Below are 57,107 nucleotides of genomic sequence, written 5' to 3'. Positions count from 1 at the left end.
GTCGATCTGCACCACCCGCGTGGTGGCGGGGGTCGGCGTCCCGCAGGTGACGGCGATCTACGAGGCCTACCGCGCGTGCCGCGCCGCGGGTGTGCCCGTGATCGGCGACGGCGGGCTGAAGTACTCCGGCGACATCGCCAAGGCCATGGTCGCCGGTGCGGACACCGTGATGCTCGGCGGGCTGCTCGCGGGCACCGACGAGAGCCCGGGCGACCTCGTGCTCGTCAACGGCAAGCAGTTCAAGCGCTACCGGGGCATGGCCTCGCTCGGCGCGATGCAGTCGCGCGGCGACCGCCGCAGCTTCTCGAAGGACCGCTACTTCCAGGGCGACGTCTCCGACGACGACGTCATCACCGAGGGCATCGAGGGCCAGGTGCCCTACCGCGGTCCGCTCGCCGCCGTCGCGCACCAGCTCGTCGGCGGTCTGCACCAGTCGATGTTCTACGTCGGTGCGCGCACGATCCCCGAGCTGCAGGAGCGCGGCAAGTTCGTCCGCATCACCCCGGCGGGGCTGAAGGAGTCGCACCCGCACGACGTCCAGATGGTGGCGGACTCGCCGAACTACTCGCGCCACTGACGCCCGCGCGCCCGCGAGAACGCCGGGTGCTGCTCGAGAACCACTCCCGAGCAGCACCCGGCGTTCTCGTCCCTCCCCTGCTCAGCGGCGGGCGACGTCCCGCAGCAGCGCCGTCGCCTCGTCGAGGGAGAGACCGAGGCGGCGGGCGTGGGTGAGGTAGGTGATCGCGTGCGCGGCCAGCTCCGCCCGTGCGGCCTCGCTCGCCGCCGACGCCACCACGGTGCCGGCCCGCCCGCGCGTCTCGACGAGACCCTCCGCCTCGAGCTCGCGGTAGGCGCGAGCGACGGTGTTGACGGCGAGCCCGAGGTCCTGCGCCAGGCGGCGCACGGTCGGTAGGCGGGTGCCGGGGAGAGCGCGCCGTCGGCGACGGCGGCGGCGTACTGCGCCCGGATCTGCTCGTACGGGGGGACGGCGGAGCCGGGGGCGATCCGGATCGCGGCGGTCATGCGCAGGCGCCTCTCGTGCCGAGGTCGCTCACGTCCCGCGGAGCGCGGGGTAGAGGTCCTCGGAGGTCAGGTGGAACGAGCGATCGTCCCACAGCCGACGGCGGAAGGTCCGCTGCGGACGGGCCAGGAGGATCGGCCCGAGCGCGATGAGCATCACTACCGCGAAGGGCAGCCCACCGTCCGCGGCGTCCGGGACGATCGCGATCGCGAGGAGCGCCAGGGCGGGGACGAGCACGGCGGTGGAGGCCAGCGTCACCGAGCGTGCGACGAACCCGTCCTGCCAGGCGAGCTCCAGGTCGGTCCGGGCCGTTCGCGGGGTGCGCAGCGCCCGGTGGCGGACGATGGCGAAGAGGCCGAGCCCGGCGACCGTGGCGAAGGCGGCGACCACCGCGGCGACCCCGCTGCCCGGCGCCTGCCACGGGTCGGGGCGGATCGCGGTGACGACCCCGGTGGCCACCACAGCGCCGGCCGGGACCAGCCAGACCAGTGCGGTCAGCCACCGCGGCTGGAGGTCGTCGACCGAGACGTCCCTGGCGTGGGCCACCCGGGCGTCGGCCGGAGGCGCGGGGTCGGCGCCGGCCGCACCCAGCGTCGAGCCGAACGTCATCCCGAGGACGAACCCGAACAGGATCGGGTAGGGGTAGTCGGGAGCGCCACCGGCGAGCGCGAGGCCCACGCCTCCGAGCAGCACGCCGACGGCGGCGCCGAGCGTCTCGCCCACGGCGATGCGGCGGGTGCGGCGCACCGCGTCGGCGTGCGCGACCGCCGTCATCGGCAGCCGCCAGCGCTCGGAGGTGCGCAGCACGTCCGACATCACGGGCGTGTCGCTCGCCCGCCACAGCCGCGCCAGGCAGAACACCGAGAGGACCGGGATCCAGTACCACCAGCTCATGTCAGCCTCCCCAGGTTTGTACTGATGATTGTATCAAATGGGGCCCTGGGACAGGAAGGCCCTAGGCGTGCGGCCCCGGCCCCCGTAGGGTCGTGAGCCGCGCGCGAGGAGAGGTGAGACCGTGCCGACAGGCCCCAGCGAGCAGACGTCCGGCGTCGCCGCGCCCTCGCCCGACCCGACCCTCGTCGTCGCGGGCACGCTCCTGCTCGACGGTGCCTGGCGCCCCGGCGAGGTGTGGATCTCGGGTGAGCGCATCAGCCGCGTCACGGCGACCCGTCACGAGGACCGCACGGGTGCGCGCCGGATCGACGTGGGTGAGGACCGCGTGATCCCCGGCGTCGTGGACGCCCACGTGCACTCGCTGAGTCACACGCACGAGGGACTGCGCGCCGCCACGCGCAGCGCGGCCGCCGGCGGGGTCACGACGATCGTGGAGATGCCGTTCGACGCCACCGGGCCGATCAACACCGTCGACCGGCTGCGGGCGAAGCAGGACCTCGTCTCGGACCAGGCGCACGTCGACGTCGCGCTGCTGGGGACGCTCGAGCCGCGGGGCGGCTGGCGACGGGCCGAGGCGCTCGCGGACGACGGGGTGCGCGGCTTCAAGGTCAGCCTCTTCGACACCGATCCCGTCCGGTTCCCGCGCATCGACGACCGCGACCTCCTGAGCGTCACGGCCGCCGTCGCCGGCACGGGGCGCACGCTCTGCGCCCACGTGGAGAACAACGAGGTCGTCAAGGGCCTGCTCGCCGAGGAGGCGGCCAACCGCGACCCGGAGGACGTGCAGGCCCACACCCGTACCCGCCCGCCCGTCGCGGAGACGCTCGGCGCGCTGACCGCGATGGAGATCGCCGCCGCCACCGGGAGCGCGCTGCACCTGTGCCACCTCTCGCTGCCCCGCAGCGTGGACCTCGCCCTCTGGTACCGCGAGCAGGGCGCCGACGTCACGTTCGAGACCTGCCCCCACTACCTGACCTTCACGAGCGCCGACCTCGCGACGCGGCGCGGCCGGCTCAAGATCAACCCGCCGCTGCGCGAGGGCGCGGACCGGGAGGGCCTGTGGCGGCACGTCGCCGCGGGGCGGGTGCCGGTCATCTCGAGCGACCACGCCCCGTGGCCGGCCGCGCTCAAGGACCACGAGGTCATCCTCGACAACCACTCGGGCGCGCCCGGCGTCGAGACCCTCGCGGCCGTGACGCTCGGCGGGGCGATGGCCCGCGGGCCCGAGACGTTCACCCGTGCGCTGGAGGCGCTGACGATCGCGCCGGCGCGCCGCTACGGTCTCGCGGACCGCAAGGGGTCGCTCGAGGTCGGCAAGGACGCGGACGTCGCCGTCCTCGCGTTCGACGACGCGGCCGTGATCGACGAGGCGCGCCTGCACTCGAACGCGGGCTGGTCGCCGTACGACGGCGTGCGGCCCGGCGTCGTCGTCACCCACACGATCGCGCGCGGCGAGCTGGTGTGGTCCCGGGCGGCGGGGCTCACCTCGCGCGACGGTCGCGGGGAGCTCCTGTGACGGCCACGGAGGCACCTCGGCGGCGTCCGCATCGTGAGACGAGCGGGACGGGATTGCGACGACGGACGGGCCTGCAGTACTCGTTGCCGCATGGGGACGGGTCTCCGGGCACGCCGGTGCCCCGCCGCGAGGTCGGCGCATCGCCGCGCCGGATCGGTCGCGGGGTGACCGCGTGAGCGTCGTCAGCCCGCTGCTCGCCGGCGGCCGCGAGCCGCTGCGCGCGCACCGCGGCACCACCCTGCGCGCGCGCAGCTGGCGCGCCGAGGGGCTCCTGCGGATGTTCGAGAACGTGCTGGAGGTGGGGGAGCGGCCGCAGGACCTCGTCATCTACGCCTCGCTGGGCAAGGCGGCCCGCGACTGGGACGCCGCGGCCCGCATCGCTCGCGCGCTGCTGGAGATCGACGTCTCCGACACCCTCGTGCTGCAGTCCGGCCTCCCGGTCGGCACCCTCCCGACGCACGACGGCGCCCCGCTGGTGCTCTCCGCCGTCAACAACACGGTGGGCACCTGGGCCACACCCGAGCGGTTCTACGAGCGCCACGCGCAGGGCCGGACGATCTGGGGCGGTCTCACGGCCGCCGCGTGGCAGTACATCGGCCGCCAGGGGTCCTCGCCGGGACCTACGAGCTGCTCGGCGCCGTCGCCACCCGCCACTTCGGTGGGCGCACACCGGAGCACCTGCGCGGGCGCTGGATGCTCACGGCGGGCATGGGCGGCATGGGCTCCTCGCAGCCGATCAGTGCGGCGATCCTCGGGCTGTCCTCGCTCACCGTCGAGGCCGATCCCGCCAAGATCGAGCGGCTGCGGGCCGCGGGCGGGCTCGACGTCGTCGCGCGCGATCTCTCCGCGGCGCTCGCGGCGCTCGACCGCGGCCGGGAGGCGGGCGAGGTGCTCGCCGTCGGGCTCCTGGGGAACGCGGCCGAGGTCTTCGAGGACATCGCGCGCCGGGGGTGGTGCCCGACGTCGTGACCGATCAGACGGCGGCGCACGACGTCCGCTACGGCTACCTGCCCGTGGGCTACACGCTCGAGGCGTGGGCGAGCGTCCGCGAGAGCGACCCGCAACGCGTCGAGCGGGACGCGCGCGCCTCGATCGCGCGTCAGGTCGAGGCGATGCTGGCGTTCGCCGCGGCCGGGTCCGTGGTGTTCGAGAACGGCAACAACCTGCGCGTGCAGGCGATCGCCGCGCTCGACGACACGGTGCCGGACGGCGGAGGCTCGCGGGCGGACGCCGAGGAGCGGATCCTCACGATCCCCGGCTTCATGGAGGGCTACCTGCGCCCGCTGTTCGCGCGCGGGATCGGGCCGTTCCGGTGGATCGCGCTGTCGGGCGACGCGCGCGACCTTGACCGCATCGACGACGAGGTCGCCGCGATGTTCCCGCGGCGCCCGGAGGTCGCCGCGTGGATCGCGCTGGCGCGCGCGCACGTGCCGGAGCAGGGGCTGCCGGCGCGCTCGTGCTGGCTGGGGCACGGGGAGCGCTCGGCGCTCGCGCTCCGGGTCAACGAGCTCGTCGCCGACGGCGAGCTGACGGCGCCCGTGCTGTTCTCCCGCGACCACCTCGACTCCGCCTCGATGACGCACCCGCGCATCGGCACGGAGGGCATGCGCGACGGTTCCGACGGCGTGACCGACTGGCCGCTCCTGGACGCGATGGTGCTGGCCGCCACGGGTGCCGACCTCGTCGCGATCCACTCGGGCGGCGGCGGCTACGCCGGCTGGATGCAGTCGGCGGGGGTCTCGATCGTGGCCGACGGCGAGGCCGCCACCGCGGACCGCCTGGTGCGGGCGCTCGACGGCGACAGCGGGCTCGGCGTGCTGCGGCACGCCCAGGCGGGCTACCCCGAGGCGGCCGACTCGGCGGCGGCGGGCGGGGAGACGTGTCGGTCCCCCGTGGCATGGTTCGGACGGAGCGAGGGAGGCAGCGATGCGTGAGCTGACGGACAGGGACGCGCGTCACGCCGTGCTGGGTGGCGGCGTGTTCGCGTGCGGCGGGGGCGGCTGGGAGCACCACGGCGTGCTCATGGGCGGGCTCGCGACCACGGTGAACACCCCCGTGCTCGCGGGGGTCGACGAGCTGCCGGCGGACTCCTGGGTGGCGACGGTGGCGGCCATCGGCGCCCCGGCGGCGAAGAACTGGGAGATCCGGCCGGTCGACTACGTCGACGCGCTGCGCGAGCTGATGCGCGTCTCCGAGCACCCCATCACCGCGGTGATGACGGGCCAGAACGGGTACTCCACGACCGTCAACGGCTGGATCCAGTCCTCCCTGCTCGGGGTGAAGGTGCTGGACGCCGCGGGCGACGTCCGCGCGCACCCCACCGGCAAGCTGGGATCGCTGGGCCTCACCACACGCCCCGGCTACACCACGACCCAGGTCGTCTCGGGCGGCAACCGCGCCCTGCACGGCCACTTCCTGTCCGTGAGCACCGGGCTCGTCACCACGTGCGACGACGTGCTGCGCGACATCTCGGTGCGCACCGGCGGCTTCATCGCCTCGGCGCGCAACGTCGTCGAGCTCGACTGGGTGAAGGAGCACGCCGCGATCGGTGCCGTCACCATCGCCCTCGACCTCGGCGAGGCGATGGCCGCGGAGCTCGACTCGCGCCGACGCAACAAGGGTGCCGCGGTGATCGACGCCGTGCTGGCGCGGACCGGCGGTCGGGTCGTGGCACGCGGGGCGCTCGAGCACGCCGTCCCCACGGCGACGCGCGGCGGCTGGGACCACGGCACCTTCCGCGTCGACGACGTCGAGGTCCCGTACCTCAACGAGTACATGGCGGTGACCTCGGGCGGCGAGCGCCTGGCCACCTACCCCGACACGATCGCGATCCTGCGGGCCGACTCCGGCCTCCCGCTGGCCGTCAAGGACGCGGGCGACGGCGGCTTCGAGGTCGTCGTCGTGGTCGTGGACGCGACCACCCTTCCCCTCGCGAGCTCGGCGACGGATCCTGTGTCCCTGGCCGAGTGTGAGGACATCATGGGTATCGAGCTCCTGAGGTACCTGCCCGCGAGGACCACCTGAGACTCGCCGACCACACGTGAACCCACCACGACCGAACCACCACGACTGCACCACCACGACGCACCACATCCACCGAGGAGCACCCATGTCCCGCAGGAAGAGCACGACCCTCATCACGATCGCGGCGGCCGCTGCCCTCACGCTGACCGCCTGCTCGGGCGGCGGCGACCCGCTCACCGGCGGCGGGGGCGACGACTCCGACACCGGCTCCGGCTCGGGCGGCGGTTCCATCACCGTCGGCGCCGCCAACTTCCCCGAGTCCGAGATCGTGGCCCACCTCTACGCGATCGCCCTGGAGGACGCCGGCCTGACCGTCGACACCCGTCTCCAGATCGGCTCGCGCGAGGCGTACATCCCCGCGCTCGAGGACGGTTCGATCGACCTCATCCCCGACTACACCGGCAACCTGCTGCGGTTCCTCGACACCGAGGCGACCGCGACGTCGGCGGAGGACATCGACGCCGCGCTCCCGGCGGCGCTCGAGGCCGAGGGGCTCGCGGCGCTGACGCCGGCGCCGGCCGAGAACAAGGACGCGGTCGTCGTCACGGCGGAGACGGCGGAGGACTGGAACCTCACCACGATCGGTGACCTCGCGGCCTACAACGCCGAGACGGCGTTCGCCGCGAACGCCGAGTTCGCCGAGCGTCCCGCGGGCCTGCCCGGGCTCGCCGCCGTGTACGGCTTCGAGCCGGTGCGGTTCGTCCCGATCGCCGACGGCGGCGGCCCCGCCACCGTCGCGGCGCTCAAGGACGGCGAGGTGCAGGCGGCCAACATCTTCACCACGACGCCGGCGATCGAGTCCGAGGGCTTCGTCGTCCTGGAGGACCCCGACGCGAACTTCGCCGCGCAGAACGTCGTGCCGGTGCTGAACGCGGACGAGGTGACCGACGAGATCACGCAGGTGCTCGACGCGCTCTCGGCCGAGCTGACCACCGAGGACCTCATCGCCCTGAACACGCGTGTCTCGGGCGACGAGAAGGCCGAGCCCGAGACCGCAGCACGCGAGTGGCTCGAGGAGAAGGGCCTCATCGGCTGACATGAGTCTCGACCACCGTCCGGCCGCAGCGGAGCCGGTACGCCCGGGTGGGCCGAGCGGCGCGCACGCCGCCGGTCCATCCGGGCACGGTGCTGCCGCCGGCCGGACGGTCATCGAGCTCGGGACGGCGCGCCTGACACCCAGCGAGGTGGCGCTCGTCGCGGTGGGTGGGGCGAGCGTCCGGGCACCCCGCGAGACCATCGCCACCCTCACGCGGGCCCGCGCCGTGATCGAGAGCGTCCTGACCTCGGGAGTGCCGAGCTACGGCGTCAACCGGGGCCTGGGGCCGATGCGCGACCAGGAGATCCCGGCTGAGCTGCAGCAGGAGTTCCAGCAGTTCGTGCTGGCCTCGCACGCCGCGGGCGTGGGCGAGGCCCTCAGCCCCGCCCAGTCGCGGGCGATCCTCGCGGCCCGCCTGGCCGGTCTGGCGCAGGGCGGATCGGGGATCTCGGTCTCCACCTTCGAGGCCCTGGTCGCCCTCGTCGAGGCGGACATCACCCCGGTCGTGACGCGGTTCGGATCCGTCGGCGCGGCCGACCTCGCGCCGCTCGCCGCGATCGGCGCGGTGCTCGTGGGCCGCGGCAGCACCTTCGGCCCCGGCGGTGAGCGCGTCCCCGGCGGCGAGGCGCTCGCGGCTGCGGGCCTGGCGCCCGTCGCGCTCGGGCCCAAGGACGCCCTCGCGCTGGTCGGCGCCAACTCCGCCTCGATCGGGCTGGCCTGCCTCGCCTCGCTGCAGCTGGACACGCTCGTGTGCTCGACGGACCTCGTGGCGGCGATGACCGTCGAGGCGCTCGGCGCCAGCCTGGCGCCGTTCGACGAGATCGTCGCCGAGGCGCGGCCGCTGCCCGGGCAGGTGGCCTCGGCGGCCGCGGTGCGCGAGGCGACGGCGGGCGGGGACCTGGCGCAGGGCCGGATCGCCACCGTGTCGCTGCAGGACGCGCTGTCGGTGCGCACGGTCCCGCAGGTCCACGGCGTGCTGCACCAGGTGGCCTCCGACCTGCGCGAGATCCTCACCGTCGAGCTGAACTCGCCCACCGACAACCCGCTGGTCGACGTCGAGGCCGGCGTGGTGCGCCCCACCGGCAACTTCTCCGTCCTCGAGCTCGCGATCGCGGCCGAGTCCACCCGCCTCGTCCTGGCCCACGTCGGGATGCTGGCGGAGCGGCGCATCGCCTCGCTCGTGCAGCGGGTGCGGTCCGACCGGCCGCTCGTGGACCAGATCACCGCCGCGAGCTCGACCGGCGGCTTCCTGCCGCCGGTCATCCTCGCCAACACCGCGTCGCAGATCGTGGTGCGCCTCAAGCACCTGGCGAACCCGCTCTCGACCGCGGGCACGACCGTCGGCGACGGCGTGGAGGACCACAGCTCGCAGGCCTTCGCCGCCGTGCTCGCCACGATCGACGCCCTGGAGGCGACCGAGATCCTCCTGGCGATCGAGGCGCTCCTGGCGACCGACGCGCTGACGGCCGACATCGAGCGACGCGGTGCGTCCGGCCCATCCGGCGCGTCTGACGCCCCCGGCACGCACCGGCGCCTCGGGGCCGGGGTGCACGGGCTGCACGGCGCCGTCGCGCAGCTGCTGCACTCCCTGGACTCCCGGGAGGTGGCGCACGACGTCATCGAGCGCGTACGCCCCCTGGTCGCCATCGCCGCGACCGCGACCTCCTCGCGCGCCGTGCGCGACGCGACCTGGCACGCCCAGCACGAACACCTGTCCGACACCACCCCGGCCGACCTCGTCGACGACCCCGGTGCCCTGCGGCACCGCCTGAGAGGATCCCCATGATCACGTTCGAGCACGTCACCAAGCAGTTCCCCGACGGGACGATCGGTGTCGACGACCTGAACCTGGAGATCGCCGACGGGTCCTTCACGGTCTTCGTCGGCCCCTCCGGCTGCGGCAAGACGACGTCGATGCGGATGATCAACCGCATGATCGACCCGACCGACGGCGTCATCACCGTGGGCGGCGAGGACATCCGCACCGTGCGCCCCACGCGGCTCCGGCTCGGGATCGGCTACGTCATCCAGAACGCCGGCCTGATGCCGCACCGGACGGTGGTCGACAACGTCGCCACGGTGCTCGTGCTCCAGGGCACGCCGAAGCGCAAGGCGCGCATCGCGGCGCTCGAGGCGATGGAGCGCGTCGGTCTCGACCTCAAGATGGCCACGCGCTACCCGGCCCAGCTCTCCGGCGGTCAGCAGCAGCGCGTCGGGGTCGCGCGGGCCCTGGCCGCCGACCCGCCGATCCTGCTGATGGACGAGCCGTTCTCCGCCGTCGACCCGGTGGTGCGCGACGACCTGCAGCGCGAGATGCTCCGCCTGCAGTCGGAGCTGAAGAAGACGATCGTGTTCGTCACTCACGACATCGACGAGGCCGTGCGCCTGGGCGACCGCGTCGCGGTGTTCGGCACCGGCGGCGTGCTGCAGCAGATCGACACCCCCGAGAACGTCCTGACGCGGCCCGCCAACGACTTCGTCACCGGGCTCGTGGGGCGCGACCGCGGGTTCCGCGCGATGTCGTTCCACCCCGCCGCCGGGCTGCCCGTCCTCGACGTCGAGACCGTGGCCCTCGGTGACGTCGAGAACCTCCCGACCCTGCCGGCGGGGGCCTGGGTGCTCGCGGTCGACGACGCCCGCCGCCCCCTCGGCTGGGTCAACGCCACGCGGCAGACGCTCGCGGCGCAGCACGGCGCCGCCGCCCTCGCGCCGCTCGGGTCGCTGACGACGCCGGAGCGCACGCTGCGCCAGTCGCTCGACGCCGTGCTGTCCTCGCCCTCGGAGCAGGGCGTGGTGGTCGACGACGGCGGTCGCCTCCTCGGCGTCGTCACCGCGCCGGACGTGCTCGCCGCCCTGGCGCGTCAGAAGGACGCGGCGGGTGACGACGTCGTGCTCCGCGACGCGCCCGTGGCACCGGCCGACGCGACGCAGGACGCGCTCTCGTGAACCTCTGGGGAGTACGCAACTGGGAGGTGGTGCAGGGCTACCTGCTCGACCACCTCTACCTCGCCGTCGTCCCGACGGTCATCGGGGTCGCGCTGGCGCTGCCGATCGGCCTGCTGCTGCGCGACCGGCGCCGCAGCCGCACCGTGGCCATCGTGATCTCGAGCGCGATCTTCACGATCCCGTCGCTCGCGCTGTTCGTGGTGCTGCCCGCCGTGATCGGGACGCGGGTGCTCGATCCGATCAACGTCGTGGTCGCCCTGACCCTCTACACGGTGGCGCTCTCGGTGCGCACGACGTTCGAGGCGCTCGACGCGGTTCCCGCGTCCACGCGTGAGGCGGCCACGGCCATCGGCTACTCCTCGTGGCGGCGCGCGCTCGCCGTCGACCTCCCGCTCTCGATCCCGGTGCTCGTGGCCGGTACGCGCGTCGTGGCGGTCACCAACGTCTCGATGGTCTCGGTCGGCGCGGTGATCGGCATCGGTGGGCTCGGGCAGCTGTTCACCTCCGGCTACCAGCGCGACTTCCCCGAGCAGATCCTCACCGGGCTCGTGCTGATCCTGGCGCTGGCGATCGTGTTCGACCGGGTGATCGCCCTGATCGGCCGGGCCCTGACCCCCTGGATCCGCGGATCGAGCCTGCGGGCCTCCGAGCGCCGCCTGCGCGCGCTCGCCCAGAAGCTCCCCGAGGTCGGACGACTGCGAGAGGCGGCGCGCGATGTTCGCTGAGTTCTTCACCTACCTGGCCGACGGCGCGAACTGGGCCGGCAGCACCGGCATCCCGGCGCGGCTGGGTGAGCACCTGTACTACTCGGTGCTGGCGCTGGCCGTCGGCGCGCTCATCGCCGTCCCGCTCGGGCTCGTGATCGGGCACACCGGCAGGGGCGAGGGCATCATCGTCGGACTCGCCAACACGATGCGCGCGCTGCCCAGCCTCGGTCTGATGACGCTGCTCGTGCTCCTCATGAGCTCGACCCTCATCCCGCCGATCACGGCGCTCGTGGCGCTCGCCGTCCCGCCGCTGCTCGCCGGGGTGTACGCGGGGATCGCGAACGTGGACCGCAGCGCCGTCGACGCCGCGAACGCGATGGGCATGACGCAGTGGCAGGTGCTGTGGCGCGTCGAGGTGCCGAACGCGCTCCCGCTCGTGGTCGGGGGCCTGCGCGGGGCCACGCTCCAGGTCGTGGCGACGGCGACGATCGCCGCGTTCGTCAACCTCGGCGGGCTCGGCCGGTACATCTTCGACGGGCTCGCGCTCTACGACTACACCCGCGTCCTGGTGGGCGCCGTGCTGGTGACGGCGCTCGCCCTGGTGCTCGACGGGCTGCTGGCGCTCGTCGTCCGGCTCGTGCAGCCGGGGTCGGGGCGGCTCGCGGTGCGCGACGCGGCCCTGCTCGCGGCGATCGACAGCCGCGTGGCCGGGCCGGCCGCGGTCACGGCGTCGGTCTCGGCCGACGGGGCGGGGCCGCGGGACGGGGCGGACGGCGACGGTGCCGATGCGGATCCGGCCGGGGCGTCGGCACCGCGCCGCTCGTGAGCCGGTCACCGCGGTGAGCCTCGTCGACCCCGCCCTCCTGGCGCCCGAGCCCGAGCGGGTGGCCGCCGCGATCGCGCACCTGGCGGGGTCGTACACGGAGTCCGCGCAGCCGGGCTGGACCCGGCGTCTGTTCTCCGACGCCTACCGGGCCTCCCGTCAGTGGACGCTCGCGCACATGCGCGACGCGGGGCTCGAGGCGCGCATCGACGCGGCGGGCAACGTCGTCGGCGTCCTGCCCGGGAGGGACCGGTCGGCCCCGCCGCTCATGACCGGGTCGCACACCGACACGGTGCACGGCGGCGGCCGGTTCGACGGGATCGTCGGCGTGGTCGGCGCCGTCGAGGTGGCGCGGCTCCTGCGCGAGAGCGGTCGGCCGCTCGCCCGCGACCTCGTGGTGGTCGACTTCCTCGGCGAGGAGGCCAACCCGTTCGGCGTCTCGTGCCTGGGCTCTCGATCGATCGCCGGTCTGCTCGAGCGCGACCACCTCGACCGGATCGGCGAGGACGGCACCCGGCTCGGGGACGCGATGACGGCGTTCGGCCTCGACCCGGCGGCGGCGGTCGGGCAGGCGTGGGCGCCGGGGTCGCTGCACGGGTACGTCGAGCTGCACGTCGAGCAGGGGCCGGTGCTGCAGGACTCGGGGACGGCGATCGGCGTCGTCACGGCGATCGCCGGGATCGACCGCTTGCTGGCCCGGTTCTCGGGGCGGGCGGACCACGCGGGGACGATGCCGATGGACCGCCGGCACGACGCCCTCGCGGCCGCGGCGGCCGCCGTCGTCGCGATCGAGCGCGAGGGTGCGGCGCGCCGGTGCACGGCGTCTCGACCGTGGGTCGGCTCGAGGCCGAGCCGGGCGCGTTCAACGTCGTGCCCGACCGCGCCCGGCTGTGGGCCGAGCTGCGCTCGACCGAGGCGGACTGGCTGACCGGGGCGCGCCGTCGCGTGGTCGAGGCGATCGGGGCGGAGGCGTCGGCGCGCGGCGTCGACCTCGTGGCGGAGTGGCTCAGCGACCAGGATCCCGTCCGCGCGGATCCGCTCGTGCAGGACCTCATCGGTGCCGGGGCGGACGCGCTGGGGCTGTCGTGGCAGGCGGTGCCCTCGGGGGCCGGGCACGACGCCGCGCACCTGGCGCACCTCGGCCCGATGGGGATGATCTTCGTGCCCTCGGTCGGCGGGCGGAGCCACTGCCCGGAGGAGCTGACCGAGATCGACGACGTCGTCCAGGGCATCCAGGTGCTGGCGGCCACGCTGGTCGCGATGGACGAACGGCCCGCCGCGGCGCGCTGAGCGCGAGGATCGACGGCGGTGCCCGCCGCGGGCCCGGCAGGCGCGGTCGGGCGGTGGTGGTCAGGCGGCGTCGGTCAGGGCGTCGGTCAGGCGTTGGGGTCAGGCGGTGGCGGTCAGGCGGTGGCGGTCACGGGGGCCGCGCCGGTGGGCAGGTCCACGCGCTGGGCGGTCGCCGCGGCCCGGGCCCGCTGCACGATCTCGGCCAGCACCTCCTCGGGCAGGGCGTAGGCGCCCTGCAGCGGCCAGCTGCCGTCGGCCGGGGGCGGTCGTAGCCGTTCTCGCGCAGCCAGGCGTTGAACCCGCGGGCCCACGCGTGGTGGGCGCGGATCTGGCGCTCGTGCATCGCGGTCAGCGGCACCTCGGCCAGCTCGGGGAAGCGCCGCACCAGGGCGCCGAGCACGTCCAGGGTGGCGTCGACGTCGACGTCGGCCGCGTGCAGCTCACCGGTGGCGACGACGCCGTAGTGCTCCGCGAGGTTGCCGAGCCGGCGCTTGCCGGGACGGTAGCGGTCGAGCGCCCGGTCGAGCACGAGGGGGTCGACCGCGGGGCCGGGCGCGCGCCCGAGCCGGTCGGTCAGCGTGGGCAGGTCGTGCCGCGCGAGCTCGTGCTCGAGGATCGTGAGGTCGAACGTGGCGTTGAACGCGACGACCGGCACGCCATCGGCCATCGCCCCGGCGAGGGCCTGCGCGAGCTCCTCGAGCACCTCGCGGGGCGGCCGGCCGTGCTCGCGGGCGTACGCCGTCGTCACCCCGTGGATCGCCGAGGCGGCCTCGGGGATCTCGACCCCGGGGTCGATGATCCAGGTGCGGGTCCGCGAGAGCCCGGCGAGCCCCTCGCGCATCACGAGCGCCGCCGTCACGATGCGGTCGTTCGCGACGTCGACCCCGGTCGTCTCCGTGTCGAAGCCGAGCACCCTGCCCGTGGTCCACCCGCTCGTCGCCATGCCCCCACCCTGCCACCCGGGACCGACATCCTCCCCGCGACCCGCGTACCGCCCGCGGATCGACGCAGGATCTGCCGTGGATGCGGCGTCGCCCGGCCCGTCGTCGGCGCGGCCGGTAGCCTGGGTGACCGTGAGCAACGAGATCGAGATCGGCCGCGGCAAGCGTGGGCGTCGCGCCTACACCTTCGACGACATCGCCGTCGTGCCCAGCAGGCGCACCCGCACCCCGGACGACGTCTCGGTGACGTGGCAGATCGACGCCTACCAGGTCGACGTCCCGGTCCTCGCGGCGCCGATGGACTCGGTGATGAGCCCGGAGACCGCGATCGAGCTCGGCCGTCTCGGCGGCATCGGCGTGCTCGACCTCGAGGGCCTGTGGACGCGCTACGAGGACCCGGTGCCGCTGCTCGAGGAGATCGCGACGATCCCCGCGGGTGACGCCACGCGCCGGATGCAGGAGCTGTACGCCTCGCCGATCGTGCCCGAGCTGATCCACGAGCGGATCCGCGAGATCAGGGCGGCGGGCGTGACCGTCGCCGGCGCCCTCTCGCCGCAGCGCACGCAGGAGCACTGGCGCACCGTGGTGGCGGCCGGCGTCGACCTCTTCGTCATCCGCGGCACGACCGTCTCGGCCGAGCACGTCTCCTCCGAGGCGGAGCCGCTGAACCTCAAGCGCTTCATCTACGAGCTCGACGTGCCGGTGATCGTCGGCGGCGCCGCCACCTACACCGCCGCGCTGCACCTGATGCGCACCGGTGCGGCGGGCGTGCTCGTCGGTTTCGGCGGGGGAGCGGCCAACACCACCCGCACGAGCCTCGGAATCCACGCCCCGATGGCGACGGCGGTCGCCGACGTCGCGGCTGCGCGCCGCGACTACCTCGACGAGTCCGGCGGCCGGTACGTGCACGTGATCGCGGACGGCAGCGTCGGGCGCAGCGGCGACCTGGTCAAGGCGATCGCGTGCGGCGCCGACGCCGTGATGCTCGGGGCCGCGCTCGCGCGTGCGACGGAGGCGCCGGGCCGCGGCTGGCACTGGGGCTCCGAGGCGCACCACCCCGACCTGCCGCGCGGCGAGCGCGTGCGCGTGGGCACCGTGGGCACGCTGCGCGAGGTGCTGCACGGCCCCGGCGGGCGGGCCGACGGCACGCTGAACATGATCGGCGCGCTGCGCAAGGCGATGGCCACGACCGGGTTCTCCGACGTCAAGGAGTTCCAGCGCGTCGAGGTCGTGGTGTCGCCCTACGCGCCGCGCTGAGCGACTCGGCCGACGGTCTCGTCGGCCGTCGAGGGGGACTCGATGGAACTGGTGCACCTGGAGGAGGGGGCGACGGCGAAGGTGCGCTCCGCCGTCGTCACCCTGTGGGAGGGGTGCGGCCTGACGCGGCCCTGGAACCCGCCCGAGCGCGACCTCGCGCAGGCGATCGCGGGGCCGACGTCGACCGTCGTCGTCGCGCTCGAGGACGAGCGGATGGTCGGCTCGGTCCTCGCGGGCTACGACGGCCACCGCGGCTGGCTGTACTACCTGGCGGTCGACCCGACGCGGCGCGGGGCCGGCCTCGCCCGCACGCTCGTCACGACGGCGGAGACCTGGCTCGCGCGGGCCGGCGCCCGCAAGGTGCAGCTCATGGTGCGCGAGGGTAACCCGGCGGCGTCGCTGTACCCGCACCTGGGGTACGAGCGGCAGGACACGGCGGTGTACGGGCGCTGGCTCGAGGGCTGAGCGCGGGGCGGGACGGTCACCCGGCACGCGGTGTCGTGTCCGAGGTACGTTCGAGCGATGCGCAGCGCATGGATCGAGCACCGTCGTCCCGGCGACCGTGAGCTCCTGGGATGGATGGAGCCGGTCGGGGAGGACTTCGTCGTCGTCGATCTCCTCGGTCGTCGCAGGACGGGGCCGGTCGACTGGTTGACCGCCGAGGAGACGCTAGACGCCCTCGGGATCTCCTACCTCGCCGACCCGTACGAGCTGCGCCGCGAGGACGGCACGTGGTTGCGCGTCCTCATCGTCGAGGTGTCGGCCGACGGGCTGCGGGTGAAGAAGGACGACTGGGGAGACATGACGGCCCCGCAGGTGTACTTCTCCGTCGCGTTCCCCGTCGAGGAGGGCGTGCTGCGCCCGACCGGCTGAGCCGTCGCCCGGCACCGGCCTGGTCCGTGTCGCAGTTTCGCGCCACGCGGCGGGTGACGTTCTCGGCGGGGTAGCGTGCCCGGATGCACCCGCCGATCGAGCCGTTCGAGCACGGATGGATCGATCGGCCCGACGGCGCCTGCATCTTCTGGGAGGCCTCGGGCCACCCGGGGGTCGGCCTGCCCTCTACCTGCACGGTGGGCCGGGGAGCGGCCTCGGTCCGGGGGGATATCGGCGGCGGTTCGACCCGGAGCGGCACCTCGTCGTCGGGCTGGACCAGCGTGGGTGCGGGCGCAGCACCCCGTGGGCGATCGACGACCTCGAGAACCTCGACGCCATCACGACGGACGTCCTGATCGCGGACCTCGAGGCGCTGCGGGAGCACCTCGGAGTCGAGGCGTGGCTCGTGCACGGCGTCTCGTGGGGGTCGACCCTCGCCCTCGCGTACGCGCTGGCCCACCCGGCGCGGGTGACGGCGCTGGTGCTCACCGCTGTCACGACCGGTGGGCGGGAGGAGATCGACTGGATCACCGAGGGGGTCGGGCGGGTGTTCCCGGAGGCGTGGGAGAGTTCGCGGCCGGTGTGCCCGCGGATGAGCGCGTCGTCGCCCGCTACGCGCGGCTGATGCGTGACGGCGATCCTGCCGTTCGCGCGTCGGCGGCGGACGCGTGGGACGCGTGGGAGTCCACGCACGTCTCGCTCGACCCGGGCTGGCAGCCGGGTCAGCTCCATGCGGACGCGCGAGGGCGAGCGAACTTCGCGACCCTCGTCACCCACTTCTGGGCCCACGACTGCTTCCTCGCGGGGGACCGGAGCGTTCTCGCCCGGGCCGACGAGCTGGCGCAGATCCCCGGCGTGCTGATCCACGGCCGCCGCGACATCAGCGGACCGGTGATCACGCCGTGGCGCCTGCACCGGGCGTGGCCGGGCAGCGAGCTGCACGTCGTGGAGTCCGAGGGCCACGGGGGTGAGCGCGAGATGGAGCTGACCTGCCGGGCGATCGACGCCCTCGCGCGGCGGGAGCGCTGAGCCGTCGGCCGGCACCGGCCTGGCAGACTGGGTGAGGTTCCACCACGACCCCACCCCACGAAGGAGCACCCGCATGGCCGCGGAGACCGAGTACCGCATCGAGCACGACACGATGGGGGAGGTCAGGGTCCCGAAGGACGCCACGTACGCGGCGCAGACCCAGCGGGCCGTGGAGAACTTCCCGATCTCCGGCACGACGCTCTCGCGCCACCACATCGCCGCCCTGGCGCACATCAAGAAGGCGGCCGCGCGGGCGAACGCCGACCTCGGCGTGCTCGAAACGGACGTCGCCGAGGCCATCGCGACGGCGGCCGACCGCGTCGTCGCCGGCGAGCTCGACCACGACTTCCCGGTCGACGTCTTCCAGACCGGGTCCGGCACCTCCTCGAACATGAACACCAACGAGGTCATCGCGACGCTCGCGAGCCGGACCCTCGGACGCCCGGTCCACCCCAACGACCACGTCAACGCCTCGCAGTCGAGCAACGACGTGTTCCCCTCCTCGATCCACGTCGCCGCGCTCGAGGCGGTCACGAACGTCCTGCTCCCCGGCCTGGAGACGCTCGCGGCCTCGCTCGAGGCGAAGGCGGCGGAGTTCTCGGGCGTCGTGAAGTCGGGCCGCACGCACCTCATGGACGCGACGCCCGTCATGCTCGGGCAGGAGTTCGCCGGCTACGCGACGCAGATCCGCTACGGGATCGCACGCGTGCGCGCCACCCTCGAGAGGCTCGCCGAGCTGCCCCAGGGCGGCACCGCCGTCGGGACCGGCATCAACACCCCGGCGGGCTTCCCGCAGAAGGTCATCGGCTACGTGGCCGAGCAGACGGGCCTGCCGGTCGTCGAGGCGCGCGACCACTTCGAGGCCCAGGGCGCGATGGACTCCTTCGTGGAGACGTCCGGCGCGCTGCGCACCGTCGCGGTCTCGCTCGTGAAGATCTGCAACGACCTGCGCTGGATGGGTTCCGGCCCGCGCACCGGCCTCGGCGAGATCGCGCTGCCCGACCTGCAGCCCGGCTCCTCGATCATGCCCGGCAAGGTCAACCCGGTGCTGCCCGAGGCCGCGCTGCAGGTGTGCGCCCAGGTCATCGGCAACGACCAGGCCATCGCGTTCTCCGGCTCCACCGGCCTGTTCGAGCTGAACGTCATGCTGCCCGTGATGGCGCGCAACCTGCTCGAGTCGATCACCCTGCTCGGCAACGTCTCGCGCGTCCTCGCCGAGCGCTGCGTCGACGGGATCACCGCGAACGTCGAGCGCTGCCGGGAGCTGGCGGAGTCCTCGCCGTCGATCGTCACGCCGCTCAACCGCGTCATCGGCTACGAGGCCGCCGCCGCGATCGCCAAGCACTCGGTGAAGAAGGGCATCACGATCCGTGAGGCCGTCATCGACCTCGGCTACGTCGAGCGGGGCGAGGTCACGACCGAGCAGCTCGACGTCGCGCTCGACGTCGCCGCGATGACGACGCCGCGCAACTAGCGACCTCGGGACGCGCCGTCGGGCCGGCGAGAACTAGGGCCCGACGGCGTGGACCGTCGCGACCTCCTCGCCCGTACAGCCTGCAGGCAGGTTGGCGACGGCGGAGGCGTCGCTGTACGCACCGCCCCACGACACCTCGCTCCCGACGGCGTGGTCCTCACCCTCGAGCGTGAGGAAGCCGCCTCGAGCGTCCCAGACCGCCGACTCGACCAGCGAGAGCGGGTAGCCGCCGACGGTGAGGCAGCCGTCGGTCAGCTGCAGGACGCCGGAGATCTCCGCGTCGGCGACGACCGGACCTGGCGCGTGGACCGCGAACGGCTGGGGTGCTGCCGGACCGGAGCACGAGGCCGCGACGGCAGCGACGACCACGGCGACAGCGACAGCGATGCCGGGCGCACCCCGGCCGACGATCGTCGATCCGGCCGTGAGCATGCCCGAAAGTACCTCGCGGACGTCTGGAGTACCTCGCCCGCGCGGGGCGTCCGACCGGCCGTCCCGCCTCGGGACCACCGGCCTCGCTGAGGGAGGCACGTCTTCGTCGAGCGGGCCCGTTCCACGGCGTGTCGGCCACGACGCGCCGCGCCGCTCGCGGATCGGCCTCCCTGAGCGAGGTCTCAACCGGTCGGCTCCCGCGACGCGCGAGCCACGAGAGGCGTCGCACGACGGCGAGGGCCCGCCAACGCATCGGCGGTGGCGGGCCCTCGTGCGGGACTGGCTGGTCGCGGGATCTCTCGTGGTCATCCCCGAGTACCTCGCGAGTGCCCAGAAGTACCTCGCGTCAGATGGCGGCGAGGGTCTGGCGCGTGATCTCGAGCTCCTCGTTGGTGGGGACCACCAGGACTGTCACGCGTGCGCCGTCGGGCGAGATGACGCGCGGCCCGGGCGTGCGGGCCGCGTTGCGCTCGGCGTCGATCTCGATGCCCCAACCCTCCAGGCCCGCGACGGCGCCCGCGCGGATCGCGGCGTCGTTCTCTCCGATCCCCGCGGTGAACGTGAGCACGTCCAGCCGGCCGAGCTCCGCGTGGTAGGCGCCGACGTACTTGCGCAGCCGCAGGAGGTACACCTCCAGCGCGAGCCGCGCGTCCTCGTCGCCCGCGTCCACGAGCGCGCGCAGCTCGCGCATGTCGCTCACACCCGCGAGCCCCTTGACGCCCGAGCGGCGGTTGAGCAGGTCGTCGATCTCGTCGACCGACAGGCCGCCGTTGCGGTGCAGGTGGATCACGATCGCGGGGTCGAGGTCGCCCGACCGCGTGCCCATCACGAGACCCTCGAGCGGGGTCAGGCCCATGGAGGTGTCGATCGCGCGGCCGTCGCGCACGGCCGAGGCCGACGCGCCGTTGCCGAGGTGCAGCACGATCTGGTGCAGGTCGGCGACGTCGCGGCCCAGGAACGCCGCGGCCTCGCGCGAGACGTAGCGGTGGGAGGTCCCGTGCGCGCCGTAGCGCCGCACCTGGTGGGCGCGCGCGACCTCGGCGTTCAGCGCGTAGGTGGCCGCGGCGTCGGGCAGGGTGGCGAAGAAGGCGGTGTCGCAGACGGCCACGTGCGGCACGTCGGGCAGCAGGCGCCGCGCACCCCGGATCCCGGTGAGGTTGGCCGGGTTGTGCAGCGGCGCGAGCGGCGAGAGCGCCTCGATGTCGGCCTCCACGGCGTCGTCGATCACCGTGGTCTCGACCAGGCGCGTGCCGCCGTGGACCACCCGGTGGCCGACGGCCACGATGCCCGCGTCCGCGAGCGGCGGGCCCAGCTCCTCGAACAGCCCCAGCACGACCTCGAGCGCCGCCGCGTGGTCGGCGACGGCGAGCGTGCGCTCGGTCCGCTCCCCGCCCACCTCGTGGCGCACGTTCGCGTCGTCCTCACCGACCTTCTCCACGATCCCGGCGGCCAGCGCCTGCTCGGTCTCCGCGTCGACCAGCTGGTACTTCAGCGACGAGCTGCCCGAGTTCAGGACGAGGACGGACCGGCCGGAAGGCTCGATCGGGCGATGCTGGTCGGTCATGCGTCCTTCCCTGCGGACGCCGCGGCGTCCTGCGCCTGGATCGCCGTGATGGCGACCGTGGTGATGATGTCCTTGACCGTCGCGCCGCGCGAGAGGTCGTTGACCGGCTTGTTCAGCCCCTGCAGCACGGGCCCGACGGCGACGGCGCCGGACGTGCGCTGCACCGCCTTGTACGTGTTGTTGCCGGTGTTGAGGTCCGGGAAGATCAGCACGGTCGCCTGCCCCGCGACGGGCGAGCCGGGCATCTTCGAGGCCGCGACACCGGGGTCGACGGCGGCGTCGTACTGGATCGGCCCCTCGACCACCAGCTCGGGCGCCCGCTGCCGCACGAGCTCGGTCGCGGCGCGCACCTTCTCGACGTCGGCGCCGCTGCCGGACTCGCCCGTGGAGTAGGAGAGCATCGCGATGCGCGGCTCGACGCCGAACTGCACGGCCGAGCGCGCCGACGAGATCGCGATGTCGGCGAGCTGCTCGGCGTCGGGGTCGGGGTTGACGGCGCAGTCGGCGTACACGAGCACCTCGTCCGCCAGGCACATGAAGAAGCACGAGGACACGATCGAGACGCCCGGAGCGGTCTTGATCGTCTCGAACGAGGGGCGGATCGTGTGGGCGGTCGTGTGCTGCGCACCCGAGACCATGCCGTCGGCGAGTCCGAGGTGCACCATCAGCGTGCCGAAGTAGGACACGTCGATCACGATCTCGCGCGCCCGCTCGACCGTCATGCCCTTGTGCTCGCGCAGGCGCGCGTACTCCTGCGCGAGCTGCTCCAGCAGGTCGGAGGTCACCGGGTCGATCACCCTCGCCTCGGTCAGGTCGAGCCCGAGCTCGACGGCGCGCTGGCGCACGTCCTGCTCGACGCCGAGGATCGTCAGGTCGGCGACGCCGCGGGAGAGCACGGTGCTCGCGGCGCGCAGCACGCGGTCGTCGGTGCCCTCGGGCAGCACGATGTGCCGGCGGGATGCGCGGGCGCGCTCGTAGAGCATGTGCTCGAACATCAAGGGGGTCACGACGTCGGAGGCCTCGACGTCGAGCGCCGCCAGGACGGCGTCCGCGTCGACGTGCGCCTCGAAGGCGCTGCGGGCGAGCTCGACCTTGCGCTGGCTGCCCGAGCTGAGCAGGCCGCGCGTGCCCGCCACCACCTTGGCGGCGGTGAACGTGCCGAGGTCGGTGCGCAGGATCGGCAGGCGCTTGCCGAGGCTCCGCACGAGCCGGTCGATCTGCGGGTCGAGGTCGAACCCGCCGTTGAGGGCGAGTCCCGCCAGGGTCGGGAAGTCGCCGGCGGTGTGCGCGGCGAGCAGAGCCACGACGGCGTCGCCGCGGTCCGCGGGCGTGATGACGAACGAGCCCTCCTGCAGCCGGTCGAGCATGTGGTTGATGCCCATCGCGCCCACGAGCATGTGCTCGGCCTCGCGGTCCAGCAGCGACTCCTCGCCGGCGACCATCTCGCCGTCGAGCGCCGTCATGAGGTCGCGGACCGACGGGGCCGAGAGCAGCGGGACCTCGGGGAACGTCCACACGGGGACGTCGGCCTCCAGGCCGGAGCGGAAAGCGTCGAGCTCGTCGGGGTCGCAGCGGTTGGCCACGATGCCCGCGACGCGCGCGTGGCGCGCGCTCAGCTCGCCGATCGCGACCTCGCTGACCTGGCGGACCTGGGCGGGCGTGCGCCCCTGGGCACCGAGGACGAGCACGACGGGCGCGCCGAGGTTCGCCGCCACCCGCGCGTTGAAGGCGAGCTCGGTCGGACCGGCGACGTCGGTGTAGTCGGACCCGACGACGACGAGGACCTGGCACTGCTCGGCGAGCGCGCGCGCCTTGGTGAGGATCGTGTCGAGCGCGGCGTCGGCGTCGGCGTGCACCTGCTCGTAGGTGACGCCCACGCAGTCCTCGTAGTCGAGGTCGACGCCGTCGTGACGCAGCAGCAGCTCGAGGACGCGGTCGGACCCCTCGGCAGCGACGACCGGACGGAAGACCCCGACCCTCTGCACGCGCGCCGTGAACATGTCGAGCAGGCCGAGCGCGATCGTCGACTTGCCGGTGTTGCCCTCGGGCGAGGCGAGGTAGACGGAGCGGGTCACTCGTTGTCCCCGCCCGTCGAGGCGGTGGCGGACGCGGCGCCCCGGCGGCGCGACGTGGTCGGCGCACCGCCGGCGTCGGCGCTGCCGGCACGGTCGCCGTCGTCGGGCCAGACCCAGTCGGCCACCTCCGGCAGATCCTCGCCGTGCAGACGCGTGTACTGGCGGGCCTCGATGCGCTTGTCCTCCATGCGCTGGCGCAGGCCGGCGTAGCGGGCCGCGAGGCCGGGGACGCGGTCGATGGTGTCGATCACGAGCTTGTACCTGTCCAGGTCGTTGAGCATCACCATGTCGAAGGGCGTGGTGGTGGTGCCCTCCTCCTTGTACCCGCGCACGTGCAGGTTGCCGTGGTTGGTGCGGCGGTAGGTGAGGCGGTGGATGAGCCACGGGTAGCCGTGGTAGGCGAAGATGACGGGCCGGTCGGTGGTGAAGATGCCGTCGAAGTCCGAGTCGGTCAGACCGTGCGGGTGCTCGGTGGAGTCCATCAGGCGCATGAGGTCGACGACGTTGACCACGCGGACCTTCAGATCCGGCACGTGCTGCCGCAGCAGGTCGGCCGCCGCGAGCGTCTCCACGGTCGGCACGTCCCCGGCGCACGCCAGCACGACGTCGGGGGCCTCGCCGTCGGACTCCGTCCCCGCCCACTCCCAGATGCCCAGACCGCGCGTGCAGTGCGCGACGGCCTCGTCCATCGTCAGGAACTGCGGGGCGGGCTGCTTGCCCGCGACGACGACGTTGACGTAGTCGCGGCTGCGCAGGCAGTGGTCGTAGGTGGACAGCAGGGTGTTGGCGTCCGCCGGCAGGTAGACCCGCACGACCTCGGGCTTCTTGTTCACGACGTGGTCGATGAAGCCGGGGTCCTGGTGGCTGAAGCCGTTGTGGTCCTGGCGCCAGACGTGGCTCGAGAGCAGGTAGTTCAGCGAGCCGATCGGGCGGCGCCACGGGATCTCGCGCGTCACCTTGAGCCACTTGGCGTGCTGGTTGAGCATCGAGTCGACGATGTGGATGAAGGCCTCGTAGCAGTTGAACAGGCCGTGGCGACCCGTCAGCAGGTAGCCCTCGAGCCAACCCTGGCACTGGTGCTCGCTGAGCATCTCCACCACGCGGCCCTCGGGCGAGAGGTGCTCGTCGGTGTCCGCCCCCGGCACGACGTCGGCGTTCCAGACCTTGTCGGTCTCGGCGAACACGGCCTGGAGGCGGTTGGACGCGGTCTCGTCGGGACCGAAGATGCGGAAGCTGTCGGGGTTGCGGCGGATCACCTCGGTGAGCCACTGGCCGAGGACCTTGGTGCTCTCGGCGATCGACGCACCGGGTGCCGGGACGTCGACGGCGAACTCGCGGAAGTCCGGCAGGCGGAGGTCGCGCAGCAGCAGACCACCGTTGGCGTGCGGGCTCGCGCTCATGCGCCTCTCTCCGCGTGGCGCCAGCGAGGCGACGTCCGCGTCGAGCCGACCGTCGGCGTCGAACAGCTCCTCGGCGCGGTAGGAGCCCAGCCAGTCGGCCAGCACCTGCAGGTGCTCGGGGGTGTCGCGGGCGTTCGCGAGCGGCACCTGGTGGGCCCGCCACGAGTCCTCGGCCTTCTTGCCGTCGATGATCTCGGGGCAGGTCCAGCCCTTGGGGGTGCGGAAGATGATCATGGGCCACATCGGGCGTGACGTGTCGCCCGCGGCGGCGCGCTCCTTGATCGCCACGATCTCGTCGAGCACCTCGTCCAGCAGCGCGGCGTAGCGGCGGTGGATGGAGCTGCGGTCCTCGTCGTCGAACCCGGCCACGAACTCGTACGGCGTGTGGCCGTAGCCGCGCATGAGGTCGTGCAGCTCGTCCTGGCCGATGCGCGCGAGCACGGTCGGGTTGGCGATCTTGTACCCGTTGAGGTGCAGCACCGGCAGCACGACGCCGTCGGTCGCGGGATTGACGAACTTGTTGGAGTGCCAGGAGGTGGCGAGCGGACCCGTCTCGGCCTCGCCGTCGCCGACCACGGCCAGTACGAGGAGGTCGGGGTTGTCGAACGCGGCCCCGTAGGCGTGGCTCAGCGCGTAGCCGAGCTCCCCGCCCTCGTGGATGGATCCGGGCGTCTCGGGCGCGACGTGGCTGGGGATCCCGCCGGGGAAGGAGAACTGGCGGAACAGACGGCGCATGCCCTCCGCGTCCTGAGTGACGTCGGAGTACGTCTCGGTGTAGGTGCCCTCGAGGTAGGAGTTGGCCACGAGGCCGGGGCCGCCGTGACCGGGACCGGTGATGTAGATGGCGTCCACGTCGCGCTCGGAGATCACGCGGTTCATGTGGGCGTAGAGGAAGTTCAGACCCGGGGTCGTGCCCCAGTGGCCGAGCAGGCGCGGCTTGACGTCGTCGCGGTCGAGCGGAGTCGTGAGCAGCGGGTTGGCGAGCAGGTAGATCTGCCCCACGGAGAGGTAGTTGGCCGCGCGCCACCACCGGTCGATGCGTTCCAGCACTGTCTGCTCGAGGGCGGTGTCGGGGCGGCGGGCCCACCCCGGCGCGGTCGTCGTGGAGGGGGTGACCCCGTTCTCCGTAGCCATGCCTCCACCTTGCCGTCTTTCGGGGGGCGGCGCGAGTGCCCTACGTCCCGGGCCGCTGGTGCCGTGGGCGTTCCGCGGCCGTGCGCCAGGCTGCTGTGAGCGTTCTCACGCGTCCGCGTGCGCCGGGTCGACGAGGCGGTCGCGGCTCGCGGGAGCGACCGGTGCGACGGACGTAGGCTGGACGTGTGCTCGACGACCCTGCTCCCGCCGACGGCGCGGCCCCGTCGGCGACACCGGTCCCGGCCGCGGAGCCTGCCTCCGAACCGGCGCCGTCCGCGGGCAGGCCGCCTCGTCCGGCACCCCGCGAGCTGCTGGCGGCGGCAGGCTCACCGCGCATGCTCGGTCTCCTCGCGCTCATCGTCGTCGCCGCCCTCGTCTGCATCCGCCTCGGGGCGTGGCAGATCGACCGCGCGTTCGAGCGCGCGGACGCGGCGCGCGACGCGGCCGAGGCCGCGCTGTCCGACGCGCCGCCCCGTCCGCTCACCGACGCGCTCGAGCCCGGCGCCCACGTCATGGGCTCGCTCGTCGGCCATCCCCTCGCGGTCACCGGCACGTTCGACCCCGCGGGCCAGCAGCTCGTCCCGGGTCGCGTGGTCGACGGCGAGACGGGCTACCTCGTCGTCACGCCCCTGCGGGTGGAGGCGACGGGCGCGTGGCTCGCCGTCGTGCGCGGGTGGAGCGCCGGCACCGACGACGTGCCGCCCGCGCCCGGCGGCACCGTGACCGTGACCGGGGCCGTCACGGCGGGGGAGGCGTTCGAGAACGCGGCGCTGCCGCCCGGCCAGGTCGACTCGATCAGCCCCGCCTACTTCGCCGGCACGTGGGGGCTGCCGATCTACAACGCCTACCTCGTGCCGAACGAGGCCTCGACCGCCGGGCTGGGCGGACTCGTCGCCGTGCCGGCGCCCTCGCTCGACGGCGGGGGCGGCGTCGACATCCGCAACCTCGCCTACGCGATCGAGTGGTACGTGTTCGGCGCGTTCGCGCTGCTCGTCTGGTACCGCCTGGTGCGGGACGAGGCTCTCGCGCGGCGCGAGGACGCCGAGGTCGACGCGGCCGGTGCGCCCCGGGCCGACGCCCGGTAGACCGCGACCAGGGCATCCGCAGCGCACCCGGCCGGCACGCGACCGGTGCGGACTACTCGCTCTGCCAGGAGTGCCACAGCGCGGCGTAGTCGCCGCCGCGCTCGACGAGGTCGTGGTGCGGGCCGATCTCCGTGATGCGCCCGGCGTCGATGACGGCGACGCGGTCGGCGTCGTGCGCCGTGTACAGGCGGTGGGCGATCGCGACGACGGTGCGCCCCTCGAGCACCCCGGCGAGCGAGGCCTCGAGGTCGCGCGCCTGGCGCGGGTCGATGAGCGAGGTCGCCTCATCGAGCACCAGGGTGTGCGGGTCCAGCAGCACCAGGCGCGCCAGCGCGAGCTGCTGCGCCTGGGCGGGCGTCAGCTCGTGGCTCCCCGAGCCCACCTCGGTGTCGAACCCGGACGGTAGGGCGCGGGCCCACCCGAGTGCGTCGACGGCGCCGAGCGCGGCGGCGATCTCGTCGTCGTCGGCCGCCGGCTTCGCGAGCCGCAGGTTGTCCGCGAGCGTGCCCACGAACACGTGGTGCTCCTGGGTGACCAGGGCGACGTGCCCGCGCAGCTCGTCGAGCGGGAGGTCGACCAGCGGCACCCCGCCGACGGCGACGCGGCCGCCCGTGGGCGGGTGGACACCCGCGAGCATCCGCCCGAACGTCGACTTCCCGGCGCCGGAGGGGCCGACGACCGCGAGGCGCTCGCCGACGGCGAGGTCGAGGTCGATGCCGTGCAGGACGGGGACGCCCTCGCGGTAGGCGTAGGTGACGTCGCTGGCCACGATGTGCTCGTCGTCGGGCTGCTCGTCCGTGGCCGTGCGGTCCGGGGCGACGCGGGAGATCCCGAAGATGCGGGCGAGCGAGACGGTCGCCACCTGGATCTCGTCGACCCAGAAGATGAGCTCCCACACGGGGTTCATCAGCTGCACGGTGTACAGCGCCACGGTCGTGACCGCGCCGACGGTGACCTGCCCCTGCGAGACGAGGTAGCCGCCCCAGAGCAGCACCACGACGCTCGGCAGCCCGAAGGCCATGTCGACGGCGGGGAAGAGCTGCTGGCGCAGCCGCAGGGTGGCCCACTCGGCCTCGACCGTCTCGGCGAGGTCGGCGTCGCCCCGCAGCCGGCGACGGCGCGCGAGCGCCAGCGCCTCGACGGTGCGCGCGCCCTCGACGGTCTCGGTGAAGGTGCCGTTGATCGCGGTGTAGGCGGCCGACTCGCGCAGGTAGGCCGTCGTGGCGCGCGCGAGGTACCGGCGCACGGCGATCAGCAGGATCGGGACGCCGACCACGAGCGCCAGCGCGACCACCCAGCTGGTCAGCGCCGCGGCCACGACGGTCAGGAGGATCGTGGTGACCGCGACGAGCACGCGCGGGATGCCGAAGCGCACGGTGTGCTGCACGCGGTCGACGTCGTTGGTCGTGCGTCCCACGAGGTCGCCCGTGCCCGCCTTCTCGACGGTCGAGAGCGGCAGCGCGGTGATGCGCGCGATGAACTCCTCGCGCAGCTGCGCGAAGATCGTCTCGCCGAGCACCATCGAGGAGCGCTGGGCGAAGCGCACCGTGATCGCCTGGGCGAGCACCGCGACGACCAGTACGAGGACGGCCTGGTCGACGGCGGAGACGTCCGTCCCGCCCACCACGTCGTCGACGATCCGGCCGAGCAGGAACGGGCCGGCGAGACCGGCCGTGGCCGCGAGGCCCTGGAGCAGCCCGACGCGCGTGAAGCCGCCCGCGTGGCGGCGCAGCAGGGCGCCGGCGTCGCGGCGCAGCTGGGGGCCGTCCGCGATGGGGAGCGTGGTGCTCATCGGGCACCTCCCGTCAGTGTCTGCTCGGTCAGGTCGGTCGTGTCGGTCAGGTCGGTCTCGCCCGGCGTCTCGGCGGGCGCGTCGTCGTCGACGCTGCGGCTCACGACGCGCCGGTAGGCCACGGCGGCCTCGGCCCGCGCCCCGGTGACCTCGCCGCGCACCGCGAGCTCGGCGTCGTGCATCAGCTCGTGGTGGCTGCCGCGCGCGGCGACGCGCCCGTCCTCGACCAGCACGACCTCGTCGACCTGGTCCAGCACGAGCGGGCTCGCCGAGACCACGACCGTCGTGCGGCCCTCGCGCGCGGGGCGCAGGCGGCTCGCGATGCGCGCCTCCGTGTGGGCGTCGACGGCGGAGGTCGGCTCGATCAGCACGAGCACCTCCGCGTCGGTCATGAGCGCCCGGGCGAGGGCGACGCGCTGGCGCTGCCCGCCGGAGAGCGAGCGGCCCTTCTCGGCCACGGTGCCGCCCAGGCCGCCGGGGACGGATGTGATGACGTCACCGGCGTCGGCGACCGTCATGGCGTGCGCGACGGCGCCCGAGTCACCGCGCTCGCGCACGTCGAGCTCGTCGGCCAGCACACCGGTGAAGATGCTCGGCGTCGCCTCGGAGACGACGACGCGGCGGCGGACCTCCGACAGGGGGACGTCCGCGAGCGCGACGCCGCCCAGCAGCGGGCTCGCGGCGCCGCCCGCGTCGTCGAACCGTCCCAGGCGCGTGGCGAGCGCGGCCGTCTCGTCGGGGTCGGCCGCCACGAGCGCGACGAACGTCCCGGGCTCGACGCGCAGCCCGCTCGAGGGGTCCTCCAGCACGGCGGGGCCGGTCGGGAGGGTCGACGTCGCGCCGACGTCGGTCACGGCCGGCGGCACGCGCAGCACGTCGAGCACGCGCCGCGCGGCGATGCGGGCGCGCGTGAAGATCTGCACGCCCTGCGTCGCGTCGTTGAGCGGTGCCGTCAGGAACGCGGCGTACCCGTAGAAGGCCACGAGCTCGCCCGGCGCGATGTCGCCCGCGATCGCGAGGCGGGCGCCGTACCAGATGACACCGGCGAGGAAGAGGCCGGGCAGCAGCGTCTGCATCATGTCCAGCAGCGACTGCGTGCCGGCCACGCGCACCCCCGCCTCCCGCACGCGCTGCGACTGCGCGCGGTACCGGGCGGTGAACGCCTCCTCGCCGCCGATGCCGCGCAGGATGCGCAGGCCGGAGACGGTGTCCGCGCCAAGGGTGGTCAGGCGGCCGTTCTGCTCGCGGTGCTCGGCCTGGCGCCGCTGCAGCGGTCGCACGATGATCGCGAGGATCCCGGCCACCAGGGGGATGCCGAGCAGCACCGCCAGACCGAGGGGCGCCGAGGCGTGCAGGAGGATGATCGCGACGGCGACGTAGGCGATGAGCCCGCCGAAGAACCGCCCCGCGAACGCGTAGATCTCGCCGATGCGCGGCGAGTCGGAGGCGACGGTGGCCACGACCTCGCCCGTGGGCAGCGTGCGGCGCACGTTCTCGCCGGTGGCGGCGACCGTGGCCCCCATGAGGTGGATCGTGCCGAGGCACGCGCGCAGCCAGTTCGCGACGTCGACCCGGTGCGCGATCACGCCGGTGAGCGCGCGCAGCACCCACAGGCCGAGCAGCGCGCCGGCCCACGTGAGCAGCGCGGGGGAGATCCCCTGCTCGAGGCCGTCGTCGACGGCGCGGCCGAGCACGTACGGCGCGCCTGCCTGGGTCATGGCGTGCACGACGCCGAGGGCGACACCCGCGACGACGAGGCCCTTCTGCTGACCCGCACGCCACCACAGGTAGCGCCCCACGCCGGAGGTCGGGGCGTGGGACGTGGCGGGGCGGTGGAGCTGGAGCACCGTGCGAGCCTAGGTGAGGTCGCTCCTGGGGTCGCAACGATTTAAGCGACCGCGGACGTGAGGTTCGCGACGGCGGCGCGCACCCGCGACGATCCCGCCGGCGACCTTTGCGAGGATGGGGGCATGAGTCAGCCCGCGCCGTCGTCCCCCGCAGCCGAGCCCGCAGGATCGACCCCCGGCGCTCCCGCCGCGGCCGTGGCGGAGCGGACGCGCAAGCCGTTCGGCCGCTACCGCGTGATGGCGTTCATCACCGGGGCGTTTCTGCTGCTGCTGTGCGTCGAGATGGTGCTGGACTACGTCCTGAAGCTGCCGTGGGTGGACACCTACTTCGGCTGGGTGCCGTTCGTGCACGGCTGGGTCTACGTCGTCTACATCGTGACGGTGTTCGACCTGTGGTCGAAGGCGCGCTGGACCCTGGGGCGGCTCGTTGTCCTGGTGCTCGGCGGCGTCGTGCCCGTCCTGTCGTTCGTCGTGGAGAAGCGCGCGGCGGCCTGGCCGGTGGAGAGCGTGCGCGCGCGTCGCGCCTAAACTGGCCGCGTGACGCAGACCCCCACGGCTACGCCCCGCCCCGTCCTCGTCGTCGACTTCGGTGCGCAGTACGCGCAGCTGATCGCCCGCCGCGTGCGCGAGGCGAAGGTCTACTCCGAGATCGTTCCGCACACCTTCACGGCCGAGCAGATGCTCGCGAAGGACCCGGTGGCGATCATCCTGTCCGGCGGTCCGAGCTCGGTCTACGAGGAGGGTGCGCCGTTCGTCGACCCGGCGATCTTCACCGCCGGTGTCCCGGTGCTCGGCATCTGCTACGGCTTCCAGGCGATGGCCCGCGCGCTCGGCGGCGACGTCGCGCGCACCGGTCTGCGCGAGTACGGCGGCACCGCGATCGACGTCTGCGAGGCGGGCGTGCTCCTGAACGGCTCACCGGCCACGCAGAAGGCGTGGATGAGCCACGGCGACTCGGTCCAGCAGGCGCCCGAGGGCTTCACCGTGCTGGCGACCTCGCTCGGCGCCCCGGTCGCCGCGTTCGAGGACGCGCAGCGCCGCCTGTTCGGCGTGCAGTGGCACCCCGAGGTGCGCCACTCGGCGCACGGCCAGGCCGTGCTCGAGCGCTTCCTGTACGACGGCGCGGGGCTGGCCCCGGACTGGACCCCCGGCAACGTCATCGCCGACCAGGTCGAGGCGATCCGCGCGCAGGTCGGTGACGCACGAGTGATCTGCGGCCTGTCCGGCGGGGTGGACTCCTCTGTCGCCGCGGCCCTCGTGCAGCGCGCAGTCGGCGACCAGCTCACGTGCGTGTTCGTCGACCACGGCCTGCTGCGCAGCGGCGAGGCCGAGCAGGTGGAGGAGGAGTTCGTCGCCTCGACGGGCGTCAACCTCGTCGTCGTCGACGCGCAGCAGCGCTTCCTCGACGCGCTCGCCGGCGTCAGCGACCCCGAGACCAAGCGCAAGATCATCGGTCGCGAGTTCATCCGCGTGTTCGAGCAGGCCGCACGCGACATCGTCGCCGCCGCCGACGCCCACGACGAGGACGTGAAGTTCCTCGTGCAGGGCACGCTGTACCCCGACGTCGTGGAGTCCGGCGGCGGTGAGGGTGCCGCGAACATCAAGAGCCACCACAACGTGGGCGGGCTGCCCGACGACCTCGCGTTCGACCTGGTCGAGCCGCTGCGCACGCTGTTCAAGGACGAGGTGCGCGCCGTGGGCCTCGAGCTCGGGGTGCCCGAGGGCATCGTGTGGCGCCAGCCGTTCCCCGGTCCCGGCCTCGGGATCCGCATCGTCGGCGAGGTCACGCACGAGCGCCTCGAGACGCTGCGCGCGGCGGACGCCATCGCTCGTGAGGAGCTGACGAAGGCCGGACTCGACCGCGAGATCTGGCAGTGCCCGGTCGTGCTCCTGGCCGACGTCCGCTCCGTGGGCGTGCAGGGCGACGGGCGCACCTACGGCCACCCCGTGGTGCTGCGGCCGGTCTCGTCGGAGGACGCGATGACGGCCGACTGGACGCGCGTGCCCTACGACGTGCTGGCCGACATCTCCACCCGCATCACCAACGAGGTCGCCGACGTCAACCGCGTGGTGCTCGACGTGACGAGCAAGCCGCCGGGCACCATCGAGTGGGAGTGAGCCCCGTGGTGGTCGCCGGGCGGGTCGTGGCGTGAGGACGGTGTCGTGAGGATCGTGCACGTCTCGGACTGCTTCGCGCCACGCGTGGGCGGGATCGAGACGCAGGTGGGCGACCTCGCGGCGCACCAGGTGGCCGCGGGGCACGAGGTGCACGTGCTCACCGCGACGGCGGGCGCGCCGGGGGACGACGGCGACGCCCCGGGAGGGGCCGGCGGTGCTGGTGGTGCCGGCGGTGACCGCTACCGGTCGGTCACGACGACGGCGGGCGGCGTCCGCCTGCACCGGATCGCCTCGCGCCTCGTCGCGGGCCTCCCGGTGCACCCGCGGGGGTCCGCGCTGATCGCCCGCCGCCTGCGCGCGCTCGCTCCCGACGTCGTGCACGTGCACGCGGGCGTGCTGTCCCCGTTCGCGTTCCAGGGCGCACGCTCGGCGCGGGCCGCGCGGCTCCCGCTCGCGATCACCTGGCACTGCATGCTCGACGGCGTCGAGGCTCCGCTGCGGTTCGGCGCCCGGGCGCTGCGCTGGGACGGGGAGAGCGCGGCGCTCTCGGCCGTCAGCGACGTCGCGGCGCAGCGGGTGGCGCACGCGTTCCCCGTGGAGGGTGCGCCGGGCGAGGTGGGGGTGCTGCCGAACGGTCTGGACGTCGCCGCCTGGGCACCCGCGGGCGAGGCGCGCGCGGACGACGGCGTGCTCCGCCTGGTCGCGACGCAGCGGGTCGCGCCGCGCAAGCGCACCCGCACGCTGGTGCGCACGCTGGCCGGGGCGCGCGAGGTGCTGGGGAGCGGCGCCGTCGAGCTGAGCATCGCGGGGGACGGGCCCGACGTCGCCGCCGTGCGCCGCGAGGCGGAGCGGCTCGGGGTGGCGGACGCGGTGCACCTGCTCGGGCGCGTGCCGCGCGGCGACCTGCCGGCGCTGTACGCGCGGCACGACGCCTTCGTCTCACCCGCGCGGCTGGAGGCCTTCGGCATCGCCGCGCTGGAGGCCCGGACGTCGGGGCTGCCCGTGGTGGCGCTGGCCGGCACCGGCATCACGTCGTTCGTCACGGACGAGCGCGAGGGTCTGCTGGCCGACGACGACGCCGGGCTGGTGGCCGCCGTCGTGCGCCTGGCGCGCGAGGAGGGCCTGCGGGAGCGGATCGCGGCCCACAACCGGGCGGTGCCGCCCGCGGCGGACTGGCGCGACGTGCTGGCCGCGGCGGAGCGGGAGTACGCCCGCGCCCGCCGGCTGCTGCCCTTCTGACTCCGGGGGCGTGTGGTGCCGGCGCCGCCGCCGTTCCTGAACTGCGGGCGCCGCCGCCGTCCCTGAACTGCCGGCGCCGCCGCTATCCGCTGCTGCTTCCGCCGGCTGCTGCCGAGGCCGGCTGCTGCTGCCGCCCACCACCTCGCCCCGTGCGCACTTTCTGCTGCTTCGCGGCCGGTGAAGCAGCAGAAAGTGCGCACGGTGCGGTGGTCGGGGTGGACCGGGTGGACCGGGTTGGACCGGGTTGGACCGGGTGGCGCGGTGGCCAGGGTGGCCGGGGTGAGCGTTCGCTGCGCACGAATGGGGTCTTCAACACGGCTGAAGACCCCATTCGTGCGCAGCGAACCGGTGGTGGCGGCTGAGGCCTCAGCGGCGCCGGGCTCGCGCGGCGCCCAGCACCGCGGTCAGCAGGAGCAGCCCGCCGGCGGCGGCCAGCCCGATGATGGCGGCCAGCTCGAGGTCCAGGGAGATCCCGGTGGAGGCCACGATCGTCAGGACCCCGACGGCGATCACGAGCAGTCCCCAGATCACGGTCCCCGGCCGCGGGCCGCGGGACACCGGCCGAGCCTCCCAGCCGCCTCGGCCGCGCCCCGCGGACGGGTGCCACGGGTGCCCGTACCCCGGGTAGCCGTACCCGCTGCCGCCCTGCCCGTCGGACCCCTGCTCGCCGGACGCCTGCTCACCGGACCCGTGCCCGGTGTATCCGCGGCCCGTGTAGCCGTGCCACGGCGCACCCCGCCCGGGGCCAGCCCATCCGGGAGCGCTCGCGCCGGGACTGCGGCGCTCGGCGTCGGGCGCCCCTGTCGCCCCACTGCCGCTGCCGGCACCGTCGGCGCCTGTGAACTGGCCGAACCGGACGAACCCGCCGGGATCGCCCGGGTCGCCGGCACGCTGGGTCTCGTCGGGGCGGTCGCCCCCGGGCGTCGTGCTCATGCGTCGGCCTCCGTGATCGTGACGTCGCCGGCCCCGACCCGCAGGTCGAGCACCAGCTGGGGGTGGCTCCGGCGTCGACGCCGGAGGTCGTGTAGACGAGGTCGTCCGCGATGCGACCGGACGCCTGCTCGGACTGCCCGTCGACCGTCCAGCTCACCTGACCCGCGAACACGTCGATCTCGGCACGCACGTCGGCACCCGCGGGGACGACCACCTCGACCTCACCCGCGTTGACGGAGACGGGCACGGTCAGGGTGGTGGCCGTCAGCGGGACCGCCGTGAGGTCCACGCGGGCGTTCCCCGCGCCCAGCCGCACGCCCTCCGCGGCGGCGTCGCGCGTCGTCGGGGTGACGTCGGCCTCGCCGAACGCCTGGGTCGCGGACCAGTCCCAGCCCCACCCCTGCGCCTGGGTCACGGCCGACGGCGCGGCGACCAGACCGACGATCGCGAGCAGCGACAGCACGCCGCTGCGGCGTCCGCGCAGCCCGGTCACCACGATCCCGGCACCGACGAGCACGACGACGACGCCGATCGCGAGCGCCCACCCCGTCCCGGCGATCGCCCCGGTGCGGTTCGCGAGCAGCAGCCCGGCGACGGCGAGCACCGCCAGCGCCGTCACGACGGCGACCATCCCGCCCCCGGTCCGCGCACCCGGGCGGGGACCGGCCAGGAGCCGCCCGTGGCGGGGGCGGGACCGTCGGGGTCGCCCGGTGTCGTGGCCGAGGACGTACCCGCGCTGCCGGACGCGCGGGACGCGGTCGGCGCGGCGGGCTCGGGGGAGCCGTAGGGATCGGTGAGGTCCTGCACCGTGGGCGCGGGTGACGTGGCGGCGGGCGACGGCGTCCCCCACGACGGGTCGGCGGTGGCGCTCGTCGTCGCCCGGGCGTCCGGGCCCGCACCCGTCGCGCCGGACCCGGCGCTGCCGCCGGCGGCGCCGCCGGGGCCTCGGCCCCGTCCACGAGCACCCGCACGCCCGCCGCGGTGGTGGTGCCAGGCGATCCAGGCAGCGAGCGCCACGATCGCGAACCCGCCGCCGCGCAGCCCGCCCCACGCGCCGTCGCCGACCCAGCCGAGACCGATCCAGCGGCCCGGTCCGACGCCGGCCAGCACCATGAGGCCGATCCCGACGAGCGCGACGTCGACGTTGCCGCGCAGCGCCCGCTCGGCGTGGATGCGGCCGTCCGGTTCCGGCAGGAGCGCCCACGCGACGCCGTAGGCCAGGAAACCGATGCCGCCCAGCACGAGCGACGCGGCGAACAACCCGCGCACCACGAGCGGGTCGAGGTTCCAGCGGGTGGCGAGGCCGCCGGCGACCCCGCCGATCCAGCGCGGCTCGCTGCGGGTGATGCCGAGGAGCGCAGCCGGGTCCAGAACGGTGCGGGCGACGGCGTCGTCCCGCTCGGGTCGGCGGGCGACGGCGGTGTGGCCGGCGGTGTCGCCGGCGGGGGCGAGGAGGACATGGCTCCAGCCTGGCCGCCCCGCGTGCTCCGGGACCATGGGGGACCGCCCTGATCATCGGCGCCTCAGACCCTGAGATCGCGCCGCGCGGCTGTCCGGGGTCCGCCGGGCGTGCCACGATCGAGCGGTGACCTCCTCCGCCCCTCCCGCGACGCCCGGCGCCGGGCGTGCCGCCGCGCCGGCACGCCCGAGCCTGCTGCGGCCGACGCGCGACCGCTGGGTGGCAGGGGTCGGCGCGGGCATGGCCGCGCACCTCGGGCTCGACGTCCGCATCGTCCGCGCCGGGCTGGCGCTCGCGACGCTGCTCGGCGGCGCCGGCGTCGTGGCCTACCTGTTCTGGTGGGTCACGGTGCCGAGCGGGGAACCGGGGCGGCCCGCCGCGCCGCCGGCCTGGACCCGGCTGTCGAAGCCGCTGACGAACGGCCAGACCGGCGCGGGGCGGCGCGGGATCGCGGTGAGCGACGTCGTCGTCGCCCTGGGCCTGCTCGCCGTCGCCGCCCTGCTTCTCGCCTCGCGTGTGGGGGAGGGGACCGGCCCGCGCTGGGTCGTCCCCGTGCTGCTGCTGCTCGCCGGGGCCGCCCTCGCCTGGAGCGAGCTCGACGCGCGGCGCCCCGCGTCCGCGGCGGGGCCGGGATCGGCCGGCATGTCGGGCGCCACCTCCGCCACGGGGCGGGGACGCGTCGGCGCCGCCCGCCTCTCCGGCGGCATCGCGATCACCGCCACCGGGGTGTTCCTGCTCGTCGGGCAGCGCGCCGAACCCATGGTGATGGTGCAGTCGGCGCTCGCGGCGATCGCCGTGCTGGCCGGCGTCGCGCTCGTGCTCGCGCCCTGGTGGCTGCGCCTGGTGCGCGAGCTCGGGGACGCCCGCGCCGAGCGCGAGCGCGAGTCCGAGCGCGCCGACATCGCCGCGCACCTGCACGACTCCGTGCTGCAGACCCTCGCGCTGATCCGCACCCGCTCCAGCGAGCCCGAGGTGGTGCGCCTCGCGCGCGCCCAGGAGCGCGACCTGCGCTCGTGGCTCTACGACGACCGGGCGCCCGCGGCGACATCGTTCGCGGTGCAGGTCAAGGAGGTGGTCGCCGAGATCGAGGACACGCGCACCCACGCCGACGGCACCGCGCCCCAGATCGAGACGGTCGTCGTCGGCGACGTCGTCCCGACGGAGGGGACCCACGCCGTCCTCGCGGCGACGCGCGAGGCGCTGCTGAACGCCGTCGCGCACGGCCGCCCGCCCGTCTCCGTCTACCTCGAGGCCGCCGACGGCGCGGTGGAGGTCTTCGTCCGCGACCACGGCGACGGGTTCGACCCCGAGGAGATCCCGTCCGACCGGTTCGGCGTGCGCGAGTCCATCCTGGGCCGCATCCGGCGGCGCGGCGGCGAGGCCGGGGTGCGGGACGTGCCCGACGGCGGCACCGAGGTACGGATCCATCTCCCCCGAACGGTTCGGGGCGAGGGCGAGGAGCGATGAGCGTGACCAGCACGAGTGCGACCACCGGCACAGCCACCGACACCACGGCGGAGCCACGGGTGCCCGTCGTCCTCGTCGACGACCACGACATGTTCCGCGCCGGGGTGCGCGCGTCCCTGGACACCCGGCTCCAGGTGGTCGGCGAGGCGGCCGACGTCGAGTCCGCCGCCCGCGTCGTGCGCGAGCGGCGCCCCGCCGTCGTGCTCCTGGACGTCCACCTGCCCGGGGGCGACGGCGGGGGTGGCGCCGAGGTGGCGCGCCGCTGCGCCGACCTGGCGCCCGACGTGCGCTTCCTCGCGCTGTCGGTGAGCGACGCCGCGGAGGACGTCGTCGGCGTCATCCGTGCCGGCGCCCGCGGGTACGTCACCAAGTCCATCGGCCCGGAGGCGCTGTGCGACGCCGTCGTGCGCGTGGCCGGGGGAGACGCCGTGTTCTCGCCGCGGCTCGCGGGCTTCGTGCTGGACGCGTTCGGCGCGGTCGGGGTGGCGGGTGTGGCCGAGCAGGCCGCGGGCGACGACGAGCTCGACCGCCTGACGGCGCGCGAGCGCGAGGTGATGCGCCTCATCGCCCGGGGCCGCTCCTACCGGGAGGTCGCGGGCGAGCTGTTCATCTCGATCAAGACGGTCGAGACCCACGTCTCGGCAGTGCTGCGCAAGCTGCAGCTGTCCTCGCGCTACGAGCTCACGCGGTGGGCGGCGGACCGGCGCCTCCTGTGACACGGGGCACCCGCGGCTGTTCGAGCCGCTAGGCTCGCCGTCATGCGTGTTGCGGTCCTGGGAGACGTCGGGCAGCGCGTGTACCACGTCGGCGACGAGGCCATGACGCATGCGGTGGTCCACGCGCTGAGCACGCGATCCCACACACCGGTCCTGCTGACCCGCGACCTCGAGGACACCCGCGCCCGCTTCGGCCCCGACGTCGAGGCCCGTCCCACGCTCGAGTTCCCCTGGGCGCCGGCCGACCGCGAGCGCTACCTCGACGAGATCCACGACCTGCTCGCCGGTGACTCCTCGGCGCTCCCGCGGAGCGACCAGATCCACGCGTTCCGCGACGCCCTCGCCTCGTGCGACGCCCTGGTGATCGCGGGCGGCGGCAACATGAACTCGCGCTACGGCTGGCTCCTGCACGAGCGGCTGGCGGCCCTCGCCGTCGCGCGCTCGCTCGGCCTGCCCGCCGTGGTGACGGGGCAGACCGTGGGACCGGCGCTCTCCCGTGCCGACGTCGCCGCGCTGCGCGCGGGGCTGGAGGGTGTGCTCGCCGTCGGCGCGCGCGAGGACGCGACCCACGCCCTGCTGACGCGACTCGTGCCCGGTGCGCCGGTCCACCGCGTGCTCGACGACGCGAGCTTCCTGGCCGACGTCCCCGTCCCGGGCAGCGTCGAGGCGGCGACGCAGGATCCGCCCTCCTCGGCCGGAGCCGTCGTCGTCACGATCGCCGCGGGCAGCCTCGGGGTCGACGACGCCGCACTGCCCCGCGTCGTCGCGGCCCTGGACGTGCTCGCCGCGAGCGTCGGGGCGCCCGTCCATCTCGTGCCCCACATGGCTGTGCCGGGTACGCGCGGCGGGGACGTCGAGATCCACGACCGCATCGCGGCGGCGCTCCGGGCGCCCGCGGTCTCCCTGCCGATCGAGCACGCGCTGGTCGCAGCGCGGCGGGCCCGGGAGGCCGCCGTCGTGGTGACGACGCGCTACCACCCGGCCGTCTTCGCCTGCGAGGCGGGCGTGCCGGTCCTCGGGATCGCTCCCGACGAGTTCAGCCGCGTGCGGCTCGAGGGCGCCCTCGAGCGCTGGGGGGTGCGCGGCGCCGTCGTCGACCTCGAGGACGTGGAGACCGACGCCGACCTGCTGCGGGTGCGGCTGCTGGCCCTCGCGGAGCGCCGGTCCGAGGTGTCCGCCGCCCTCGCGGCGGCTCGCGAAGGCGCACGGGGCGCTGCCGAGGCGACCTGGGACGCGTTCGTCGCGGTGCTCGCGGCGGGGGCGTCGGATGACGCCACCGCGCCGTTCCCCGAGCTGCCCGAGCCGGGGCCTGTCCAGATGGTCGCCGCCGAGGGTGCCGGCGCCGAGGAGCGCCCGCCCGCCGTCAGCATCGTGGTGCGCACGAAGGACCGGCCGACGATGCTCGCCCGCGCCCTGGACGACATCGCGGCGCAGACGTTCGCGCGCGCCGAGGTGATCGTCGTCAACGACGCCGGGGACCGGGAGGCGGTCGACGACGTCGTCGCCTCGGCCGTCGGGCTCGAGGGCCGGCTGCGCGTGCTGCACCGCAGCGTCTCGACCGGGATGGAGGCGGCCTCGAACGCGGGCCTGGAGCTGGCGAGTGCCGAGCTCGTCGCGATCCACGACGACGACGACACCTGGCACGAGGCGTTCCTCGCGCGCACCGTCCGCCACCTGCGCGACCACCCCGACGAGCTGGCCGTGGCGGTGCGGACCTGCATCGTGTGGGAGACGACGCGGTCGCAGGAGGAGTGCGCGCGGATCGAGGACGGATCGGGGGACGAGCTCGACGAGGAGCCCGCCGGCCCCCTGCGCGAGGTCGGCCGGGAGATCTTCGAGCCGGATCTGCGTCTCGTGACGGTCCACGACCTCATGCGCTACAACCGCATGGTGCCCATCAGCATGCTGCTGCGGCGCTCGGCCCTGGAGCGGGTCGGCAACTTCGACTCCTCGCTGCACGTGGTCGGTGACTGGGAGTTCAACCTGCGGCTCGCCGCGATCGCGCCCGTCACCGTCCTGCACGAGGAGCCGCTCGCGTTCTGGCACCAGCGCCGCGACGCGACCGGGTCGCTCGCCAACAGCGTCATCGCCTCGGCGGACGCGCACCGGGACGTCGACCTCCGGCTCCGGGACGAGAAGCTCCGCCGCCACATCGAGGAGCACGGCGACGGCGACCTCATGTACCTCACGCGCTTCATGCACGAGCGGTACGAGGAGCTGACCGGACGTCTGGTTCACCTCGAGCGGCAGCTCGACGAGATCGCCCACGCCACGCGCGACGCCGGGGTCGTCGGACTCGCGCGCCGCAAGTACTGGGGTGCGCGCACCCGACTGACCGACCGCCTGCGTCGTCGGCGCGTCTGAGCGCCCACCGAGCACGCCGACGGGCGCCGACCCTCGTGGGGTCGGCGCCCGTCGGCGTCCCGGGAGTCGGTCGTGCGACTCAGGCGCCGCCGCGCAGCGCCTCGCGCAGCGGGACCCGCGAGCCCATCCGCAGCAGCGAGTTGGTGTAGATCTTGCTCGCGAGGGTGATGACCACGAAGGTCGCCAGCGCCAGGACCCCGAGGGAGACCAGCGGCTCCCACCACGCGGCCTCGCCGAAGAACAGGCGGACCGGCATCGCGACCGGTGCGGTGAACGGCACGTAGGACATCACCGCCATGCCGACGGGGTTGTCCGAGAGGAACACCACCCCGAAGTACGGCAGCATGATCAGCATCATCGCGGGAGTCATCACCGATCCGGTGTCCTCCTGCCGCGAGACGAGGGACGCGCCGCCGGCGAAGATGCCGGCGATGAGCACGAATCCGAACAGGAAGAAGATCACGAACCAGATCAGCGGGGCCGAGAGCAGGTCCAGCAGCGCCCCCTGACCCGTCACCGCGAGACCGAGGGCGGCCACGGCCGCCATCGCGGCGGCGTTGCCCACACCGATCACGCTGTTGCCGAGCACCTTGCCTGCCATCAGCGACCGTGCCGGGACGGCGGCGAGCAGGATCTCCACCACGCGGGACTGCTTCTCCTGCACCGTGTTCTGCACGATCATCGCGCCCGAACCGATCGCCGTGATCATGAAGACGAAGCCGAACGCGGCGCCGATGAGGAACCGCAGGTTGTCGGAGGTGTCGCTCGGCTCGAGGATCTCCACCTCGGGTGAGACCGACAGGGCCTGCACGACGTCGGCGGGAGCCTCCTCGAGGGCGATGACCCGGACGCCCGACGGCGCGTCGGCGTCGGCGACGACGGCGGCCTCCACCTCGCCCGAGCGGACGAGCTCCTGCGCGGCCTCGACGTCGTCGGCCGGGACCGGCGTCAGCGTCGCGGCGCCGGCGACGATCTCGCTCGCGTCACCGACGACGGCGACGTCGACCGGCTCGGGCTCGTCACCCGCGCTCGGGCCGAAGATCGAGGAGGCGATGATCCCGCCGAGGATCAGCACGAGGGTGATGATCGTGGAGATCACGAACGACTTGGTGCGGACCTGCGTGGAGATCTCGCGCTCGGCCACGAGCTTGGTGGCGTTCCAGGCGCTGACGGGCGCGCCGTCGTCGGCGGTCGGTCCTGACGGGTTGTCCGGACGTGCTGCCGTGGGTCGGGGGTCGGTGGTGAGGTTGGACATCAGGCGGCCTCCTCGCTGGTCGTGGACGTCGTGGCGTCGGGGTCGTCGTCGTGCCGGGGCTGGTCCACGACGATGTCGCGGAAGATCTCGCCGAGGGTGGGGCGCACGGGACGGAAGGTCGCCACCTCGCCGCGTGCGACGGCGTCGCGCAGCACCTGCTGCGCGACCTCGGGGCTCGCGCTGAAGACCGCGTGGTCGCCGGCGAGCTCGTCCACCTCGACACCGGGGATCTCACGCACCCAGCCGGTGTCGCTGCCGGCGGCGAGCTCCCACCGGTCGCCGGAGTGCGCGTCGCGCAGCTCCTCGCGGGTGCCGGTCGCCCGGATCTCCCCGCCCGCGATGATCACGAGGTCGTCGCACAGGCGCTCGACGACGTCGAGCTGGTGGGAGGAGAACAGCACGGGGATGCCGCGGGCGGCGTGCTCGCCGATGACCGTGACGACCTCGTCGACCGCGAGCGGGTCGAGGCCGGAGAACGGCTCGTCCATGATCAGCACGTCGGGGTCGTGCACGAGCGCCGCGGCGACCTGGACGCGCTGCTGGTTCCCGAGCGAGAGGGACTCGAGCTTGTCCTTCGCGCGCGGACCGAGGCCGAGGCGCTCCAGCAGGTCACCCGCGCGCCGCTTCGCGCCCGACTTGTCGATGCCGTGCAGCCGCGCGAGGTAGGTCAGCTGCTCACCGATCTCCATCTTCGGGTACAGCCCGCGCTCCTCCGGCATGTAGCCGAACGTGCGCAGGGCGGCACCGTCGATGGGGCGCCCGTCCAGGGTGACCTCACCCCGGCTCGCCCGCAGCACCCCGAGCAGGATGCGCATCGTGGTGGTCTTGCCGGCCCCGTTGCCGCCGACGAAGCCGGTGAGGCGGCCGCGCTGGACGTCGAAGCTGAGGTCGGTGAGCACCTCTCGGGTGCCGAAGCTCTTGCTGACGCCGTGGAGGCTGATCATCGCGTCTCCCTCTCGCTGGTGGATGCCTCCACGCTAGGGACGTCGTGCCCGCCGCGGCTCAGCCGCACGGGTGAATCTCGCTCTCCGCCGCGCGGCGGAGACGCGGTCGACCCGGGGTGCCGCGGGCTCTCAGCCGAGCTCGACCAGGCCGTGCCGGTAGGCGAACGCGACGGCCTGGACGCGGTCGCGCAAGGCCAGCTTCATCAGCACGTTGGAGACGTGGGTCTTGACCGTGGCGCGGCCGACGAACATCCGCCCCGCGATCTCCTCGTTCGACAGGCCCTGCGCCAGCAGCGCGAGGACCTCGAGCTCGCGCTCGGTCAGCGTCCCGACGGCGGCGCTCGCCTCCGCGCTCGGGCTCGCTCCTCCCGTGGCGCCCTCGGCCGCACCCGGGAGCGTGCCACCGCCGGCCACTGCCCGCTCGATGACGGCGCGCGTGACCTCGGGGGAGAGGAGGGAGTCGCCCGCGGCGATGGTCCGGATGCCCTCGGCGAGCTGCTCGGGCCGCGAGTTCTTCAGCAGGAAGCCGCTGGCGCCCGCGCTCAGCGCGGCGAGCAGGTAGTCCTCGCGGTCGAAGGTCGTCAGGACGAGCACCCGCGCGTCGACGTCGGGGTCCGCCACGAGCCGCCGCGTCGCCTCGAGCCCGCCGATCCCGGGCATCTCGACGTCCATGCACACGACGTCGGGGCGCTCGCGGCGCACCACCTCGATCGCCTCCTCGCCGCTGCCCGCCTGCCCCACGACGTCGAGGTCGCCCTGCAGCTGCAGGATCGTGCGGATGCCCTCGCGCATGAGCGCGTGGTCGTCCACCAGGACGAGGCGGACGGGGTCGACGGTCATCGGGTGCTCTCCAGGGCGGACGCGGGTGAGGCGGGGGAGGGGCGCCGGGGGAGTCGGGCACGTCGGTGCGAACGACGGCGGACACCCGCTCGCCGCCCGGCGGGGTCGGTGAGGCCGTGACGGCCGCCGACGGGGCCGGTGGGGCCGTGACGGCCGGTCCGGTCGGCGAGAGCGGGACGCTCGCCCTGACCAGGAACCCGCCCGTGCGCCGCGGCTGCGCGACGAGGGTGCCGGACAGCGTGGCCACCCGCTCACGCATGCCGAGCAGCCCGAGCCCGGCCCCGCGGGCGCGCACGGGCCGGCCCGCGCCGTCGTCGGACACCTCCAGCTCGAGCTGCGCGGGCAGGTACCGCAGCCGGACCGCGACCGCGGCGCCGGGGCCGGCGTGCTTGAGGACGTTGGTGAGGGACTCCTGCGTGATCCGGTAGAGGTTGAGCGACACCAGCATCGGGACGGCGCGCGGGTGTCCGACGCGCTGCAGGTCGATGCGCAGCCCCGCGGTGCGCGACTCCGCGACCAGGTCGTCGAGGTCGGCGAGCCCGGGGGCGGAGTCGGGGTCGCCCGCCTCGTCGTCGCGCAGCGTCCCGAGCAGGTCGTAGAGCTCGGCGACGGCGGCGCGCGAGGAGTCCTCGAGCGCCTCGATCTGAGTCTCGGCGGCGCGCGTGTCGTGCGCCAGCAGTGCCCGGGCGGCCGCGGCCTGGACTCCCATGAGGGAGACGTGGTGCGCGACCGCGTCGTGGAGCTCGCGCGCGATGCGCAGGCGCTCGATCGTCACCGCCTGCTGCGACAGCCGGGCACGTTCCTGCGCGAGCTCCGCGGCCCGGCGCTCGCCGACGGCGCGGCCGCGGGCCGCGTTCCAGGCGTGGTTGCCGAACCAGAACGCGCCGGCGAAGTAGAGGACGTTCACCAGGATCTGCTGCAGCATGAATGCCGCCACGGGCGTCATCGCGCCCACGCCCGCGCCGTCGAACCCGAGATCCTCCGTGCTGGCCCGGAACAGCGAGACGAGGAGCCACACGAACATGCCGCCGATGACGGCGGCGCGCACCCACGTGGCGCGGCGGCGGTCCTGCTCCCACGCCCCGACGGAGTAGATCGCCATGAACAGCGCGATGTTCGTCACGGTCGCCTCGGGCACCGGGATCTCACCGACGGCGACGAACGCGAGGGCGACGGCGCCGGCCGCCAGGCTCGGCGAGCGGCGCCGCCAGGCCAGGGGCAGCGTCGTCACGGCGAGGACGCCCACCGCGAGGGGAGGGCGACCCGCTGCCCGTCCTCGCCGTACATCCCGAACGCCCGCCCGAGCACGAGCGACCCGAGCGACAGCGCGAAGAGCCCGACGGCGACGGCGAGGTCCCGGCGCCCCTCGCCCACGGTGGGGCCGGGGCGGCGCCAGGTCGTCTCGCCGGGGTCGTTCGTCACCCGGCCACCGTAGCGAGGGGCACCGACACGTCGCCTCCGCCGTGCGGGGGAGCGACGACGGCGTGCCCCGCCACCCCGCGCTCCCGTCACGGCCGCCGCCCGGACGCGTCAGTCGCGGTCGAGCACCTCGCGCAGGCGCCGCGCGAACGGTTCGGCCTCGCCGACCATCCCGTACTCGTCACCCAGGAAGCCGCCGTGACCGCCGGGAAGGACGACAGGGGCGGAGCCGAGGGCCGCCGCGAGGGCCTCACCGGCACGGTGCGCGAGCTCGCCCGCCGACTCCGCCCCCACCGCCACCTCGACGCGGGTCGCCGCCGCCCGCAGCGCGTCGACATCGGGCCGGTGGCCGCAGATGCCGCGGAGGTTCTGCCCGAGCAGGGCGTTGCCGCGGGAGCCGTCGTCGGTGGTCGGCAGCCAGAAGGCGGCGGGGTCGGGGAGGGAGGCGAGGACGTCGCCGTCGACCTCGCCCCGGTGCTGCGACAGGACGATGAAGCCCGTCATCGCCGGTCCCAGGCCGTCGGCTCGGTAGGTCGCGTACAGCTGCTCGACGGCGGCCAGTGCCGGCTCGGCGTCGGGCAGCACCGTGCACAGGGGTGGCTCGTGGGCCACCAGGGTGCGCACGAGGTCGGGCCGCGAGGCGACCAGCGCCAGCGCGTTCACCGCGCCCCCGCTCGAGGCGAACAGGTCGACAGGGTGGCCCGCGGGTGCCTCGGCGAGGACCGCCTCGATCACCGCCGCGACGTCCGCGGCGTGGACCTGCGGGGTGAGCTCGCCCTCGCCGTCGTGCCGCGTGCTGCGCTCCACGCCACGCGGGTCGTAGGTGACCACGACCCGGTCGGTCAGGTGGCTCGCCAGGCTGGGGAACCCGCTCGCCCCCATCGGTGAGCCGATCGCGACGAGCAGGGGTGCTCGCCGGGGCGGGCGAGGTCGCCCCGGACGTCGTAGGTGAGGGTCGCGCCGGGGCGCTCCAGCGTGCGGGTGAGGGCTGCTGCGGTCATGGCTCGATCCTCGCGTGGTGGCGTCGGGCCCGCGCGGCGGGTCCGTGCTGACGAGGGTGTGACCGCTCTCGCGGGCGCAACTCATCGGTCCGGCGCTGCGTCGGCGACCGTTGTCGGTGGCGAGATCTACCCTGGGAGGGCCATGACGACTCTCTTCGACAACCTCCTGCCCGGCCGCGGCGACGCGTCCTCCTCGCTCGGCGCCCTCGCGGTGACCGCGCCCGGTGCGCGGCTGCCCGGGATCGTCCCGCTCGCCCGCAGCGGCGGGGAGGGTGAGGCGCCCGACGGCGAGGGCGGCGTGCGCGGCGCGGGGCGGTCGCGCTCGGGTCGCACCCCGGAGTCGCTCCTCGAGGGCCTCAACCCGCAGCAGCGCGAGGCGGTCGAGCACAGCGGCGGGCCGCTGCTCATCATCGCCGGGGCGGGTTCGGGCAAGACGCGGGTGCTGACGCACCGGATCGCGCACCTGCTCGCCACGCGCCAGGCGCGGCCGGGCGAGGTGCTCGCGATCACCTTCACCAACAAGGCCGCCGCGGAGATGCGCGAGCGGGTCGAGGAGCTGGTGGGGCCGCCCGCGCGCAGCATGTGGGTCTCCACGTTCCACTCCGCGTGCGTGCGCATCCTGCGGCGCGAGCACGCCGCGCTCGGCCTGCGCTCGAGCTTCTCGATCTACGACTCGGCCGACTCCCAGCGCCTGATGCAGCTGGTGTGCCGTGGCCTCGACCTGGATCCGAAGCGTTTCCCGCCGAAGGCGTTCAGCAACCGGGTCTCGGACCTGAAGAACGAGCTCATCGACCCCGACGAGTTCGCGCGCACGGTGAGCGAGACGAACGTCTACGAGGCCAACCTCGCCGCGGCCTACCGCGGGTACCAGGACCGCCTGCGGCAGGCGAACGCGCTGGACTTCGACGACCTCATCGCCACCACCGTCCACCTCCTCCAGGCGTTCCCCGCGGTCGCGGAGAGCTACCGGCGCCGCTTCCGCCACGTGCTGGTGGACGAGTACCAGGACACCAACCACGCGCAGTACGTGCTGGTGAAGGAGCTCGCCGGCGTCGCCACCCAGGGGTGGGAGGTGCCCGAGGGGAGGGCGTGCCCGCCGCGCCGGAGACGGCCACCGCCGGCGTCGTCCCGCCCGCGCAGCTCACCGTGGTGGGTGACGCCGACCAGTCGATCTACGCCTTCCGCGGCGCCACGATCCGGAACATCCTCGAGTTCGAGGAGGACTACCCGCAGGCGCGCACGATCCTGCTCGAGCAGAACTACCGCTCGACCCAGAACATCCTGTCCGCTGCCAACGCGGTCATCTCGCGCAACCCCGGCCGGCGGGACAAGAACCTGTGGACCGCCGAGGGCAGCGGGCCCAAGGTCGTGGGCTACGTCGCCGACTCCGACCACGAGGAGGCCCGCTTCGTCGCGGACGAGATCGACGCCCTGGGGGACTCCGACGGGGTGAAGCCGGGCGACGTCGCCGTCTTCTACCGCACGAACGCGCAGTCGCGCTCCCTCGAGGAGGTGCTGATCCGCTCGGGCATCCCGTACAAGGTCGTCGGCGGCACACGCTTCTACGAGCGGCGCGAGGTCAAGGACGCCATCGCGTACCTGCGCGCGATCGCGAACCCGGACGACTCCGTCAACATCCGGCGCATCCTCAACGTCCCCAAACGGGCGATCGGGGACCGTACCGAGGGCGCCCTGGCCTGGTTCGCCGAGCGCGAGCGGATCTCGTTCGGCGCCGCCGTCGACCGCTACGAGGAGGTCGGGCTGCCGGCGCGCGCGAGCGGCGCCGTCAGGGAGTTCGCCGAGCTGATGGCGGGGCTGCGCGAGCTGGCGGGCGCCGGCTCGACCCCGGCCGAGGTGCTCGACGCCGCGCTCGACCGGTCCGGCTACCTCGCCGAGCTCCGCGCCAGCGACGACCCGCAGGACGCCACGCGCGTGGAGAACCTGGCCGAGCTGCACGCCGTCGCGGCGGAGTTCTCGGCCTCGGACCCCGATGGCGACCTGGCCGACTTCCTCGAGCGCGTCGCCCTCGTGGCGGACTCGGACCAGCTCCCGGTCGAGGACGGCGGGGGCGGCGTCGTCACGCTCATGACCGTGCACACCGCCAAGGGGCTGGAGTTCCCGGTCGTGTTCGTCACCGGCCTCGAGGACGGCACGTTCCCGCACCAGCGCTCGCTGGCCGACCCCGACCAGCTGGGTGAGGAGCGCCGCCTCGCCTACGTGGCCCTCACGCGGGCGCGCCACCGGCTCTACATCACCCGCGCCGCGGTGCGCACGGCGTTCGGCGTGCCCAACGAGCTGCCCGCCTCGCGCTTCATCGACGACGTCCCCACCGACGTGCTCGACTGGCGCCGCGAGGAGTCCTCCATGCAGACGCTGCGCGGCGGCTGGGGCGGCGGGTACGGATCCCGCGGCGGCTACGGGGGCGCCTCGCGCGGGGGCGACGACGGCGACTTCTCACCCGCCTACGGCAGCGGCCGGCGGGGCGAGTCCGGCGGGACCGGACCGCGCGGCGGTGTCACGCGGAGCTTCGGTGCACCGCGCACCGGGGCGTCCGGCAGCGCCGGTGGGGGAGCGGGTCGCGCGGCAGCTGACGTGCCGAGCCTCGCCGTCGGCGAGCGCGTCACCCACGACAGCTACGGGATGGGCACCGTCGTGGCGCTGGAGGGCAGCGGCAGCAGCGCCGTCGCGAAGATCGACTTCGGCTCGGGCGGCACGAAGCGCCTGCTCCTGCGCTACTCCCCGGTCACCAAGCTGTAGCGGAGCCGAGCACCCTAGGATCGGGCGGTGCCCTTCGCCACCCTGCTCGGTCTCGTCCTGGGCGCCCTCGGATTGTTCGCCCTCGGGAACGGGGTCCTGACGCTGTGGCGCTCCTCGCCGGGCCGGCGCCGCCGCGCCGTCGTGGCCGAGGTCGTGCCGCAGGCGCGCGACGTGGTGCTGCACCTCGACGTCGCCCTCGAGGGCGGCCCGCTCACCGACGGCACCGAGACGGTGCGCGTGCCCGCGCGACACGCGCTCGCCGGCGGCCCGGTGGAGATCGGTCAGCAGCTCGACGTCGTGCTCGACGGGCGCCGCAAGCTCGCCTGGGTCGCTCGTGTCCCGCGCTCCCTGCGGGCGCTCGGCGTGGTGTCGGTCGTCCTCGGGTCGGTGCTCGTCGTCGTGGCCCTCGGCCTGTTCGGTGTGGGCGCGACCTTCTGACACCGCGCCCGACGTGAGGTGCGCCACGACTCGCGGTGCCCGGCGTGCTCGGGCGCACCCCGGCGACCGCGCGGCGGCTAGGGTGGAGCCGATGTCTCTACGTCGAGACACTTCGGCATCCAGGCGCCGGGAACCGGCGTGAAACGGAAGGACCTCTGTGGACCTGTTCGAGTACCAGGCACGTGACGTCTTCGAGAAGCACGGTGTCCCCGTGCTCGGCGGCATCGTCGCGACGACGCCCGAGGAAGCCCGCGCGGCGGCCGAGACGCTGGGAGGCGGCGTCGTCGTCGTCAAGGCCCAGGTCAAGGTCGGTGGGCGCGGCAAGGCCGGCGGCGTGAAGCTCGCGAAGTCCCCGCAGGAGGCCTACGACCACGCGGCCGCGATCCTCGGGATGGACATCAAGGGCCACACCGTCCACCGCGTGATGATCGCGCAGGGCGCCGACATCGCCGAGGAGTTCTACTTCTCGGTGCTGCTGGACCGCGCGAACCGCTCCTACCTGGCCATGGCCAGCGTCGAGGGCGGCATGGAGATCGAGGTTCTCGCGGTCGAGCGTCCCGAGGCGCTCGCGCGCATCGCCGTCGACCCGACCGTGGGCATCGACGCCGCCAAGGCGGCCGAGATCGCGCAGGCCGCCGGCTTCGACGCCGACGTGGCCCCCGAGGTCGCCGACGTCTTCCAGAAGCTGTGGACCGTCTACCAGGCCGAGGACGCCACGCTCGTCGAGGTCAACCCGCTGGTCCGCACCGGCGACGGCTCGATCGTCGCGCTGGACGGCAAGGTCTCGATCGACGAGAACGCCTCGTTCCGCCACCCCGAGCACGCCGATCTCCAGGACGCCTCCGCCGTCGACCCGCTCGAGGCCAAGGCAGCCGAGAACGACCTCAACTACGTCAAGCTCGACGGCAGCGTCGGCATCATCGGCAACGGCGCGGGCCTCGTCATGAGCACGCTCGACGTGGTCGCCCTCGCCGGCGAGAAGCACGGCGGCGTCACGCCCGCCAACTTCCTCGACATCGGTGGCGGCGCGTCCGCCTCGGTCATGGCGGCCGGCCTGGACGTCATCCTCGGCGACCCCCAGGTGAAGAGCGTCTTCGTCAACGTCTTCGGCGGCATCACCGCGTGCGACGAGGTCGCGAACGGCATCGTGAAGGCGCTGGAGATCCTCGGCGACGACGCGACCAAGCCGCTGGTCGTGCGTCTCGACGGCAACGCCGTGGAGGAGGGCCGCGCGATCCTCGCGCAGGCCGCGCACCCCCTCGTCACCCTGGCCGACACCATGGACGGCGGCGCCGACAAGGCTGCCGAGCTGGCCAACGCCTGAGCCCCGCTCCCTGAACCCGAAGGACTGAAACCAGACATGGCCATCTTCATCGACGCCGACTCGCGCGTCATCGTCCAGGGCATGACCGGCTCGGAGGGCATGAAGCACACCACGCGCATGCTCGCCTCGGGCACGACCGTCGTCGGCGGTGTCAACCCGCGCAAGGCCGGCACGTCCGTCGCCTTCGACGGCACCGACGTCCCCGTCTTCGGCTCGGTCACCGAGGCCGTCGCCGCCACCGGTGCGAACGTGTCGGTCATCTTCGTCCCGCCGGCGCACACCAAGGGCGCCGTCGTCGAGGCGATCGAGGCCGGCGTGCCGCTCGTCGTCATCATCACCGAGGGCGTCCCGGTCGCCGACTCCGCCGAGTTCTTCACGCTCGCGCAGGCCAAGGGGTCCGCCTCATCGGCCCGAACTGCCCCGGCATCATCAGCCCCGGCAAGTCCAACGTCGGCATCATCCCGGCCAACATCACGGGTCCGGGCAAGGTCGGCCTCGTGTCGAAGTCCGGCACCCTGACCTACCAGATGATGTACGAGCTCTCGGAGTACGGCTTCTCCACGGCCATCGGCATCGGCGGCGACCCGATCATCGGCACCACGCACATCGACGCGCTCGCCGCGTTCGAGGCCGACCCCGACACCGAGGTCATCGTGATGATCGGTGAGATCGGTGGCGACGCCGAGGAGCGCGCGGCCGAGTTCGTCAAGGCCAACGTGACCAAGCCCGTCGTCGGCTACGTGGCGGGCTTCACCGCCCCCGAGGGCAAGACGATGGGCCACGCGGGCGCCATCGTGTCCGGTTCCGCCGGCACCGCGCAGGCCAAGAAGGAGGCCCTCGAGGCCGCCGGCGTCAAGGTCGGCACGACGCCGAGCGAGACCGCACAGCTCGTGCGGGACCTCCTGGGCTGACCGGCAGGGCCCGCAGCACCTGCAGCACCAGCACCCCGACGAGGACGGCGTGGCTCACGGGCCACGCCGTCCTCGCGTTGCACCATGGTCGTGATGTCACGACCTGCCGCTCCCCGCCTCACGCCGCGCCCCACCTCCTCGCGCGGCACCGCGATCACGACGCGCCCGCGCACCGTGGTGCGGCAGGGCGAGCGCGACCGGGGCGGGAACGCCGCCGGGTGGGACGTCGCCGTCGACCACGCCCCGGACGAGACCGACACCCGGGCGCTCGAGCTCGCCTCCCCGGGCGGCGTGAGCGACCACGGCGGAGGCCGACGCTGGGCCGTCGTCGAACCCGTGACGCGTGCGCCCGGTGTGCTGCGCCCCCAGGCGCTGCGCGCGCTCCGGGCGGGCCTCGAGGCCGTCATCCTCTCCTGGCTGCTCGTGACCGTCCCGGTCGTGGCCGCCTACGTCGCCACCGTGTCCTCCCCGGCCCTGGGCGAGGCGAGCTGGCTCGACGCCGCCCGCAGCGGCAGCGCCGGCTGGCTCCTCGGCCTCGGGCAGGAGATGACGGTCGTCGCCGCCGACGGCACGGTCACGAGCGTGACGCTCGCCCCGCTCGCGCTGACGCTGCTGACCGCGCTCGCGCTCGCCGGGAGCGTCCGCCGCGCCCGACTGACCCACCCGGTCGCGTTCCTGGTCGCCGCCGCAGCCGCCGGCGTCGCCGTCAGCGGGGCCTACACGCTCGCGGAGACCTCGCCCACTCCCCGCGCGGTGGTCACGACGCTGGTGCTGATCGCCGTCGCGGTGACGCTCGGCGCCCACCGCTCCGGCGCGCTGCCGCAGCTGCCGGACCACCCGTGGGTCGCGGCGGGCGTGGCGGGGGCCCGTGCCGGGGCGCGGCTGCTCGTCGCGTTCGCCGCCCTCGGGGCGGTGACGGTCCTCGCCCTCGTCCTGGTCCGCGCCGCCGCGGTCGTCGAGCTGCAGCGCGCCCTCGGACCGGACGCCCTCAGCACGGTGGTCCTCGTGGTCGCCCAGCTCCTCGCGCTCCCGACCCTCGCGGTCTGGGCGCTCGCGTGGTGGCTCGGCCCCGGATTCTCCATCGGCCTCGTCGAGGTCACCACCTCCGGGGTGGGGCAGGGGCCGCTGCCGGTGGTCCCGGTGCTCGCCGCGCTGCCGCAGCCGGGTGACGGTCCCGGGCCCGGGGTGGTCGTCCTCGCCGTCGTGATCGCGGCCGTGGTGCTGGTGCCGGTGGTGCGTCGCCTCGCGGCGGACCCGTGGCACCTGGTCGCGGCGCTCGCCGTCGCGACCGGGGTGACGGGCCTCGTCGTCGGCGTAGCGGGCGGTCTCTCGGGCGGCGTCGACGGCGCGGCGATCGGCCCCCTCACCGCGGTCGGGACCGCGGCCCTCCCGCTCGGCGTCGCGGCGGCGGGGGCGGCCGCCGGCGGGGGCGCGATCGCGTGGCTGCTGGTGTGGGGTGCGGCGCGCCTCGACCTGGCCGAGCGCTACCCCGTGCTGCGGTCCGTGGCCGAGCGTGCCGCCGACGCGCGCGAGCGCGCCGGGCGCGTGCTGGGTCGCCTCGGGCGGGCCGGTCGCACCGGAAGCTCCGGTGCGCGGGGGCTGCTCAGCCGACGCGGACGGCGTCGAACAGGTTCTCGGTGAACGTCGCCTCGCACTGCGCACGGGCCGTGTTGGTCACGGCCCGGTCCTGACACTCCTGGAGCGCCATCTGTGCGGGCCACGCGGCGATCGAGGCCCCCGAGGTGACCACCACGAACCCGCTCATCGCCAGCGCACCGATGACCAACGGTTGGACCCGGCCCGTCCCGCGCGCCGCGATCAGCATGCGGATCCCGACGACGATCGCCACCACCGCGAGCAGCAGGCCGAGCACCGTGAAGGGCAGCCGGAGCATCGTGGCCAGCAGGGCCGCCAGCACGAGCAGGAGGAGCTCGACCGCGCGACGGCGTGCGCCGGGCGCCGGCGCGCCGTCGCCGTCCCCGCCACCGGCGGAGGGGCGTCGGTCGTCGCGCCGAGGGCCCGGGGAGGACGGCCGCTCGTCGGGCGCCGGTAGCGACGGGGCGGGCGGCGACGGTGGCGGGGCGACCGCCCCGCGGGCGCGCTGCGGGGAGGGGTAGCCCCCGCCCTCGGGGGAGGTGCGTCGTCGTGCCCGGGCGTGTTCTGGTCCGTCACTGCCGTCCCGTCCTCGTGGTTCCGTGCCGGCCGCGCGGGCGGTCGACTCCTCCCATTGTCCCCGATCGTGGTCGGGGCGGGCGCGGACGGTGGTCGGTACGCGTGGCGGGCGCGGTCGAGCCGGTCCGCCCGCGCCCGCTACCCTGCCTGGGTGACCCACCCGAGCCCCGCCCGCGTCGTCGTCCTGATCTCCGGGGAGGCTCCAACCTCGCCGCGCTGCTGGCGGCGTGCGAGAGCGAGGCGTACGGCGCCCGGATCGTCGGTGTGGGGGCGGACCGCCACTCCGCGGCGGGTCTCGAGCTGGCCCGGGAGCGTGGGATCCCGACCTTCGTCGAGCGGGTGGGCGACCACCCCGAGCGCGTCGACTTCGACCGGGCGCTGACGGCTCGCGTGGCCGAGCTCGAGCCCGACCTCGTGGTCTCCGCCGGTTTCCTCAAGCTCGTGGGCGCCGACTTCCTGGCAGTGTTCGCCGGTCGCTACGTCAACACGCACAACTCGCTGCTGCCCGCCTTTCCCGGGATGCAGGCACCGGCCGACGCGCTCGCCCACGGCGTCAAGGTCGCCGGAGCCACGCTGTTCGTCGTGGACGAGGGGGTCGACGCCGGCCCGATCATCGCCCAGACGGTCGTCGACGTGCGTGACGACGACGACCTCGACACGCTGACCGAGCGCATCAAGGTGGCCGAGCGCGCCCAGCTGGTCGACGTCGTCGGGCGCATGGCCCGTGGCGGCTGGCGCGTCGAGGGACGGCGCGTGCTGCTCGGCTAGACTCGTCGCCGGGTACGTGACTGGCGACGCCGCAGCACCGCCACCGGGCGGGTGCGGCACGAGGTGGACAACCACCGGGGAGCGTGCCCGGTGCTGGCCACGACCTCACACGCCGATCGCCTGGGTGGGTGACCTGATCGACGACCCGTCCCCAGGAGCACCCCGTGACCCACGCGTCCGCCCCCACCAGCCCGACCGCCGCGGCCTCGACGCCCGACGTCGTCCCCGTCCGCCGCGCCCTCGTCTCGGTCTACGACAAGACCGGTCTGACCGAGCTCGCCACCGCGCTCGCGGCCGCCGGCGTCGAGATCGTCTCGACCGGCTCGACGGCGGCCACCATCGCCGCCGCCGGCGTCCCCGTCACCGGCGTGGAGCAGGTGACGCAGTTCCCCGAGATGCTCGACGGCCGCGTCAAGACGCTGCACCCGCGCGTGCACGCCGGCATCCTCGCCGACCGCCGGCTGCCGCAGCACGTCGCCACCCTCGCCGAGCACGGCATCGACGCCTTCGACCTCGTGGTCGTCAACCTCTACCCGTTCGCCGCCACCGTGGCCTCGGGTGCGAGCGCGGACGACTGCATCGAGCTCATCGACATCGGTGGGCCCTCGATGGTGCGCGCCGCGGCGAAGAACCACCCGAGCGTCGCCGTCGTGGTCGACCCCGCGTCCTACGGCGACGTCGCCGCCGCCGTCTCCCGCGGCGGGTTCAGCCTGGCCCAGCGCCGCACGCTCGCGGCCGCGGCGTTCCGCCACACGGCGAGCTACGACGTCGACGTCGCCTCCTGGATGGGCGAGGTCGTGGCGCCGGAGGAGGGGGCCTCCTTCCCCGCCTGGACCGGGGCCACGTGGGAGCGGGCGGCCGTGCTGCGCTACGGCGAGAACCCGCACCAGGCCGCCGCGCTGTACGTCGACGGCGCGGCTGCCCCCGGCCTGGCGCAGGCCGAGCAGCTGCACGGCAAGGAGATGAGCTTCAACAACTACGTCGACGCCGACGCCGCGTGGCGGGCCGCGTTCGACCACGACGAGCCCGCCGTCGCCATCATCAAGCACGCCAACCCCTGCGGTATCGCGATCGGGACCGACGTCGCGGACGCGCACGCCGCCGCGCACGCGTGCGACCCGGTCTCCGCGTTCGGCGGGGTGATCGCGGCCAACCGCGAGGTGAGCGCCGCCATGGCGGCGCAGGTCGCCGAGGTCTTCACCGAGGTGATCCTCGCGCCGTCCTACGAGCCCGAGGCGCTCGAGATCCTGAAGCGGAAGAAGAACATCCGCGTGCTGGTGGTGGCGCCGCCCGTGCGCGGCGGCGTCGAGCTCCGCCCGATCTCCGGCGGGGTGCTGCTGCAGCAGCGCGACGCGATCGACGCGATCGGCGGCGGCGGCGGTGACGACCCGGCGTCGTGGACGCTCGCGACCGGTGAGGCGGCCGACCCCGCCACGCTGCGCGACCTCGCGTTCGCGTGGCGCGCGGTGCGGGCCGTGAAGTCCAACGCGATCCTGCTCGCCTCGGGCGGCGCGTCGGTCGGCGTCGGCATGGGCCAGGTCAACCGCGTGGACTCGTGCCGGCTGGCGGTGGAGCGGGCGAACGGTCTCGACACCACCGACGGGAGCGCGTCGGCCGAGCGCGCCAGGGGAGCGGTGGCGGCCTCGGACGCGTTCTTCCCGTTCGCCGACGGCGCGCAGGTGCTCATCGACGCCGGCGTGCGCGCCATCGTGCAGCCGGGCGGATCGGTGCGGGACGCGGAGGTCGTCGCGGCGGCCGAGGCGGCCGGCGTGACGATGTACCTCACGGGGGCGCGCCACTTCGCGCACTGAGCTCGTCCTGGTCCTCCGCCGTCGGGCGATCGCGCGGTGGGCGCCCGACGGCGAGGGTAGGGTCGCGGGGTGGAGCGCCAGCGGGTCAACGTCGTCCAGATCACGGGTCTCGCGGGTGTGGTGGGAGCGGCCCTGCTCGCCCTGGCGTCGGTGCGCGTGGCGATGCAGGCGCTCTCGCTCGTGCTGATCGTCCTGGCCGCGGCGCGAGCGTTCCTCCCGCGCGACCGGGCTCTCGCCGTCCGCTCGCGCGGCTTCGACGCCGTGCTCCTGGCCGCGCTGGGTGTGGCCCTCGGCTACCTCTCCTTCAGCCCCGACCTCTGACGGGACGGCACGAGGCCCCGGTCGGGGTGCTGCGGTGCAGCACCCCGACCGGGGCCTCGTGCGTGGTGACGGGAGCGTGCGTCAGGCGCGCGGCCTGCCCTCGTTCGCGTCGGTTCCGGACTCGCCGTCCGTCTCGGTGCCCGGCTCGGTGTCGGCGCCCGGCGTCGCGGCCTCGTGCGCGTCGACGTCCCGCGGCTCCGGGACGAACGCCGCGTGGTCGGCGGCAGGCCCGGCGGTGGCCTCGGACGCGGCCCGGTCCTGGCGCGCCAGCAGCGCGTCGATCGCGTCGACGTCGGACTCCTCGCCCTCCACGGCGCGCGGGTTCGCCGCGGTGGCCGTGGTCGTCGTCGTGGCCTCCGTCGCCGTGACGGACTCCTCGCCCTGCGCGGGCTCGGTCTCGGGCCACTCCTGCACCGCGCTGGGGGCGGGGGTGACCAGGAGGTAGACGAGTCCGGCGATGGCGGCGCCCAGGAGCGGTGCGAGCCAGAAGACCCACAGCTGACCGATGAGGTCGCCGCCCGAGAACAGCGCGGCCGCGGTGGCACGGGCGGGGTTCAGCGAACCGTTCGTGATCGGGGCCGCGAGGGCGATCAGGACGGCGAGCGTGAGACCGATCGCGGCCGGCGCGTACGCGATGCGCGAGCGCTTGTCGGTGACGCCGAGGATGACGCCGACGAAGATCGCGGTCGC

The 57,107-nt window shown here is 74.4% G+C and carries 49 protein-coding genes, 5 pseudogenes and 1 riboswitch (2 of these 55 running past the window's edge); of the genes and pseudogenes, 34 read left to right on the top strand and 20 right to left on the bottom strand.

The window, feature by feature from the left end; genetic code table 11:
* A protein-coding gene (guaB, locus tag QQK22_RS10845) for an IMP dehydrogenase (RefSeq protein ID WP_284250952.1) crosses the window boundary here: on the top strand, positions 1-577 show its final stretch. Its footprint begins 1,943 nt before the window's first position; the window shows 577 of its 2,520 coding nt (coding positions 1,944-2,520); its start codon lies off the left edge, out of view; it ends in the stop codon at positions 575-577.
* Between the two features lie 81 nt (positions 578-658).
* Here the strand turns inward: guaB and QQK22_RS10840 are convergent, their stop codons facing one another.
* Positions 659-904, bottom strand: coding sequence for a GntR family transcriptional regulator (locus QQK22_RS10840; protein ID WP_431310152.1), 246 nt, complete (start codon positions 902-904; stop codon positions 659-661).
* Between the two features lie 147 nt (positions 905-1,051).
* Positions 1,052-1,915: a hypothetical protein gene (locus QQK22_RS10835; protein ID WP_284250951.1), complete on the bottom strand. Its 864-nt coding sequence runs from the start codon at positions 1,913-1,915 to the stop codon at positions 1,052-1,054.
* Positions 1,916-2,036: 121 nt separating this feature from the next.
* Between QQK22_RS10835 and QQK22_RS10830 the strand changes: the two genes are divergently transcribed.
* From QQK22_RS10830 to QQK22_RS10780, 12 genes and pseudogenes are all read left to right on the top strand, one after another.
* Positions 2,037-3,431, top strand: a complete 1,395-nt coding sequence (locus QQK22_RS10830; protein WP_284250950.1) for a dihydroorotase — start codon at positions 2,037-2,039, stop codon at positions 3,429-3,431.
* A gap of 172 nt (positions 3,432-3,603) precedes the next feature.
* A pseudogene (locus tag QQK22_RS19330) lies at positions 3,604-3,957 on the top strand (urocanate hydratase); the annotation flags it as partial.
* A 56-nt stretch (positions 3,958-4,013) separates the two neighbouring features.
* A pseudogene (locus QQK22_RS19325) lies at positions 4,014-4,636 on the top strand (urocanate hydratase); the annotation flags it as partial.
* A gap of 57 nt (positions 4,637-4,693) precedes the next feature.
* Positions 4,694-5,365: a urocanate hydratase family protein gene (locus QQK22_RS10820; protein WP_431310191.1), complete on the top strand. Its 672-nt coding sequence runs from the start codon at positions 4,694-4,696 to the stop codon at positions 5,363-5,365.
* The gene (locus tag QQK22_RS10815) at positions 5,358-6,455 is read left to right on the top strand and encodes an S-methyl thiohydantoin desulfurase domain-containing protein (protein ID WP_284250947.1); all 1,098 of its coding nucleotides are present in this window, start codon (positions 5,358-5,360) and stop codon (positions 6,453-6,455) included. The genes QQK22_RS10820 and QQK22_RS10815 overlap by 8 nt, the downstream gene beginning before the upstream one ends.
* Positions 6,456-6,540: 85 nt before the next feature.
* On the top strand, positions 6,541-7,491 hold the full coding sequence (locus tag QQK22_RS10810; RefSeq protein WP_284250946.1) for an ABC transporter substrate-binding protein: 951 nt from the start codon (positions 6,541-6,543) through the stop codon (positions 7,489-7,491).
* Position 7,492: 1 nt separating this feature from the next.
* The gene (locus QQK22_RS10805) at positions 7,493-9,277 is read left to right on the top strand and encodes an aromatic amino acid ammonia-lyase (RefSeq protein ID WP_284250945.1); all 1,785 of its coding nucleotides are present in this window, start codon (positions 7,493-7,495) and stop codon (positions 9,275-9,277) included.
* A complete protein-coding gene (locus QQK22_RS10800; RefSeq protein WP_284250944.1) occupies positions 9,274-10,437 on the top strand; it encodes an ATP-binding cassette domain-containing protein in 1,164 nt (387 codons plus the stop codon). Before QQK22_RS10805 ends, QQK22_RS10800 begins: the two co-directional genes overlap by 4 nt.
* Positions 10,434-11,162, top strand: coding sequence for an ABC transporter permease (locus tag QQK22_RS10795; RefSeq protein ID WP_284250943.1), 729 nt, complete (start codon positions 10,434-10,436; stop codon positions 11,160-11,162). Before QQK22_RS10800 ends, QQK22_RS10795 begins: the two co-directional genes overlap by 4 nt.
* On the top strand, positions 11,152-11,970 hold the full coding sequence (locus tag QQK22_RS10790; protein ID WP_284250942.1) for an ABC transporter permease: 819 nt from the start codon (positions 11,152-11,154) through the stop codon (positions 11,968-11,970). The genes QQK22_RS10795 and QQK22_RS10790 overlap by 11 nt, the downstream gene beginning before the upstream one ends.
* Before the next feature lie 13 nt (positions 11,971-11,983).
* Positions 11,984-12,895 (top strand): hydantoinase/carbamoylase family amidase, encoded by a 912-nt coding sequence (locus QQK22_RS10785; protein ID WP_284250941.1) that lies wholly within the window; start codon positions 11,984-11,986, stop codon positions 12,893-12,895.
* The gene (locus QQK22_RS10780; protein WP_284250940.1) at positions 12,838-13,257 is read left to right on the top strand and encodes a M20/M25/M40 family metallo-hydrolase; all 420 of its coding nucleotides are present in this window, start codon (positions 12,838-12,840) and stop codon (positions 13,255-13,257) included. The genes QQK22_RS10785 and QQK22_RS10780 overlap by 58 nt, the downstream gene beginning before the upstream one ends.
* Positions 13,258-13,384: 127 nt before the next feature.
* On the opposite strand, the gene QQK22_RS10775 is transcribed toward QQK22_RS10780, so the two are convergent.
* A complete protein-coding gene (locus tag QQK22_RS10775) occupies positions 13,385-14,200 on the bottom strand; it encodes an exonuclease domain-containing protein (RefSeq protein WP_284250939.1) in 816 nt (271 codons plus the stop codon).
* 130 nt (positions 14,201-14,330) lie between these two features.
* Here QQK22_RS10775 and QQK22_RS10770 point away from each other — a divergent pair, with 130 nt between their 5' ends.
* From QQK22_RS10770 to QQK22_RS10745, 6 genes are all read left to right on the top strand, one after another.
* A complete protein-coding gene (locus QQK22_RS10770; protein WP_284250938.1) occupies positions 14,331-15,455 on the top strand; it encodes a GuaB3 family IMP dehydrogenase-related protein in 1,125 nt (374 codons plus the stop codon).
* A gap of 42 nt (positions 15,456-15,497) precedes the next feature.
* The gene (locus tag QQK22_RS10765) at positions 15,498-15,920 is read left to right on the top strand and encodes a GNAT family acetyltransferase (protein ID WP_284250937.1); all 423 of its coding nucleotides are present in this window, start codon (positions 15,498-15,500) and stop codon (positions 15,918-15,920) included.
* A 57-nt stretch (positions 15,921-15,977) separates the two neighbouring features.
* On the top strand, positions 15,978-16,328 hold the full coding sequence (locus QQK22_RS10760; protein ID WP_284250936.1) for a hypothetical protein: 351 nt from the start codon (positions 15,978-15,980) through the stop codon (positions 16,326-16,328).
* A 115-nt stretch (positions 16,329-16,443) separates the two neighbouring features.
* Entirely contained in the window at positions 16,444-16,953 is a 510-nt protein-coding gene (locus QQK22_RS10755; protein ID WP_284250935.1) for an alpha/beta fold hydrolase, read from the top strand.
* Entirely contained in the window at positions 16,953-17,357 is a 405-nt protein-coding gene (locus QQK22_RS10750) for an alpha/beta hydrolase family protein (protein ID WP_284250934.1), read from the top strand. The genes QQK22_RS10755 and QQK22_RS10750 overlap by 1 nt, the downstream gene beginning before the upstream one ends.
* A gap of 73 nt (positions 17,358-17,430) precedes the next feature.
* A complete protein-coding gene (locus QQK22_RS10745; protein ID WP_284250933.1) occupies positions 17,431-18,831 on the top strand; it encodes a class II fumarate hydratase in 1,401 nt (466 codons plus the stop codon).
* Positions 18,832-18,864: 33 nt separating this feature from the next.
* Here QQK22_RS10745 and QQK22_RS10740 read toward each other — a convergent pair whose 3' ends face one another.
* The 4 genes from QQK22_RS10740 to QQK22_RS10725 form a co-directional block, all read right to left on the bottom strand.
* Positions 18,865-19,263: a hypothetical protein gene (locus QQK22_RS10740; RefSeq protein ID WP_284250932.1), complete on the bottom strand. Its 399-nt coding sequence runs from the start codon at positions 19,261-19,263 to the stop codon at positions 18,865-18,867.
* 346 nt (positions 19,264-19,609) lie between these two features.
* Positions 19,610-20,827: an acetate/propionate family kinase gene (locus tag QQK22_RS10735; protein WP_284250931.1), complete on the bottom strand. Its 1,218-nt coding sequence runs from the start codon at positions 20,825-20,827 to the stop codon at positions 19,610-19,612.
* Positions 20,824-22,902: a phosphate acetyltransferase gene (pta, locus tag QQK22_RS10730; RefSeq protein WP_284250930.1), complete on the bottom strand. Its 2,079-nt coding sequence runs from the start codon at positions 22,900-22,902 to the stop codon at positions 20,824-20,826. Before pta ends, QQK22_RS10735 begins: the two co-directional genes overlap by 4 nt.
* Positions 22,899-25,436, bottom strand: a complete 2,538-nt coding sequence (locus QQK22_RS10725; protein ID WP_284250929.1) for a phosphoketolase family protein — start codon at positions 25,434-25,436, stop codon at positions 22,899-22,901. The genes pta and QQK22_RS10725 overlap by 4 nt, the downstream gene beginning before the upstream one ends.
* A 335-nt stretch (positions 25,437-25,771) precedes the next feature.
* On the opposite strand from QQK22_RS10725, the gene QQK22_RS10720 reads away from it, so the two are divergent.
* The gene (locus tag QQK22_RS10720; RefSeq protein ID WP_284250928.1) at positions 25,772-26,521 is read left to right on the top strand and encodes an SURF1 family protein; all 750 of its coding nucleotides are present in this window, start codon (positions 25,772-25,774) and stop codon (positions 26,519-26,521) included.
* A gap of 52 nt (positions 26,522-26,573) precedes the next feature.
* On the opposite strand, the gene QQK22_RS10715 is transcribed toward QQK22_RS10720, so the two are convergent.
* Both QQK22_RS10715 and QQK22_RS10710 read right to left on the bottom strand, forming a co-directional pair.
* Positions 26,574-28,313, bottom strand: coding sequence for an ABC transporter ATP-binding protein (locus QQK22_RS10715; RefSeq protein ID WP_284250927.1), 1,740 nt, complete (start codon positions 28,311-28,313; stop codon positions 26,574-26,576).
* Complete coding sequence (locus QQK22_RS10710; protein WP_284250926.1) at positions 28,310-30,160, bottom strand: ABC transporter ATP-binding protein; 1,851 nt, start codon at positions 30,158-30,160, stop codon at positions 28,310-28,312. Before QQK22_RS10710 ends, QQK22_RS10715 begins: the two co-directional genes overlap by 4 nt.
* 123 nt (positions 30,161-30,283) lie before the next feature.
* On the opposite strand from QQK22_RS10710, the gene QQK22_RS10705 reads away from it, so the two are divergent.
* The 3 genes from QQK22_RS10705 to QQK22_RS10695 are packed head-to-tail and all read left to right on the top strand — an operon-like array spanning position 30,284 to position 33,517.
* The gene (locus QQK22_RS10705; protein ID WP_284250924.1) at positions 30,284-30,688 is read left to right on the top strand and encodes a DUF3817 domain-containing protein; all 405 of its coding nucleotides are present in this window, start codon (positions 30,284-30,286) and stop codon (positions 30,686-30,688) included.
* Positions 30,689-30,697: 9 nt separating this feature from the next.
* Positions 30,698-32,278, top strand: a complete 1,581-nt coding sequence (gene guaA / locus QQK22_RS10700; protein ID WP_284250922.1) for a glutamine-hydrolyzing GMP synthase — start codon at positions 30,698-30,700, stop codon at positions 32,276-32,278.
* A 45-nt stretch (positions 32,279-32,323) separates the two neighbouring features.
* Positions 32,324-33,517, top strand: coding sequence for a glycosyltransferase family 4 protein (locus tag QQK22_RS10695; protein WP_284250921.1), 1,194 nt, complete (start codon positions 32,324-32,326; stop codon positions 33,515-33,517).
* Positions 33,518-33,883: 366 nt separating this feature from the next.
* On the opposite strand, the gene QQK22_RS10690 is transcribed toward QQK22_RS10695, so the two are convergent.
* The 3 genes from QQK22_RS10690 to QQK22_RS10680 form a co-directional block, all read right to left on the bottom strand.
* Entirely contained in the window at positions 33,884-34,075 is a 192-nt protein-coding gene (locus QQK22_RS10690) for a hypothetical protein (protein WP_284250920.1), read from the bottom strand.
* A gap of 121 nt (positions 34,076-34,196) precedes the next feature.
* Entirely contained in the window at positions 34,197-35,081 is an 885-nt protein-coding gene (locus QQK22_RS10685) for a LiaF domain-containing protein (protein ID WP_284250919.1), read from the bottom strand.
* Positions 35,066-35,947 carry a PspC domain-containing protein gene (locus QQK22_RS10680; RefSeq protein ID WP_284250918.1) on the bottom strand — a complete coding sequence of 294 codons (882 nt, stop codon included), beginning with the start codon at positions 35,945-35,947 and terminating at the stop codon, positions 35,066-35,068. The genes QQK22_RS10685 and QQK22_RS10680 overlap by 16 nt, the downstream gene beginning before the upstream one ends.
* Positions 35,948-36,035: 88 nt before the next feature.
* Here QQK22_RS10680 and QQK22_RS10675 point away from each other — a divergent pair, with 88 nt between their 5' ends.
* Genes QQK22_RS10675 through QQK22_RS10665 form a run of 3 tightly spaced genes read left to right on the top strand, consistent with a single transcriptional unit; the run spans position 36,036 to position 40,456 of the window.
* A complete protein-coding gene (locus tag QQK22_RS10675) occupies positions 36,036-37,376 on the top strand; it encodes an ATP-binding protein (protein WP_284250917.1) in 1,341 nt (446 codons plus the stop codon).
* Positions 37,373-38,092 (top strand): response regulator, encoded by a 720-nt coding sequence (locus QQK22_RS10670; RefSeq protein WP_431310151.1) that lies wholly within the window; start codon positions 37,373-37,375, stop codon positions 38,090-38,092. Before QQK22_RS10675 ends, QQK22_RS10670 begins: the two co-directional genes overlap by 4 nt.
* Before the next feature lie 42 nt (positions 38,093-38,134).
* Positions 38,135-40,456 (top strand): polysaccharide pyruvyl transferase family protein, encoded by a 2,322-nt coding sequence (locus QQK22_RS10665; protein WP_284250915.1) that lies wholly within the window; start codon positions 38,135-38,137, stop codon positions 40,454-40,456.
* A gap of 79 nt (positions 40,457-40,535) precedes the next feature.
* Here the strand turns inward: QQK22_RS10665 and QQK22_RS10660 are convergent, their stop codons facing one another.
* The 6 genes and pseudogenes from QQK22_RS10660 to QQK22_RS10635 all read right to left on the bottom strand — a co-directional run bounded on the left by QQK22_RS10660 (position 40,536) and on the right by QQK22_RS10635 (position 45,796).
* A complete protein-coding gene (locus QQK22_RS10660; RefSeq protein ID WP_284250914.1) occupies positions 40,536-41,711 on the bottom strand; it encodes an ABC transporter permease in 1,176 nt (391 codons plus the stop codon).
* Positions 41,711-42,655 carry an ABC transporter ATP-binding protein gene (locus QQK22_RS10655; RefSeq protein ID WP_284250913.1) on the bottom strand — a complete coding sequence of 315 codons (945 nt, stop codon included), beginning with the start codon at positions 42,653-42,655 and terminating at the stop codon, positions 41,711-41,713. Before QQK22_RS10655 ends, QQK22_RS10660 begins: the two co-directional genes overlap by 1 nt.
* Before the next feature lie 129 nt (positions 42,656-42,784).
* Entirely contained in the window at positions 42,785-43,495 is a 711-nt protein-coding gene (locus tag QQK22_RS10650) for a response regulator (protein WP_284250912.1), read from the bottom strand.
* A 226-nt stretch (positions 43,496-43,721) separates the two neighbouring features.
* Positions 43,722-44,726 (bottom strand): annotated as a pseudogene (locus tag QQK22_RS19320) (sensor histidine kinase); the annotation flags it as partial.
* Positions 44,723-44,917, bottom strand: coding sequence for a hypothetical protein (locus QQK22_RS10640; protein ID WP_284250910.1), 195 nt, complete (start codon positions 44,915-44,917; stop codon positions 44,723-44,725). The pseudogene QQK22_RS19320 and the gene QQK22_RS10640, both read right to left, overlap by 4 nt.
* A gap of 108 nt (positions 44,918-45,025) precedes the next feature.
* Positions 45,026-45,796, bottom strand: a complete 771-nt coding sequence (locus QQK22_RS10635; RefSeq protein ID WP_284250909.1) for an alpha/beta fold hydrolase — start codon at positions 45,794-45,796, stop codon at positions 45,026-45,028.
* 261 nt (positions 45,797-46,057) lie between these two features.
* On the opposite strand from QQK22_RS10635, the pseudogene pcrA reads away from it, so the two are divergent.
* The 5 genes and pseudogenes from pcrA (at position 46,058) to QQK22_RS10610 (ending at position 52,986) form a co-directional block, all read left to right on the top strand.
* Positions 46,058-48,672, top strand: a pseudogene (gene pcrA / locus QQK22_RS10630) (DNA helicase PcrA).
* Positions 48,673-48,699: 27 nt separating this feature from the next.
* Complete coding sequence (locus tag QQK22_RS10625; RefSeq protein ID WP_284250907.1) at positions 48,700-49,110, top strand: hypothetical protein; 411 nt, start codon at positions 48,700-48,702, stop codon at positions 49,108-49,110.
* A gap of 157 nt (positions 49,111-49,267) precedes the next feature.
* Positions 49,268-50,434 (top strand): ADP-forming succinate--CoA ligase subunit beta, encoded by a 1,167-nt coding sequence (gene sucC, locus QQK22_RS10620; RefSeq protein ID WP_284250905.1) that lies wholly within the window; start codon positions 49,268-49,270, stop codon positions 50,432-50,434.
* Positions 50,435-50,470: 36 nt separating this feature from the next.
* Positions 50,471-51,345: pseudogene (gene sucD, locus QQK22_RS10615) on the top strand (succinate--CoA ligase subunit alpha).
* Between the two features lie 93 nt (positions 51,346-51,438).
* Positions 51,439-52,986, top strand: coding sequence for a cell division protein PerM (locus QQK22_RS10610; RefSeq protein ID WP_284250904.1), 1,548 nt, complete (start codon positions 51,439-51,441; stop codon positions 52,984-52,986).
* On the opposite strand, the gene QQK22_RS10605 is transcribed toward QQK22_RS10610, so the two are convergent.
* Positions 52,949-53,263: a hypothetical protein gene (locus QQK22_RS10605; protein WP_284250902.1), complete on the bottom strand. Its 315-nt coding sequence runs from the start codon at positions 53,261-53,263 to the stop codon at positions 52,949-52,951. The genes QQK22_RS10610 and QQK22_RS10605 overlap by 38 nt on opposite strands.
* A 356-nt stretch (positions 53,264-53,619) precedes the next feature.
* Here QQK22_RS10605 and purN point away from each other — a divergent pair, with 356 nt between their 5' ends.
* From purN to QQK22_RS10590, 3 genes are all read left to right on the top strand, one after another.
* The gene (gene purN, locus QQK22_RS10600) at positions 53,620-54,285 is read left to right on the top strand and encodes a phosphoribosylglycinamide formyltransferase (protein WP_284250901.1); all 666 of its coding nucleotides are present in this window, start codon (positions 53,620-53,622) and stop codon (positions 54,283-54,285) included.
* Between the two features lie 6 nt (positions 54,286-54,291).
* A riboswitch (ZMP/ZTP riboswitch) is annotated at positions 54,292-54,418 on the top strand.
* Between the two features lie 31 nt (positions 54,419-54,449).
* On the top strand, positions 54,450-56,096 hold the full coding sequence (purH, locus tag QQK22_RS10595) for a bifunctional phosphoribosylaminoimidazolecarboxamide formyltransferase/IMP cyclohydrolase (RefSeq protein WP_284250900.1): 1,647 nt from the start codon (positions 54,450-54,452) through the stop codon (positions 56,094-56,096).
* 69 nt (positions 56,097-56,165) lie between these two features.
* Complete coding sequence (locus QQK22_RS10590; RefSeq protein WP_284250899.1) at positions 56,166-56,417, top strand: DUF3017 domain-containing protein; 252 nt, start codon at positions 56,166-56,168, stop codon at positions 56,415-56,417.
* An 81-nt stretch (positions 56,418-56,498) separates the two neighbouring features.
* On the opposite strand, the gene QQK22_RS10585 is transcribed toward QQK22_RS10590, so the two are convergent.
* On the bottom strand, positions 56,499-57,107 hold the final stretch of the coding sequence (locus QQK22_RS10585; RefSeq protein ID WP_284250898.1) for an aquaporin. The gene runs 630 nt beyond the window's last position; only the last 609 of its 1,239 coding nucleotides appear in the window; its start codon lies beyond the right edge, outside the window — the gene reads right to left on this strand; the stop codon is at positions 56,499-56,501.

This window comes from Litorihabitans aurantiacus, assembly GCF_030161595.1.
GTDB classification, from domain to species: Bacteria; Actinomycetota; Actinomycetes; order Actinomycetales; family Beutenbergiaceae; genus Litorihabitans; species Litorihabitans aurantiacus.
Note: the sequence above shows the minus strand (reverse complement) of the source record. Positions and strands in the feature narration are given on the sequence as shown.

Bases quoted from the DNA above. Each gene is read 5' to 3' on its own strand.
- QQK22_RS10835 (WP_284250951.1), bottom strand. From the start codon at position 1,915: ATGAGCTGGTGGTACTGGATCCCGGTCCTCTCGGTGTTCTGCCTGGCG.
- QQK22_RS10820 (WP_431310191.1), top strand. From the start codon at position 4,694: ATGGAGGGCTACCTGCGCCCGCTGTTCGCGCGCGGGATCGGGCCGTTC.
- QQK22_RS10815 (WP_284250947.1), top strand. From the start codon at position 5,358: ATGCGTGAGCTGACGGACAGGGACGCGCGTCACGCCGTGCTGGGTGGC.
- QQK22_RS10810 (WP_284250946.1), top strand. From the start codon at position 6,541: ATGTCCCGCAGGAAGAGCACGACCCTCATCACGATCGCGGCGGCCGCT.
- QQK22_RS10805 (WP_284250945.1), top strand. From the start codon at position 7,493: ATGAGTCTCGACCACCGTCCGGCCGCAGCGGAGCCGGTACGCCCGGGT.
- QQK22_RS10800 (WP_284250944.1), top strand. From the start codon at position 9,274: ATGATCACGTTCGAGCACGTCACCAAGCAGTTCCCCGACGGGACGATC.
- QQK22_RS10790 (WP_284250942.1), top strand. From the start codon at position 11,152: ATGTTCGCTGAGTTCTTCACCTACCTGGCCGACGGCGCGAACTGGGCC.
- QQK22_RS10775 (WP_284250939.1), bottom strand. From the start codon at position 14,200: ATGGCGACGAGCGGGTGGACCACGGGCAGGGTGCTCGGCTTCGACACG.
- QQK22_RS10765 (WP_284250937.1), top strand. From the start codon at position 15,498: ATGGAACTGGTGCACCTGGAGGAGGGGGCGACGGCGAAGGTGCGCTCC.
- QQK22_RS10760 (WP_284250936.1), top strand. From the start codon at position 15,978: ATGCGCAGCGCATGGATCGAGCACCGTCGTCCCGGCGACCGTGAGCTC.
- QQK22_RS10755 (WP_284250935.1), top strand. From the start codon at position 16,444: ATGGATCGATCGGCCCGACGGCGCCTGCATCTTCTGGGAGGCCTCGGG.
- QQK22_RS10750 (WP_284250934.1), top strand. From the start codon at position 16,953: ATGCGTGACGGCGATCCTGCCGTTCGCGCGTCGGCGGCGGACGCGTGG.
- QQK22_RS10745 (WP_284250933.1), top strand. From the start codon at position 17,431: ATGGCCGCGGAGACCGAGTACCGCATCGAGCACGACACGATGGGGGAG.
- QQK22_RS10740 (WP_284250932.1), bottom strand. From the start codon at position 19,263: ATGCTCACGGCCGGATCGACGATCGTCGGCCGGGGTGCGCCCGGCATC.
- QQK22_RS10735 (WP_284250931.1), bottom strand. From the start codon at position 20,827: ATGACCGACCAGCATCGCCCGATCGAGCCTTCCGGCCGGTCCGTCCTC.
- QQK22_RS10725 (WP_284250929.1), bottom strand. From the start codon at position 25,436: ATGGCTACGGAGAACGGGGTCACCCCCTCCACGACGACCGCGCCGGGG.
- QQK22_RS10720 (WP_284250928.1), top strand. From the start codon at position 25,772: ATGCTCGGTCTCCTCGCGCTCATCGTCGTCGCCGCCCTCGTCTGCATC.
- QQK22_RS10715 (WP_284250927.1), bottom strand. From the start codon at position 28,313: ATGAGCACCACGCTCCCCATCGCGGACGGCCCCCAGCTGCGCCGCGAC.
- QQK22_RS10705 (WP_284250924.1), top strand. From the start codon at position 30,284: ATGAGTCAGCCCGCGCCGTCGTCCCCCGCAGCCGAGCCCGCAGGATCG.
- QQK22_RS10685 (WP_284250919.1), bottom strand. From the start codon at position 35,081: ATGGTCGCCGTCGTGACGGCGCTGGCGGTGCTCGCCGTCGCCGGGCTG.
- QQK22_RS10680 (WP_284250918.1), bottom strand. From the start codon at position 35,947: ATGGTCCCGGAGCACGCGGGGCGGCCAGGCTGGAGCCATGTCCTCCTC.
- QQK22_RS10670 (WP_431310151.1), top strand. From the start codon at position 37,373: ATGAGCGTGACCAGCACGAGTGCGACCACCGGCACAGCCACCGACACC.
- QQK22_RS10665 (WP_284250915.1), top strand. From the start codon at position 38,135: ATGCGTGTTGCGGTCCTGGGAGACGTCGGGCAGCGCGTGTACCACGTC.
- QQK22_RS10660 (WP_284250914.1), bottom strand. From the start codon at position 41,711: ATGTCCAACCTCACCACCGACCCCCGACCCACGGCAGCACGTCCGGAC.
- QQK22_RS10655 (WP_284250913.1), bottom strand. From the start codon at position 42,655: ATGATCAGCCTCCACGGCGTCAGCAAGAGCTTCGGCACCCGAGAGGTG.
- QQK22_RS10650 (WP_284250912.1), bottom strand. From the start codon at position 43,495: ATGACCGTCGACCCCGTCCGCCTCGTCCTGGTGGACGACCACGCGCTC.
- QQK22_RS10635 (WP_284250909.1), bottom strand. From the start codon at position 45,796: ATGGGGGCGAGCGGGTTCCCCAGCCTGGCGAGCCACCTGACCGACCGG.
- QQK22_RS10610 (WP_284250904.1), top strand. From the start codon at position 51,439: ATGTCACGACCTGCCGCTCCCCGCCTCACGCCGCGCCCCACCTCCTCG.